54 protein-coding genes are annotated in these 52018 nt (G+C 68.4%); 20 read left to right on the top strand and 34 right to left on the bottom strand.

What is annotated here, in order from left to right; genetic code table 11:
- The first annotated feature begins 896 nt into the window (after positions 1–896).
- Entirely contained in the window at positions 897–1184 is a 288-nt protein-coding gene (locus P2L57_RS35830) for a hypothetical protein (protein WP_275821958.1), read from the top strand.
- A gap of 277 nt (positions 1185–1461) precedes the next feature.
- Here P2L57_RS35830 and P2L57_RS35835 read toward each other — a convergent pair whose 3' ends face one another.
- On the bottom strand, positions 1462–1818 hold the full coding sequence (locus P2L57_RS35835) for a hypothetical protein (RefSeq protein ID WP_275821960.1): 357 nt from the start codon (positions 1816–1818) through the stop codon (positions 1462–1464).
- An 83-nt stretch (positions 1819–1901) separates the two neighbouring features.
- Positions 1902–2063: a hypothetical protein gene (locus tag P2L57_RS35840; protein WP_275821962.1), complete on the bottom strand. Its 162-nt coding sequence runs from the start codon at positions 2061–2063 to the stop codon at positions 1902–1904.
- A 159-nt stretch (positions 2064–2222) separates the two neighbouring features.
- On the opposite strand from P2L57_RS35840, the gene P2L57_RS35845 reads away from it, so the two are divergent.
- From P2L57_RS35845 to P2L57_RS35860, 4 genes are all read left to right on the top strand, one after another.
- Positions 2223–2426 (top strand): hypothetical protein, encoded by a 204-nt coding sequence (locus P2L57_RS35845; protein WP_275821964.1) that lies wholly within the window; start codon positions 2223–2225, stop codon positions 2424–2426.
- 130 nt (positions 2427–2556) lie between these two features.
- Positions 2557–2961 carry a hypothetical protein gene (locus tag P2L57_RS35850; RefSeq protein ID WP_275821966.1) on the top strand — a complete coding sequence of 135 codons (405 nt, stop codon included), beginning with the start codon at positions 2557–2559 and terminating at the stop codon, positions 2959–2961.
- A gap of 319 nt (positions 2962–3280) precedes the next feature.
- Positions 3281–3505: a hypothetical protein gene (locus tag P2L57_RS35855; RefSeq protein ID WP_275821968.1), complete on the top strand. Its 225-nt coding sequence runs from the start codon at positions 3281–3283 to the stop codon at positions 3503–3505.
- A 133-nt stretch (positions 3506–3638) separates the two neighbouring features.
- Positions 3639–3899, top strand: coding sequence for a hypothetical protein (locus P2L57_RS35860; protein ID WP_275821970.1), 261 nt, complete (start codon positions 3639–3641; stop codon positions 3897–3899).
- Positions 3900–3967: 68 nt separating this feature from the next.
- Here the strand turns inward: P2L57_RS35860 and P2L57_RS35865 are convergent, their stop codons facing one another.
- Positions 3968–5011 (bottom strand): dihydrouridine synthase, encoded by a 1044-nt coding sequence (locus P2L57_RS35865; RefSeq protein ID WP_275821972.1) that lies wholly within the window; start codon positions 5009–5011, stop codon positions 3968–3970.
- A gap of 219 nt (positions 5012–5230) precedes the next feature.
- Here P2L57_RS35865 and P2L57_RS35870 point away from each other — a divergent pair, with 219 nt between their 5' ends.
- Positions 5231–5815, top strand: a complete 585-nt coding sequence (locus tag P2L57_RS35870; protein WP_275821974.1) for a GNAT family N-acetyltransferase — start codon at positions 5231–5233, stop codon at positions 5813–5815.
- A 247-nt stretch (positions 5816–6062) separates the two neighbouring features.
- Here the strand turns inward: P2L57_RS35870 and P2L57_RS35875 are convergent, their stop codons facing one another.
- Complete coding sequence (locus tag P2L57_RS35875) at positions 6063–6971, bottom strand: hypothetical protein (RefSeq protein WP_275821976.1); 909 nt, start codon at positions 6969–6971, stop codon at positions 6063–6065.
- Positions 6972–7014: 43 nt separating this feature from the next.
- Positions 7015–7776 carry a GntR family transcriptional regulator gene (locus P2L57_RS35880; RefSeq protein ID WP_275821978.1) on the bottom strand — a complete coding sequence of 254 codons (762 nt, stop codon included), beginning with the start codon at positions 7774–7776 and terminating at the stop codon, positions 7015–7017.
- 107 nt (positions 7777–7883) lie between these two features.
- Between P2L57_RS35880 and P2L57_RS35885 the strand changes: the two genes are divergently transcribed.
- Positions 7884–8135, top strand: coding sequence for a hypothetical protein (locus P2L57_RS35885; protein ID WP_275821981.1), 252 nt, complete (start codon positions 7884–7886; stop codon positions 8133–8135).
- Positions 8132–9019, top strand: a complete 888-nt coding sequence (gene dapF, locus P2L57_RS35890; protein WP_275821984.1) for a diaminopimelate epimerase — start codon at positions 8132–8134, stop codon at positions 9017–9019. Before P2L57_RS35885 ends, dapF begins: the two co-directional genes overlap by 4 nt.
- Before the next feature lie 69 nt (positions 9020–9088).
- Here dapF and P2L57_RS35895 read toward each other — a convergent pair whose 3' ends face one another.
- The 6 genes from P2L57_RS35895 to P2L57_RS35920 form a co-directional block, all read right to left on the bottom strand.
- Positions 9089–9982 carry a hypothetical protein gene (locus P2L57_RS35895; RefSeq protein WP_275821986.1) on the bottom strand — a complete coding sequence of 298 codons (894 nt, stop codon included), beginning with the start codon at positions 9980–9982 and terminating at the stop codon, positions 9089–9091.
- Between the two features lie 182 nt (positions 9983–10164).
- Positions 10165–10935 (bottom strand): hypothetical protein, encoded by a 771-nt coding sequence (locus P2L57_RS35900; protein ID WP_275821988.1) that lies wholly within the window; start codon positions 10933–10935, stop codon positions 10165–10167.
- Positions 10932–13109, bottom strand: coding sequence for a hypothetical protein (locus P2L57_RS35905; protein ID WP_275821989.1), 2178 nt, complete (start codon positions 13107–13109; stop codon positions 10932–10934). The genes P2L57_RS35900 and P2L57_RS35905 overlap by 4 nt, the downstream gene beginning before the upstream one ends.
- A gap of 17 nt (positions 13110–13126) precedes the next feature.
- Positions 13127–14509, bottom strand: coding sequence for a replicative DNA helicase (gene dnaB, locus P2L57_RS35910; RefSeq protein ID WP_275821991.1), 1383 nt, complete (start codon positions 14507–14509; stop codon positions 13127–13129).
- An 85-nt stretch (positions 14510–14594) separates the two neighbouring features.
- On the bottom strand, positions 14595–15947 hold the full coding sequence (locus P2L57_RS35915) for a hypothetical protein (RefSeq protein WP_275821993.1): 1353 nt from the start codon (positions 15945–15947) through the stop codon (positions 14595–14597).
- 495 nt (positions 15948–16442) lie between these two features.
- On the bottom strand, positions 16443–16751 hold the full coding sequence (locus tag P2L57_RS35920; protein WP_275821995.1) for a hypothetical protein: 309 nt from the start codon (positions 16749–16751) through the stop codon (positions 16443–16445).
- A 272-nt stretch (positions 16752–17023) separates the two neighbouring features.
- Here P2L57_RS35920 and P2L57_RS35925 point away from each other — a divergent pair, with 272 nt between their 5' ends.
- Positions 17024–17734, top strand: coding sequence for a hypothetical protein (locus P2L57_RS35925; RefSeq protein ID WP_275821997.1), 711 nt, complete (start codon positions 17024–17026; stop codon positions 17732–17734).
- 232 nt (positions 17735–17966) lie between these two features.
- On the opposite strand, the gene P2L57_RS35930 is transcribed toward P2L57_RS35925, so the two are convergent.
- Positions 17967–18512 (bottom strand): hypothetical protein, encoded by a 546-nt coding sequence (locus tag P2L57_RS35930; protein WP_275821999.1) that lies wholly within the window; start codon positions 18510–18512, stop codon positions 17967–17969.
- A 199-nt stretch (positions 18513–18711) separates the two neighbouring features.
- Here P2L57_RS35930 and P2L57_RS35935 point away from each other — a divergent pair, with 199 nt between their 5' ends.
- Together P2L57_RS35935 and P2L57_RS35940 are read left to right on the top strand one after the other, a co-directional pair.
- The gene (locus tag P2L57_RS35935; RefSeq protein WP_275822000.1) at positions 18712–19488 is read left to right on the top strand and encodes an aminotransferase class IV family protein; all 777 of its coding nucleotides are present in this window, start codon (positions 18712–18714) and stop codon (positions 19486–19488) included.
- Positions 19489–19564: 76 nt separating this feature from the next.
- Positions 19565–20518 carry an SUMF1/EgtB/PvdO family nonheme iron enzyme gene (locus tag P2L57_RS35940; RefSeq protein WP_275822002.1) on the top strand — a complete coding sequence of 318 codons (954 nt, stop codon included), beginning with the start codon at positions 19565–19567 and terminating at the stop codon, positions 20516–20518.
- Between the two features lie 70 nt (positions 20519–20588).
- Here P2L57_RS35940 and P2L57_RS35945 read toward each other — a convergent pair whose 3' ends face one another.
- Positions 20589–21758 carry a hypothetical protein gene (locus tag P2L57_RS35945; protein ID WP_275822003.1) on the bottom strand — a complete coding sequence of 390 codons (1170 nt, stop codon included), beginning with the start codon at positions 21756–21758 and terminating at the stop codon, positions 20589–20591.
- A 311-nt stretch (positions 21759–22069) separates the two neighbouring features.
- On the opposite strand from P2L57_RS35945, the gene P2L57_RS35950 reads away from it, so the two are divergent.
- Genes P2L57_RS35950 through P2L57_RS35975 form a run of 6 tightly spaced genes read left to right on the top strand, consistent with a single transcriptional unit; the run spans position 22070 to position 27694 of the window.
- Positions 22070–22927 (top strand): sugar phosphate isomerase/epimerase family protein, encoded by an 858-nt coding sequence (locus P2L57_RS35950; protein ID WP_275822005.1) that lies wholly within the window; start codon positions 22070–22072, stop codon positions 22925–22927.
- Positions 22924–23859, top strand: coding sequence for a Gfo/Idh/MocA family protein (locus tag P2L57_RS35955; RefSeq protein WP_275822007.1), 936 nt, complete (start codon positions 22924–22926; stop codon positions 23857–23859). Before P2L57_RS35950 ends, P2L57_RS35955 begins: the two co-directional genes overlap by 4 nt.
- Positions 23807–25033, top strand: a complete 1227-nt coding sequence (locus tag P2L57_RS35960; RefSeq protein WP_275822009.1) for a methionine adenosyltransferase — start codon at positions 23807–23809, stop codon at positions 25031–25033. The genes P2L57_RS35955 and P2L57_RS35960 overlap by 53 nt, the downstream gene beginning before the upstream one ends.
- The gene (locus P2L57_RS35965; protein WP_275822012.1) at positions 25030–25914 is read left to right on the top strand and encodes a phosphoenolpyruvate carboxykinase (ATP); all 885 of its coding nucleotides are present in this window, start codon (positions 25030–25032) and stop codon (positions 25912–25914) included. Before P2L57_RS35960 ends, P2L57_RS35965 begins: the two co-directional genes overlap by 4 nt.
- The gene (locus P2L57_RS35970) at positions 25911–26966 is read left to right on the top strand and encodes a glycosyltransferase family protein (RefSeq protein WP_275822014.1); all 1056 of its coding nucleotides are present in this window, start codon (positions 25911–25913) and stop codon (positions 26964–26966) included. The genes P2L57_RS35965 and P2L57_RS35970 overlap by 4 nt, the downstream gene beginning before the upstream one ends.
- Positions 26966–27694, top strand: a complete 729-nt coding sequence (locus tag P2L57_RS35975; RefSeq protein WP_275822016.1) for a coenzyme F420-0:L-glutamate ligase — start codon at positions 26966–26968, stop codon at positions 27692–27694. The genes P2L57_RS35970 and P2L57_RS35975 overlap by 1 nt, the downstream gene beginning before the upstream one ends.
- A gap of 267 nt (positions 27695–27961) precedes the next feature.
- Here the strand turns inward: P2L57_RS35975 and P2L57_RS35980 are convergent, their stop codons facing one another.
- The 17 genes from P2L57_RS35980 to P2L57_RS36060 all read right to left on the bottom strand — a co-directional run bounded on the left by P2L57_RS35980 (position 27962) and on the right by P2L57_RS36060 (position 42851).
- Positions 27962–28147, bottom strand: coding sequence for a hypothetical protein (locus P2L57_RS35980; protein ID WP_275822018.1), 186 nt, complete (start codon positions 28145–28147; stop codon positions 27962–27964).
- Entirely contained in the window at positions 28144–28755 is a 612-nt protein-coding gene (locus P2L57_RS35985; RefSeq protein WP_275822020.1) for a hypothetical protein, read from the bottom strand. The genes P2L57_RS35980 and P2L57_RS35985 overlap by 4 nt, the downstream gene beginning before the upstream one ends.
- Positions 28756–28835: 80 nt before the next feature.
- Entirely contained in the window at positions 28836–30071 is a 1236-nt protein-coding gene (locus tag P2L57_RS35990) for a helix-turn-helix domain-containing protein (RefSeq protein WP_275822023.1), read from the bottom strand.
- A gap of 280 nt (positions 30072–30351) precedes the next feature.
- Complete coding sequence (locus tag P2L57_RS35995; protein ID WP_275822025.1) at positions 30352–31368, bottom strand: hypothetical protein; 1017 nt, start codon at positions 31366–31368, stop codon at positions 30352–30354.
- The gene (locus tag P2L57_RS36000; RefSeq protein ID WP_275822027.1) at positions 31365–31994 is read right to left on the bottom strand and encodes a ParA family partition ATPase; all 630 of its coding nucleotides are present in this window, start codon (positions 31992–31994) and stop codon (positions 31365–31367) included. The genes P2L57_RS35995 and P2L57_RS36000 overlap by 4 nt, the downstream gene beginning before the upstream one ends.
- A gap of 210 nt (positions 31995–32204) precedes the next feature.
- Positions 32205–32843: a hypothetical protein gene (locus tag P2L57_RS36005; RefSeq protein WP_275822029.1), complete on the bottom strand. Its 639-nt coding sequence runs from the start codon at positions 32841–32843 to the stop codon at positions 32205–32207.
- Between the two features lie 241 nt (positions 32844–33084).
- Positions 33085–33441, bottom strand: a complete 357-nt coding sequence (locus P2L57_RS36010; protein WP_275822031.1) for a hypothetical protein — start codon at positions 33439–33441, stop codon at positions 33085–33087.
- A gap of 117 nt (positions 33442–33558) precedes the next feature.
- Positions 33559–33882, bottom strand: a complete 324-nt coding sequence (locus P2L57_RS36015; protein ID WP_275822033.1) for a hypothetical protein — start codon at positions 33880–33882, stop codon at positions 33559–33561.
- Complete coding sequence (locus tag P2L57_RS36020) at positions 33879–34472, bottom strand: hypothetical protein (RefSeq protein ID WP_275822035.1); 594 nt, start codon at positions 34470–34472, stop codon at positions 33879–33881. The genes P2L57_RS36015 and P2L57_RS36020 overlap by 4 nt, the downstream gene beginning before the upstream one ends.
- Before the next feature lie 106 nt (positions 34473–34578).
- The gene (locus P2L57_RS36025; RefSeq protein ID WP_275822037.1) at positions 34579–34983 is read right to left on the bottom strand and encodes a hypothetical protein; all 405 of its coding nucleotides are present in this window, start codon (positions 34981–34983) and stop codon (positions 34579–34581) included.
- A 4-nt stretch (positions 34984–34987) separates the two neighbouring features.
- Complete coding sequence (locus P2L57_RS36030) at positions 34988–35224, bottom strand: hypothetical protein (protein ID WP_275822039.1); 237 nt, start codon at positions 35222–35224, stop codon at positions 34988–34990.
- A 225-nt stretch (positions 35225–35449) separates the two neighbouring features.
- Complete coding sequence (locus tag P2L57_RS36035; RefSeq protein ID WP_275822041.1) at positions 35450–36493, bottom strand: C40 family peptidase; 1044 nt, start codon at positions 36491–36493, stop codon at positions 35450–35452.
- Complete coding sequence (locus P2L57_RS36040) at positions 36493–37032, bottom strand: hypothetical protein (protein ID WP_275822043.1); 540 nt, start codon at positions 37030–37032, stop codon at positions 36493–36495. The genes P2L57_RS36035 and P2L57_RS36040 overlap by 1 nt, the downstream gene beginning before the upstream one ends.
- Positions 37032–39497 (bottom strand): hypothetical protein, encoded by a 2466-nt coding sequence (locus tag P2L57_RS36045; RefSeq protein WP_275822045.1) that lies wholly within the window; start codon positions 39495–39497, stop codon positions 37032–37034. The genes P2L57_RS36040 and P2L57_RS36045 overlap by 1 nt, the downstream gene beginning before the upstream one ends.
- Positions 39497–42193, bottom strand: a complete 2697-nt coding sequence (locus P2L57_RS36050) for an ATP-binding protein (protein WP_275822047.1) — start codon at positions 42191–42193, stop codon at positions 39497–39499. Before P2L57_RS36050 ends, P2L57_RS36045 begins: the two co-directional genes overlap by 1 nt.
- Before the next feature lie 58 nt (positions 42194–42251).
- Positions 42252–42611 carry a hypothetical protein gene (locus P2L57_RS36055; protein ID WP_275822049.1) on the bottom strand — a complete coding sequence of 120 codons (360 nt, stop codon included), beginning with the start codon at positions 42609–42611 and terminating at the stop codon, positions 42252–42254.
- Between the two features lie 3 nt (positions 42612–42614).
- Complete coding sequence (locus P2L57_RS36060) at positions 42615–42851, bottom strand: hypothetical protein (protein WP_275822051.1); 237 nt, start codon at positions 42849–42851, stop codon at positions 42615–42617.
- A gap of 261 nt (positions 42852–43112) precedes the next feature.
- Here P2L57_RS36060 and P2L57_RS36065 point away from each other — a divergent pair, with 261 nt between their 5' ends.
- The 3 genes from P2L57_RS36065 to P2L57_RS36075 all read left to right on the top strand — a co-directional run bounded on the left by P2L57_RS36065 (position 43113) and on the right by P2L57_RS36075 (position 46901).
- Complete coding sequence (locus P2L57_RS36065) at positions 43113–43904, top strand: ParA family protein (protein WP_275822053.1); 792 nt, start codon at positions 43113–43115, stop codon at positions 43902–43904.
- A gap of 458 nt (positions 43905–44362) precedes the next feature.
- Positions 44363–44662 (top strand): ParB family protein, encoded by a 300-nt coding sequence (locus P2L57_RS36070; RefSeq protein WP_275822055.1) that lies wholly within the window; start codon positions 44363–44365, stop codon positions 44660–44662.
- Between the two features lie 154 nt (positions 44663–44816).
- Entirely contained in the window at positions 44817–46901 is a 2085-nt protein-coding gene (locus P2L57_RS36075) for an FtsK/SpoIIIE domain-containing protein (protein WP_275822057.1), read from the top strand.
- A 176-nt stretch (positions 46902–47077) separates the two neighbouring features.
- Here P2L57_RS36075 and P2L57_RS36080 read toward each other — a convergent pair whose 3' ends face one another.
- The 4 genes from P2L57_RS36080 to P2L57_RS36095 form a co-directional block, all read right to left on the bottom strand.
- Positions 47078–48253 (bottom strand): DUF2637 domain-containing protein, encoded by a 1176-nt coding sequence (locus P2L57_RS36080; protein ID WP_275822059.1) that lies wholly within the window; start codon positions 48251–48253, stop codon positions 47078–47080.
- A gap of 539 nt (positions 48254–48792) precedes the next feature.
- Complete coding sequence (locus tag P2L57_RS36085) at positions 48793–49230, bottom strand: hypothetical protein (RefSeq protein WP_275822061.1); 438 nt, start codon at positions 49228–49230, stop codon at positions 48793–48795.
- A gap of 5 nt (positions 49231–49235) precedes the next feature.
- Positions 49236–50444, bottom strand: a complete 1209-nt coding sequence (locus P2L57_RS36090; RefSeq protein WP_275822063.1) for a hypothetical protein — start codon at positions 50442–50444, stop codon at positions 49236–49238.
- A 116-nt stretch (positions 50445–50560) separates the two neighbouring features.
- Positions 50561–51199, bottom strand: coding sequence for a hypothetical protein (locus P2L57_RS36095; protein WP_275822065.1), 639 nt, complete (start codon positions 51197–51199; stop codon positions 50561–50563).
- Positions 51200–52018: the final 819 nt, after the last annotated feature.

The following is a 52018-nucleotide window of genomic DNA, read 5'->3' on the forward strand; positions in this document are numbered from 1 at the left end:
GCCCTAAAGGGCCTAAAAACGAATTCCTTTCGGAATTCTCGCCCCACCAGAATTCCCCTTCGGGGAATTCGTTGTGGTTTTTGTCGAGCCCCTTCGGGGCTCTTTGTTGGCGGCTTTGAATTCCCGTTCCGGGAATTCTTGGTTGTTGTTTGTGATGGTTTTTCATCCCTTCGGGATGAGCTTCTAGTTTCTCTTTTTGGATTGATTGGTGGGGGCGGTCGCCTTCGGCGTCCGCTGGGGTTGGGCCCCTTCGGGGCTTCCTGCGTGACGGTGTATCACGGGGGTGGAGGCTTGGCGTCTGCTGTAGATCCTAGCAGGTCAACGCCCCTGACGGGGCGTTTATACGGGGTGCCGGGTGGCGGGTGGAGGGGCTGGCAGCTGGAGGGGGCGGGGGTGGTTCTCGGGCTAAGGCATTTCGTGAAGATGGTTTTCCTTAGGTGCCGAGGTGCCTATTTGTCGCCTTTTTCGTGCTGGCCGTATGTGTGATACAAGAGCCTCTGTTGCACGGGGCTAGTATCGGGCTTCCCTCTCCTGTCATTCCTGGTTTTACGACGTCCTCTAGGTTGCATTCCTCTCCCTCTTTCGCTCGCCGTAGACACGATGCCTGTTGAGGCCACTTTCATTCAAAAGCTGACTGTATTTTAGCTTGCTCAACTACGCACTTTAGTTGCCAGGAAATAGAGAGGGACCAAGCAGACTGAGCGTCAAGAACAATGCGTCAGACGGGAATACGTAGACGTCCCATCAAATCCCGAAGACTCCAACGCAGTTAGCAAAGGATAAGTTTGCAAACTAGAAACTCGTCAGTCTCGCCGCTGAGGTTGTCGGCGTGTACGCGCTCGTCGAAGTCGAAGGGGGCACCACGATGGAGCGCCACCAACCGAAGGGAGAAGACCATGGCGAGCATCAGCGCGCCGACGCCGGAGTACGGCGCTCCCTACCTGCCGATCACCACCGCCAGGAGCAAGCCCGTGTCAGCACACCTTGAACGCGTGGACATCGCGGAGCTGGACGCCGAACAGCGGCGCTGGCTGCCGGACCCGATCCCGCCGGACCTGCGGATGGAACGCTGCACCGGATGCGGCCTGATCGCCGCCAACATCCCCGGACCAGGACTGGACCCCTGGAAGAAGCACTGGGACTACTGCCCCGGCGAACCAGAACCAGACGAAGACGAGGACTGACACCGTGCCGACACCCCGGCTGCGTCGCTTCGCCGCCTTGACGAAGGTTTGCAAACTAGAAATGCCATGATGGGCGCATCACAGCACACCCCCGTCGCGTTCCTCGTCTATCCGCACTGCGTCGTGCCGGTCACGGCGCTGCCGCCCGGCGAGGACAAACGATGGGGCTGGACTCGCGGGAACTGGGAACTGCTGCCCCCCGGCCCCGAAGGGCCGAGAGGGGCTCCTGCATGCGACTCCGGTTTCTGTGCGAAGCCTGGCGGTGGTTCTAAGGAGGTCAGCCCAGGACGCGCCAGGGCTCGCGGCCGTTCTTGTCAGGTCCGGGCCGGGCATCCATCCCGGGGGCAAACCGTTCGTAGGCTTCTTTCAGGTACTCCGGCGACAGGTGCGATTCGGCGGCCAAGTCCTCAAAGGTCGTTGTCCCTTCCGCGAGGGCGAGGCCGATGGCCTCATACAGACACCCCTGAACCGAGCGGCTGGCCTGGACAAGATCGGCAACGGAGTCTGTCAGGCGGCCGTCGTGCAGGCTCTGGCGGGCGTTGTCATCGATCATGCTGGCTGCCACGGTCAACCCGGCGTCCAGCGACTTCCGCTCCTCGGGTAGCTGCCTGGCCGCTTTTCGGAGAATGCTCATGGTGGCACGGTAAGGCCGGAACTCGGCGTCGGGTGGGCAACTTCCGAAAGCAAGCCCCGTACGGTGCGGAGCGGCCGTTCCCCTCACGACCGCTTGGCCAGGACCACCCCGGTCTCCTCACCGTCCGCCGCGGCATCCATGTCGTACGGCGGCAGGCCAGCCTGCAGCAGGGCCTCCACCACCATCGTCGCCAGCTCAACCAGCCGCTCAGGCAGATCGTCGCCATCGATGACGGCCCGGCCCACGACATAAAGGCCGACCGGATCGCTCAGGCTGCTGGGCGAAGCCCATATCGGCGATTCCTAGCATGCGCCCTTCAGACACAGCTGATACACCAGTACCCAACGCCCGTAGGGGGCCCGCGCCTTCGCCGCCTCGCATCGCAGTGCGCCAGACTGCCACTCGTGACCGCACCACGACGCCCGCTGGGAACCGGCCCCCGCACCGACGATGCCCCGAACCAGGCGACCGCACTACGCGGGCGCACAGCCGCCGAACAGGCGGCGGAAGCGGTACGCATCAGTGCGGCGCACCACGCACCCGAGAACACGCCGAGGATGCCGTCGGCACTGCGCCGCACCCTGGGTACAGGCCCGCACGGCACCTGACCGCTAACGTCCCGCACCCTGCCGGTAGCGAAGGGACGGACGCGGACCACATCCCCGGCCGCGGCTCTTCCGGCGGCACCGTGCGCGAAGATGGGGCGGCGGCAACGAGACGCACCACGGAGGGGGATTCATGGCTTCGGTCTGGGTAGCGACGAACACCACGCAGGAAGGGACGTTCGCGCTGGTGCGGGACTGCGAGATCCGCAGCTTGCGCATGGACGGCAGCAAGCTACGCACCCTGACGGCGATGACCGCCGACCCCGAAGGGCCGCGTACCGCCCTGGTCTACGCCCCGGAAACGGATGTGCCGTACCGGGGCATAGAGACGGCCCCGCCGTTGCCCCCGTGCTTCCACCTGGAATTGATCCACCACCTCGACAGCGCCCGCAACCTCGTCGCCAACGACCCCGAAGGACCGGTCCTCATCATCCGGGCCGGCCTAGAGGACGGCGAGTGGAAGTGGCGGACGTACACCTACGACACGTTCCACGCCCACATGACCATGGAGGCGATCACTACCGCCGAGCAAGGCTGATTCTCCTGCTCGGCCTTCGCATGAAGTGCGTGCCGAGCTGAAGAGGACCTGCGGGCGGTGCGGTCACAGCCTGCGGCTTCATGACAGACCCGCCCCTGAACGGGGCGTCGGGCACTCCCCGCCGGAGGCGTGTCACTCCAAGAGGGGCTGCGCGTGCATCGTCTTCATCCCTGCTGACGAGTGGTGTTCGTCGGAGATCGGCAACAGGTTGGGCGACACACCAGCCGCGCGGCGGGGCCGGACACGGACGTGAGACCGAGGCCGAATCGAACGGGATACGTTTATGGGATTCGCCGAGGGGCCGAAGGAGAAGAGCAGGTTGAAAAGTGCAGTTGTCGCTGTCGTCTTCGCGTCGCTTCTCACTGCTGCGGTCAGCGGTGGCCTGGTGATCGATGCGGGGGTGACCGGTGCCAGGGGCCTGATGTGGTCGGCACTGTTCGTCTTCCTGTGCTCGTTCGCCGCGTTCGCAGGATTGCTGGCCATCGAGTACCAGGTGATGCGGTCCGCCCAGCAGGCGCGCAACTACTGGACCCGGCGGTCGTGAAGGAGCTCGACCGGCAGCCCGCAGATCGCACAGCACGCATGCTGGGAACTGCAGGGGTTCGGCGTCCGGGGGCGGGATATCGTGGAGGGGCCTGATGTCCGTTTCGTTTCATGATCAAGCAGGAGTGTCCCGCGTGCCCGAGGACCCCATCGCCCACAACGAACTCGCTGCTCTGACCCGACGCTTCCAAGAGGTCGCGGAGAAGAACGATCGTGAGTTCGGGATCGTCAAGAGCGACTTGACGGCGGTGCGTCTTCAGGTGGGGAACCTTGATCAAAAGGTCGATCGGCTGGATGCCCGCCTCGACGCGCTGGGCGAGCAGATGAACCGTAACCAGGCGCAGATCATCGAGCTGCTCTCGCGTCTGGTCGGTCGGGACCCTAGCGCCGGCTGAACCTGAATCTCCTCCAACGTCGACGGCCCGGCCTCCAGCGAGGTTCGGGCCGTCGACGTTGCGTGCTTTCATGCCCTGGCGTTGGAGGCCTGTTGCCACTGGTTCGGCTGGCCAGCGGGGGTGAGGGCGTTGAGGTGTCGGTGGGCGACTGAGTTGGTGCCGAGGAGCAGGGCGGTGGGGGTGAAGTGCGGTTCGTTCAGGTGGCGTTCCAGTGCGCGTAGGCAGTTCCAGCGCAGGGAGGGGTGGGCGGAGTGGGCGTAGTGGTGGAGGTCGCCGTAGGGGAGCCAGGTGATGGCGGCGAGGTGGGCCAGGGCGTGGTTGTGCGGGTACAGCCGTAGGCAGCGTCCGGCTTCGACCCAGGCCCGGGTGCCGGTGCGGGGTTGGGGGTCGAACCAGGTGTGTTCCACCAGGAGGCTGAGGTGGGCGAGCTGCGGGTACAGCAGGAGCCGAGGGACGAGGACGCTGCAGATCACGGCTGGCCAGCCGCCGACCAGGTAGGCCGCGGCCAGGACGGCGGCAAGAGCGGCGACGCGGCCGGGGGCATGGCCGACGTTGGCGGCGATCCCGGCGGCGGTGGTGCGGATCCCGCGCCAGGTGAGCGGGTGGATGAAGGCGATGGCGGCCTGGCGGCGGGCGGCGCCAGGACGCAGCCCGGCCTGGTGGAGTTCTTCAAGGTTGGGGTCGACGCCGGTGACGGTGGCGTTGGGGTGGTGGTCGCGCACGTGCCGGGTGCGTCGGACGGTGGCGGGGGCCAGGCCGAGGGGGCGGTGGGCGAAGACCTCGGCGAGCAGCAGGTTGGCGCGCGGTGTGCGGGCGAGGACGCCGTGGATGGCGAAGTGGCTGATCTCCTGCAGGTGGCGGAAGTGGACGGCCACACCCGCGGCGGCCGCCGCGGCGGCGAGGGGGCCGTGGGCGGCGAGCAGCCACCAGCCGGTGATCTGTATCCACTGCCCGACCAGCAGCAGCGCGGGTGTCCAGTTGTTGGCACGGGCGCGCTGGAGGGCTATGAGCTGGGCGGCGTCGGCGGCGTGCGGTCGGCCGCGGGCGAACCATGCCCGGTCGATCTGGCGCAAGGCGATGCCGGTGGCGATGGCGGTTAAGCAGAGCAGCATGAGCGACCCCGAAGTGGCAGGAGGAAGCGGGAGATCCCCGCGCGAGATCACTTAGAGTACATCTAGTGACTAGCTTCTTTGCTGCTCGGCGCGGGGCTGCAGCTGCCCGGGGGCGAGTGGCCCCGTCAGATCGCCTGCGTGTACGTTCCCGGAGGCGCAGAGCCTCTTGTTGAAGCGGTAACTCGGTTGTCAGCCAAGCGGCATGGGGGGATTGAGTACATGATCGGCAACGCAGGTGAGACCCAGGTACTACTCGAGACGCCCCGGCTCGTCCTGCGCCGCTTCACGCTGGCCGACGTGCCCGTGTTCGCTGCCTACCGCTCGGACCCGGTGATCGCCCGCTACCAGGCCTGGACCGCACCGGTGCCGCTCGACGTCGCCGCCGCAAAGCTCCGCGAGTTCGCCGCTGCCGACCTCGGGCAGCCCGGATGGTTCCAGTACGCGGTCGAACTCAAGGCCGACGAGTGCCTGATAGGCGATGTCGGCGTGGACCTGCACGAGAACCTGGTGCAGGCCATGTTGGGTTTCACGGTCAAGGCTGACCGGCAACGGCACGGGTATGCCACCGAGGCGGTGCGCGCGGTGCTGCGGGACCTGTTCGAACGCCGCGGCCTGCACCGCGTCTCCGCGGAGTGCGACACCCGCAACCTGCGCTCCGCGCGGCTCCTGGAACGGGTGGGTTTCCAGCTTGAGGGGCCGAGCGACCAGTGGTTCAAGGACGAGTGGACCGAGGGCTTCCTCTACGGCCTGAACGGCGACCGATGGGGTCAACCGACCGCGGATCACCCGGCCGGAGCAAGCTGACCGGCCTGCAAGCCGGGCTCTCGGCTCACTCCAGCAGCGCTCCCCGCATGACGAGGCCGCCCCTGAACCTGCACGGTTCAGGGGCGGCCTCGTCACTTCCAGTGGTCGGCCGCTCCCCTGTTTCCGTGCTGTCGGCACGTTTGGACCATGCCCAGCGCGGTGGCAGCTGACCGTTTGATCGAGGTGTTACGGCCTCAGATGGAGACAGAAGCCGAAAGCGTGGGCGCCGGTGGGATCGGACGCCGGTCTACAGCGCGTCAACACCTTCCTTGACGCGGTCGCTGTCCCAGGTGTCGGCATCCAGCATGGGCCGGGCGAGGGTCTCGTATTTCTGCAGGACCAGCGGGGCGGAGTCGGCGCCTTGTCCCCATACCGATTCGAACCGCTGGCTCCAGCGGTCGACGCCCTTGAAGTACACGCTGGAGCGGCCCTTGGTGAAGTCCGCGTCGCCCTGTTCCTCTTCGACCAGAACGGCCGCGCCCGCGAAGACGATGTAGTCCACGGCCTGTTCCGCGCGCAGCCGGTCGCGGACGGCCAGGCCGCAGGTGACACCCAACTCCCGGTGGTGCGAAATGAGCTGGAGCAGGTCGCGGGTGTAGTCCTCGCGGGCCAGGTCGGCGGCGTGGGCGATGAACAGCCGGCTGATGGTGCCGCCGGACTCGATGAACTGCCGGTTGGCCGCGAGGTATTCGCGGCGCCGGGTGAGCAGGGACGGGTCGGTGGTCAGGTCGGCCGCCAGGATCCGCTGCGGCTCGGACTGGGAGCTGATGAGCGTCTTGACGAGCATGACCGACAGACGGGGAACCTCGCTTGAGTACACCCGCAGGTGTCCATCCGCGATCTCCCCGTACTCGGCGACCAGGTCGCTCTCCAACTGCGCGCGGATCAGGTCGTAGTAGTGCGCGTCATCCATGGCATTGAGGTTATTGGCGCGACGCAGCGTGATAAAGCGCCGACGCAGCCATATATGGGTGGCGACCAGAACCAGGACGATCACGGTCTCCGCGACCAGCAGGATGTTCTTCACGCCCCGGCCCGAGTTGGCCCAGGCGACGATCGGGGTGACGATCCCGATCAGGCCGATGGCGTTGGTCAGCGCCGGTGACGCCAGTGCGCTGGCGGTCCGGGCCGCCGGAGTGCGGCGCGGTGCAGACACGAGTCGTTTCCCCCTCCTCGGCCCGCAAGGGGCCATAAACCGTTCACGATGGCTGCCCGGCCGCGGGCACGGGGACGTCGTAGAGGACGTCCCAGCGCTCAGGGGGCACCACGATGTCCGCGGTCTCCACCGCGCGCCCGCTGGTGTCGTAGTAGGTGCGGGCGATCAACAGCGCCTGCGATCCCGTGGGCAGCCCCAGCACCTGCGCCTGGTCCTCATCGAGATGGATCGGCCGCGGCACTTCGACCACCCGGGCGACCGTGATGCCGATGTGCGCCATACGGGCCACCACCCCGCGTCCGGCCAGCGGTCCGCCCTCGGGCAGGACGATGACGGTGCGGTCGGTGACGGCCATCGGCTCCCAGCTGGTGATCAGCATGACGGGCTGCCGGTTGGCCAGGACCTCGTAGGCGGTGCGGACGCACAGGTCGTCGGTGGCGATGCCCAGACGGGAGGCGATGTCCGATGGTGCCGGGACCTTGGCGATGCTGTTGGCCTCCCAGGTGCCGTCGAAACCGGCGGGGAGCAGGCCCGGGGTGCGGTGAGTCTCGGTGCGCAGCATGGTGCGGCGCTCGTAGGTGGCGCGCACGTAGGTGCCCGAGCCGGCCCGGCCTTCCAGCAGGCCCTCAGCGGTCAGGATCTCCTGAGCACGCCGGATGATGTTCTCCCCGACACCCAGCTCAGCACCCAGGGTTCCGCGCGAGGGGAGCCGGTACCCGGCGGGCCAGGTGCCGTCGGCGATCCGCTCACGGAACGTGCTGGCGACTCGCAGGTAGGCCGAGGATCGTGACGTGCCGTCAGCCATGCCTCTCCTCGCCCACGGGTGCTGACCTGTACCGATTGACAATCTAGTCACTAGGCTAAGATCTAGTGACTAGAACCACTGTCAGTAGCTAGGTCGATCGGGGTGCAGTGGCCTACGACCGCCAGATCGCCATCGCCCACTCGGCGACCGCGCAGCTCACCGCTCTGGGCGCTGAGCCCCGCGTCATCACCGAGGACGGCTCCATCCGGATCGAGGCCACCGTGACCGCGGACCTCATCCGCCACTGGTCGAGCCTGCTCACGATCCTCTACATGGGCAGCGACTTCGGCCTGGCCGACACCGAGGACGGGCAAATCGCCTGGCTACGCGTTGAATTGGGAGACGGCACCCACCCATGACCCACCGCATCGAGCGCCGGATAGCCCAGCCCTTCGCCAAGGGCCACGGCGCCAAAAACGACTTCATCATCCTGCCCGACCCCGACAGCCGCCTCGCGCTCTCCGCGGCCGACGTAGTACGCCTGTGCGACCGACGCGCGGGCATCGGCGCCGACGGCATCCTGCGCGCCGTGCGCTGCGCCGCCGACTCCGAAGCCGCAGCGGCGGGGACCAGCGCCGAGTGGTTCATGGACTACCGCAACGCCGACGGCAGCAAAGGCGCGATGTGCGGCAACGGCCTGCGCGTTCTCGCCCGCTACCTGGTCGACAGCGGCCTGTGCCCACCCGGCCCCCTCACCATCGCAACCCGCGCCGGAACCCGCCAGACCTATGTCCCCACCCGTAGCGATGAGTTCGAAGGCGATGTCACCGTCCTGATGGGCCGACCCAGCATGCCCGGCCCCGACACCATCGAGGTCGCCATCGCACAACGCCGCTGGCCCGCCGTGCACGTGGACATGGGCAACCCCCACGCCGTCGTCTTCGTCGACGACCTGGCCCACGCAGGCGACCTGCACACCTCTCCCACGGTGACACCCGCTGACGCCTACCCCGCAGGCGTCACCGTCGAGTTCGTCACCACCCACACGCCCCGCCACCTCGCACTGCGCGTCCACGAACGGGGCGTCGGAGAAACACGTGCATGCGGAACCGGCGCCTGCGCCGCCGTCGCCGCCGCTTTGCACGGAACACAACAAACTGGCACCACCTACTACACCGTGGACCTCCCCGGCGGCCGACTGCGCATAGCGGTGCGTGCTGACGGGACCATGGAACTGAATGGCCCTGCAGAGATCGTCGCTCAAGGCACCGTCCACCTCAGTGCCTGTGCGATGTCTGGGTGATCGTGTGCGGTGCTGTGGTGCTGTGTCGGGCGTTCCGCTTGGCTCCGGTGCGGGCGCGGGGGAAGGACTTCAAGATTCGTCGTCTTCCGCGGCCAGCTCGTCTCCGGAGCGCCGAGCGATCTTCTTCACCGTCCCTTGCAAGGCCTGCAACAGCTCCCGCTCGGCCTCCTCGGTCCTGAACGAGATGTTCCACTGCCGGACGTCGTCGACCAGGCCCTCGATCGCCTCGTCGAGCCGCTGGCGTAGCAGGCCGGGACTGAGGGCTTCGACCTCAACCGCGATGTGCGGGTCGATGCCCTCGCGCAGGCACTCCTCCCGGTAGCGCCGGAAGTTGACGTCGGCCGTATTCACGTCGTGGGTGGTGAACTGGCCGGAGCGGACATCGTCTGCGGTAACCGCGATCTGCTGGAAGTCCAGGTCGACCCCGCCGTTGCCGTAGCGTCCGATGCGCTCAACCACCGATCGGGGTACGGCTCTCCCAGTCGGATCCCAATCACCAGCGAAGATGACAGTGACACCTCTGCCCTGCCGGGCGTACTCCTCCACGGCCTCGTAGACGAAGGTCTTCGAGGACTGTCCGCGGCACGAGTACAGGCCCACGCCCCAAGCGGAGGTGATCGGCTGGAGGACGCCGGCGACAGAGTCGCTCTCGCACCAGACCTCGACCCGCTGGCTCTGCGAGGCCCACAGATTCCGCCGGTAGCTCTCCGTCATGCGCGCCATGGCGTCCTCAAGCGAGTCGTACTGAACCTCCTGCCGCACCATGCGGGTGCCGTCGGTGATCCACTCCCACGGCATCATCCCGTGCTCCCGCATGTAGCCGAGCTCACGGACGGGCACCGAGTAGTTCCGGCGCGAACCGGCGGTGTCCTTGGGCCACAGAACCCCGATCCCCAGGTAGTACACGTGGCGCACGCTGCACGGTTGGGCCGCTTCCGTGATCGAGTACAGCGCGGCACGCAAGGCTTCTACCTGTGCTTTCGTGCGCCGCGGCCGTTTTGTAGAGCTAGCGCCGTAACTCACATTCCCAGTGAACGCCTCGGCGAGCGTCTCCGTCACCATCGCCTTCGCGCTGCACCGGTATGCCGTCTGCGTACAGGGGGCTGGTGCCCGGCGGATGTGCTCCGGGCACCAGCGGCGAACGTTCAGCGGCGTCGGCCGCCTCGGGGCTCTTCCGGCGGTGGCTTCCAGCCGCGCACTTCTAGGTGGGTGATCTCGGCGCCGGGGCGTAGTCGTCCGGTCTGCACCATCCACCCTTGTACGGCGGCGGCGACGTCTCCGCCAGCGGCGTCCACTTTGCCCTGCCATTCGACGGCGTCGAATCCGCCGGGCCCCTGGCCTGCTCCGGGCGATTGGCCGTAGGAGCGTTCTTCGGTGTTGTCCTTGTCCCGTTGGACGACGTTGCGGCGTACACCGGGTGAGTCGACGCGGGCGCCGGCGGGGTGGATGAACGCTTCCTTCTTCGCGCGGACGGTGAACGCGACCTTGCCGTCGACCGCGGCGGTCTTGGCGATGACGGGCCGCAGCCGTGAGGCGCCGGACTTGATGTGTTGCTTGGCGGCACGGGCCATGGATGAGTGGCCGGGCGTCTCGGTGACGTCCTTGGTGCGGACCCGGGCCTTTTTTCCCTCCTTGGTAGTTCGGCGAGTCACATACGCCGCAGCAATTCCCTGCAATTCCTCGACATCTGCCGGGCCGCCTTCACGGACGCGTCGCGTCACATTCCGCAGTGCTTCTACATATGCCCCACCGGTGCCCCGACCGCGGGTGAAAAAGCGGGAGACGATGCTGGAGTTACGGCCGAGGATGTCGGCGACCTGCTTGCGGGAGTACCCGGCGGCGATGAGTTCGTTGGTCAACTGCGCTGCCTCGTTGAGCTGCTGCTCGCCGCCGCCTCGGCGCCTACGCGGGGTCACTGGGTGGCCTCCTGTTCCTCAGCGAGGTGGGCGCGGCCGAGGGCCTGTAGCGCCAGCAGCTCCTCCTCGGTGCGCGGGCCGGTGATCGGGCCCGGCAGGCGTCCTTTGAGTAGGTAGTCGCCGGGCTCGCCGTGGTACGGCCACGCGGCGGCGTGGGTGGTGTAGATGGCGTCCGTGCGTAGCGCCACCACCGTTCCCGGCGGGAGGTGGAGCGCGCCGACCGAGACATCGTCGTCGCGCATGCGCTGGGACAGCAGCGCCGCGCGAGCGCGGCCCCACAGGTCAACTGCCCATTCCGGGTGGGCGTTGGGGTCGCGGCTGAAGCCGGTGTTGCGCTGCCAGGTGATGGTCTCGCCGTCCACACCGATGATCTGGGCGCCGTCGGGAACGTCCTGCTCACGGCCGACCGGGGTGGAGCCGGTGGTGATGCGCGGGCGCTGGGCGAAGCCGCCGATCCCGTACAGGAGGATGGAGCGCACGGCGCGGGATGCCAGGTGCGCGGCGGTGCGCTGCCGGGGGTCGGCGTGCATCTGCGCGAGGCTCTGCAGGGAGTTCCAGGCCTCCCTCAGCCTGCTCGACCAGTCCCGCAGCGGCTGGCCGCTCTCCCACAGCAGCCCGTCGAGGATCTCGATCCGCCAGGGGCGGATGTGGTTACGCAGTGCCAGATTGATCTCCGCGCCGCTCGCCCAGGTCACGAAGGTATGCCGGGGCTCATTCGGGTAGCGCCACGCGCGGTCTCCGGCCACGGGCGCCGGGAGGATGCCGACGTGCTCCCAGCCGTCGGGGACGGTCACCCGCACCTGCCAGTGGCTGGGCGCGAACAGGGCGTTGGTCTGCTCCTTGGCCGACATCGCCGCGAAGGCCTGCGCGGTGACCCGGCGCGGCACGCCCACGCCGCTGGACCAGGTGTGTTTGGCGTAGGCGAAGGTCCGGTCGTACTCCAGCAGTTGCGGCAGCTTCTCCGGTACGCGCGGCGGGGTGAGCAGTTCAACGCGGCCCTGGCCGCCGGTCGCGTGCAGCAGCCCCCTGATCTCCTCCGACATCACCGGGTACCCCTCGGCCCACCGTGAGCCGGGCTTCGCCGGGATCGTGCGCGTCCACAGGTCCCGGCCGGTCTGGCTCGGGGAGCCCATCAGCACCACGTCGCTCCAGTGGTGGTGTAGCGCCTTCCACAGCAGCACGAATGCGTCGCGGACCATGGCCGGGTCGGCTCCGGCCGGGTCGAACCACTCCCCGACTGAGCGGATTTCGACGTGCTGGCTGCCGCGTTGCCACCGGCCGACCGGGCGGCGCTCATGGACGAAGTGCCCGGCGAGCCGGTCCTTGCCCCGGCTCGATTCGGCCTGCCAGCCCGGCACCGGGGCGTTGAGCCATGCGCTGACAGCGTCTCGCAGGAACGCGTGCCGGGCGGCATCGCGGTGCCAGGGGTCGCCCGCGGTGATGTAGAGCCGCTCCACGCTGTCAGGTACCTCGGCGAACACGGCGGTCAAGATCTCCGCCACACTCGCGCTGCCGAGGTCCAACCGCACCGTCTGGTCCCGGTACACCAGAACACCGGTAGCCGTGTCCAGGAACGCCATCTGCCGAGGCTGCTGGGTGAAGTTCGGCCGGGTCGAGACCAGGCCCGGTGTCGCCGCGAACCACGCATCCCCCGGGTCCCCAGCCGGGATCGACGGCAGCTCGCGTGCCTGTCCCTCGTCGACGGCCGTGTCTGCAGCCGGGGTTCCGTCCTGCGCCGCTGTCTGCGGGGCGGGCTCCTGGTCGGGCTCGTCGTCAGGTGAAGCAGTGTCGGCGGATTCCAGGTTCGAATCGGCGGCCGGGGTTTCGGTGCGGCGCAGGTCCGGTGCGAGCGCACCATCCTGCCGCGGAATCGCCTGAACGGCTTCTTCCGGCCTGTCGTGATCTTCTGCGGGCAATGAGATCAGCGGAGGCCTGTCAGGCCCTGTGGCGGTCGCTGAGGGCCCCAGGTGAGGCACGAGAGCCACCACGTCCCCCACGCTCACCCCGGCGGCCGGAGCGATCCGGTCAGCCTTGGCCTTGTCGTAGGCGCCGAGCGCGCGGATCCGCTTGTCCCGGTCTGCCTCCAGTTGCGCCAGTTGCTTGCGGACCGCCTTGATGTCATCGCGTACGCCGCGCACTTCGGCGAGGGCTGCGGTGAATTCCTTGCTGTTCATCACGTCCTCCTCTGCGCTCACGCAGTCATGGCCATGTCGGCGAACATCGAATAGTGCAACAACGCCGCAGCTGTGATCGTGGTCGTCGGACCGTTGCGGTGCTTGGCGACGATCAGGTCGGCTTCGCCGGAGCGGGCGGACTCCTTGTCGTAGGCGTCTTCACGATGCAAAAGGATCACCAGGTCGGCGTCCTGCTCGATGCTGCCGCTCTCGCGCAGGTCAGAGAGCATCGGCCGTTTGTCCGCGCGCTGTTCGGGGCCGCGGTTGAGCTGCGAGAGCACCACGACAGGGACGTTGAGTTCCTTGGCCAGCAGCTTCAACGAGCGGGACATCTCTGAGACTTCGACCTGCCGGTTTTCCGTCTTGCGTCCGGTGGTCATCAGCTGGAGGTAGTCGATGACGACCAGGTCCAGGCCGCTGCGCTGCTGCAACCTCCGGCACTTGGCCTTGATCTCCATGACCGTGGTGTTCGCCGTGGTGTCCAGATACAGCGGCGCGTCGGCGATGCGGTGGGTGACCTTGGCAATGCGCTGCCAGTCGTCCGGGCTGGGGTTGCCGGACGTCAGGTGATGCAGTCCGACCCGAGCCTCGGCCGAGGTGAGCCGGTTCATCAGCTCGGCCTCGCCCATCTCCAGCGAGAAGACCGCCGCAGGGCGGTCGTGCTTGATGGCGCAGGCGCGGGCGAAGTCGAGGGCGAGTGTGGACTTGCCCATGGCGGGGCGGGCCGCGACGACGATCATCTGGCCGGGGTGGAGCCCGTTGGTAAGCGTGTCCAGGTCGCTCAGGCCAGTCGGGACCCCCTTGGCCGCGCCGTGCTTTTGCAGGTACTCCAGCCGGTCGATGTAGTCGGCGTACCGGTCGCCGACGCGCACGGTGGCCGAGTCCTCGCGCAGCTGGATGGCGTTGTGCAGCTCGGCGCCAGCGGCGTCGAGGATCTCGCTCACCTCGCCGTCGGCGGCGTATCCCATCTGGGTGATCCGGGTGCCAGCCTCCACCAGGCGGCGCAGCTTGGCCCGGTCGGCGACGATCTCGGCGTAGTACTCGGCGTTCGCGGCGGTGGGCACCGCGTTCACGAGGGTGTGCAGGTAGGCAGCGCCACCGACGCGGTTGATCTGACCGCGCTTGGTCAGCTCGGCCGCGGCCGTGATCGGGTCAGCTGGCTCGCCCTGGGCGTACAGGTCGAGGATCGTGTCGAAGATGGTCTCGTGGGCGGGCCGGTAGAAGTCACTGCTCTGCAGGACCTCGACGACGTCGCCGATGACGTCCTTGCTCAGCAACATCCCGCCCAGGACCGACTGTTCGGCGTCCAGGTCCTGCGGTGGGATCCGCTGGAAAGTGGCGGGACCCTTCGGCTCTTCACCGTCGAACGGCGGGGTCGGGGTCGGTACGGTGGTGCTCATCGGTCTCCATTTCCGGATGCATCGGATCGGGGATCGGCGGGTCGCCCCTCGCTACAGGGGCGACCCGCAGTCGTGAGCGGGGCCATCAGGCCCCGTCGCCAGGCAAGTTGTTCTCCAGCGCTTCGAGGCCTGTCAGCGCCTGGGCGCGCCTGCGCTCGAACTCTTCCGCGTCGAGCTGCTGGGCAGCGGCGCGCCCGGACTTCGTCCGCGAGCGGCGCCGTGCGGACTTCCCGCCGGGAGTCGAGTTGACGATGCTCTGCCGGATCTGGGCCATCGCGGCCTCGCCTGCGCGGACATGTTCGGGGTCAGGTTCACCGGTCACGGCGGTCGGCGGCTCATCGTCCGGGAGCGGTGGCACTGACGCACAGACCGGGCACGTCGCGGCGTCTCGTGTCGGGTGGTACCGGCAGGCCTCGCCCGCCACATGCTCCCCGGGACCGGCAGCGGCTCGCCGGTAGCGAGGCAGGTCCTCGATCCGGCTCTTGAGCGTGCCCATGTAGCTGTACTTGATCCCACCGGGGTTCTGGGTCAGGTGCTGTGCCAACTCCGGTCCCAGCGGCCAGCCCTGCTCAGCAGCAGCCTGGGCCAGCAGCGGAGCCATCTCGCGCACGCTCTTGCGGCCACAGGTCCACGGTGCCGACAGATCAGCGAGGAGTTCTGCGGCGGTCGCAACGCGAGCCGGGTCGATTTGCTGCTGCGCAGCGTCCTGCCCTTCCTCCTTCTGTGACGGCTGTGCCGCGTTGCGGTCAGTGAGGGGGTAGGGGGAGGAGGTTTCCACCTCCTCCTGGGGGGGTGTGGGGGGGGAAACGGGACCGCTTCCCGGAACGCCGTAAGCGGTCCGACCTGCGGGAATGCGCGGGCGACCGCTTCCCGGAACGCCGTATCCGGCGTTCCCGTATCCGGCGTTCCGGGAAGCGGTCCGACCTGCGGTTTTACCTTCGCTTGACGAATCGGCGGTGCCCGCTTCCGGTGTTCCGGGAAGCGGTCCGACCTGCGGTTTTGCATGCGGGAAATCCGGGTCGTCCTGCGGCTCCCACGGCTCCCGCGGAGAGACGAACTCCGGGTGGTAGGCCGGCTGGCGGTACACCAGGTACCGCACCGACCCGAACTTCCCCGGAGCAGCGCCCTCCTCCACGCGGTACACGAACTTCGCCGCGATGAGACGCTTCACCGACTGGTACACCGCGTCCCGGCCCACCAACTCGTTCGCGTTCTTCGCTGACCGGATCCCCTCAGCCTGTAGGCGCTCCCATAGGTCTTTCACGGTGACCGGCCGGTCCTCCTCCAGCATGAACAGCAGGTGCAGCAGCACCACGTAGTCCAGCGCGTGGACCAGGCCAGAGCCGTAGACCATGTGACGCAACACGGTCGTTGCGGGAGCGGGCTCCGTACCCCGGCCGAAGGTCGCCGTCCCGTCGATGTCCTGCTTTGAGGTCACTGCTGCACCTCCACGGGGTGAAGGTGCAGCAGCGTGACGGTGGGCATCGGGGCCGCGAGCGGCTGCTGATGGAGCAGGGGGATGCCGCCCCGGCGGGATCGGTTACTTGGCCAAGGCGCCGCCGAGGGAGCCAATCCCGTGAGCCGTCCATGCCGCTGTCGTTCGTACATGCGGCCGATGATTTCCGGCCTGAGTTGTGGACAGAGTTCGTCGCCCGCGCTCCATGGCTGTGTAAGGCCGACGGGGGATCGATAGGTTGGAAGGTTGCAAAACATCCGGCCAACGAGCAGCGCGGACTCTACATGCGGGGACGCCATTGGTACTCTCAAGCGTGTTGGGCGGACAGCCACCACGCCGCCGTTGGGCGGTGAAGCAGTATCCGCGGGATCACAGGTGAACGTTGTTGGGCGAACAACCTGGGCAGCCGTGGGGTGTGCGGTCAGCTTTTGCGGGACTCTCCGGGTGGTGCCGGGGGGTCCCGCAGCGTTTAGGGGCTCATGCAGCAGCCCCTTCCTTCTCGTCGGTGTGCTCCTGGAGCCGTTCGGCCATGTCGCGGGACTTCTCTGCCAACCGCTCGATCTTCATCTTCAGGATTTCTGCGGTGACCCTGCGAGACAGCTCGGGATCGTCGGCGTGCAGACGGATCAGCGCTCGCGCTATGTCGGTGGTCGACGCGTCGTGGAGCTTGCGCGCGGCCTTCAAGAGCGCGAACTCCCTTTTGGGCAGGTCCGCAGTGACCCGCACGGGTTTGAGTAGATCCCTGTCCGCGTTCGCAGCGACTGGCACGGGCTTCTTCTGCGCCATCTCACCTCACCATCCCTCTTGTTACTGAACCGAGGTACTGACCCTATCGCCGTAGAGGCGATCTTAGGAAGGACCGGAATCCGTGTCTCCTACGTTTCTTGAGCGTTCGTCAGCCTCCCACCTGCAGCGGACACCGCCGTGCCGAGTACGGTCCGTCGCGTCGCGGTGTCCGAGGCACGTGGTCAGATAGGTGCCAGCAGGACGGAACGGACGTCCGTCAACGTCCCGTGTGGCAGGCCGCACGCGGCTTTACTTCGCTGAGGGGGTGTGCAGTGACTGCACGACCGATCACGACGGTCACCTTGACCGCTGACGGCCGCGGTTGGGTTGACGACGCCGAGGTACCGGTGCCGCCCGGCAGCACCCTGGAGCAGGCCCGCGTAGCCGTGCTGCAGGTCGTCACCGGCATCGCGGAGTACGAACAACGGTCGGTGTGGGTGAGGGCCACAGGCCCCGACGGACGGTATGAGGTGGTCGTCCATCCCGACGGCCGAATCGACGACGCTCGAACCAGCCGTGAGATGACCGAGAACCCGGACGCCCAGCGAGCCCCCGAGGCCTACCGCGAGCAGATGGCGGCGATCGCAACCGCAGCCGCGACCGGCCAACACCCCATTGCGGCCCACCTCGCGCAGCAACTGCTCGACCAGGCCATGCAGGACTACAAGGAGGACGGGCACCCCTACGTCCTGCGCGTTCAGGAGCTGCGCGCACACACCCTGCTCGAAGGCGGGAACGCCGCCGAGGCCGTTGAGGCTTACCTCGCGGTCGCCCGCGGCTGGGCGCAGCGAGGCAGCGCCTCGTATTGGGGGGCGGCGCAGCGCGCATACGCCTGCTGGCACCGGATCAGTGAACCCGCACAAGCGATCTGGCTGGGTGACCAACTCGTCGGCGTCCTCCGGATCGGCGGCGAAGACGCCAGCGCCACACTCCGGCAGGTCCTGCGCCGCCTGGACGAACTGCGCACCGGCCTCGTCGGCTGACGTCGCACCCGGCACGTTCGCGCTTCGCATGGGTAACCCCCGGCTCCAGGTCAGTTGTTGGGCGGACACGGAGCCGGGGGCGTTCCCCGGAGACGGCCCCCGTGCGGTGGAAGGGGCCGACGGGTGGAGCGGGGAATCTGCGCAGTGATGACCGGATGGCGCAAGCTCCCCGCTTCCCGCAACTCCCGCCCGCAGTCGGCGCGCTGGATGCCGACAGGCGGGAGTGGTCACATCAGCCGAGCAACTCGGCCAGGGGCGTGTCGTCCTCCTCGTGGTGGAGGAAGCGTTCTCGCGCGGCGCTGTCGACCTTTCGCATGGTGGATCGGGCCGCGCCTAAGGCGCTGTACAAGCCGTCCAACACCGCGTCTCCTTCGTCGAGTTGGGCTGTGACGCCGCGCGAACTCGTTCGCCAGGAGCCGTCGAGGGCGTGCTTGACGGCCATGTCGTGCAGCACGGCGGCGAGGTCATCGAGCGCGGTGCGCACTGCCTTGACCTCGGCAGAGGTGTAGTGGGCGTCCGCGAGATACGGCCTGGTCATGACGTTCCTCGGTGGTGTGATGTCGTTGGGAGATGTTTTGCTCAGGTCCTCCAGCAAGGGGTTCCATTCGCGGCCACCGGTGGGCGGTCGTAGCCAGGCACGTTGCCGTTGACGGGGGTCGTCGCCGGGGAACCGGAGCGCCATCACCTCGCCCCATTGACCGAGCCGGCAGTCGTAGACGACGGCATAGAGCCGAAGCCATCCAGCAGCGTCGAACGCGCGGCACGTCGCGGTGCTCACCGGTCCCACCTGGTCGTGTTCGGCCGTCATCTTCAATCCAGCAGCTCAGGGGCAATTCAGGGCACTATCAGCCTGGTCGACGGGGCACTTTGGCGGAATGTCCTACCCCCGCCCCAGTACTGAACTTTCACTGAACTACGCGGCCTCACCTGGGCCTCTGCCCGGTTCGGGGCTCCCAGCAGATGCCAGACTGGCCCGCATGGCGACTTTGAATGGCGCGCCGGTCGAACTCGAAGACCTCAAGGCGCTGGCACTGGTCAATTACGGGCATTTCACTTCCATGCGCATCGATGACGGCCACGTACGCGGGCTGTCGCTCCACATGGACCGACTTGTTCGGGACTGCCGAGCGGTCTTCGATGTCGGTCTGGACCCGGATCGTGTCCTCCGATTCGCCCGGCAGGCCGTCGGCGGGAAGACCGGATCGTTCGTGGTGCGCGTCACGATCTTCGACCCGGCACTAGAGATGGGACACCCGGGATCCGACGCCGAGCCGCAGATCCTGGTGACCACCCGCCCGGCCGGGGCGATGCCGCCTCCCCCGATGCGGGTGCGCTCCTTCCCGTTCGCCCGCGACTCGGCAGCCATCAAGCACACCGGTCTGTTCTCCCAGTTGCGATTGCGGCGGCAGGCGCAGCGTGAAGGCTTCGACGATGCGCTGTTTGCCGATACTCACGGCGTGATCTCAGAGGGGGGCACCTGGAACGTCGCCTTCTATGACGGCACCGATGTCATCTGGCCCACGGCGGATGTCCTTCCCGGGGTGACGATGCATCTCCTCCAGCAGGCTCACGAGTCGGTAACCGCCCCGGTGACCCTGGACATGCTGCCCCGGATGCAGGCGGCGTTCGCCACCAACACCTCTATCGGAGTCCGACCTATCAGCGCCATCGACGGCCAGGCGCTCAACGCTGGCCACTACATCCTCACCGAACTCCAGCAGCAGTATCTGCAGATCCCCGGCGAGGAGCTCTAGCCCCGGCGGGCGGCGAAGACCGGCTCCGCAGACGACTAGGCTGACCTGTGGAATCCAGCGCTGGAGGAGACCACAAGTGGCCCTGGTAGTCCGGTGGACCGGTCGCGAGATCAAAGCGCTTCGCGAGGCGAAACGCATGACTCTCGTTGATTTTGCAGAACAAATGTGTGTCAGCCCACGAATGGTGTCGAAGTGGGAAGCAGGCGGCCAGAAGATCGAACCCCGCGCCGTCAATCAGCAGGCGCTTGACACCCTGCTCGCCTGCTCCCCCGCTGACGTGCAAGGCCGGTTCGCTGCGCTGACTACCCCGCCCCCAGTTGACATCCCCGGCCAGCGCCCCGATACCGATGCCGTGCCAGCAGAAGCGCAGCACGTGCGGCACCCCGCCGACGGGAAGATGACGGCCAAGATCCCTGCCGGGATCTACCTCAGCGGCACCGAGAACGAACCGCTGTGGGTCGAGGCCTACTACATCGATGTGTTCCCAACCACCAACGCCGACTACGCCCGATTCACGGCGGCAACAGGACACCCGGCACCCCGCCACTGGGAGAACGGTCGCTGCCCATCCAACCTCTACGACCATCCCGTGGTCTGGGTCATGCACGACGACGCAGCCGCCTACGCGGCCTGGGCCGGCAAGCAACTGCCGACCACGCAGCAATGGGAGAAGGCAGCCAGGGGCACCAACGGCGCCGTCTACCCGTGGGGAGACGGCGCAACGGTTGCCAAGGGAAACTTCCGCGAGTCCGGAATCCGTGCCACGACACCAGTCGGCCGCTACCACAGCGGCGTCAGCCCCTACGGCGTCTACGACCTGTGTGGCAACGCCTGGGAATGGTGCTCCACCGAAACCACGCCTGGCCGCTACGAACTCAAGGGGTCGGCATTTACCAGTCCCTTCTTCCGCTCCGCGCCATCCACGTTTAACGACGCCGACCGGCGCATGTACGACGACGACACCGGCTTCCGCTGCGTCGCCACCGTCGAGGACGTTGAGAAGCTGGTAGGGGAAGCCGCAGGGCGCTGACTGGGGCAGCCGAGATCGGCCCAACAGCCCGCAACATCAGGGGCACTGGGGGCCCCGGGGTGTTCCGGCGTCACCTGCTCCCGTACCGGGCGGTGTTGTCCAGGCGGGTGGTGAAGCCGCCCGCGCTGTCGCGGGTGAGCAGCAGCAGCGGCTCGGCGGAGGTGAGGTCAGGGGTGTCGGTGATGCCGCCGATCTTGCGGGTAGCGGTGACGGCGATGAGGTCGCCGACGGGGGCGAGGTCGCCCAGGTAGGCGGTGTTGCGCTGGCCGCGTTCGCCGTTGAGGAGGCATTTGGCGGCGCCGAGGACGCCGAGGGTCAGGCAGCCGCCGAGCAGGACGACGGTGGTGCCCTGGTCGAGGGTGAGGCGAGTGATGACGGTCAGATCCGCCAGCAACTCGCCCTCCGGTGCCCAGCTCGGGGCCAGACGGACGTCGCCGTGGCCGGGGAAGGTGATGGCGGCGTCCGGGGGCGGGGTGAAGCGACAGGGCAGGTGCGGGCCGAACTCGGCATAGACGGCGTTGCGGTGCGGGGCGCCGAGCACGATCAGGCAGTCGGGGTCGGCGTTGTAGTACTCGCCGGGGTAGAAGTCGCGGATGATCGCGGCGGGGAACGCCTGGGCGAGCCGGACGCGAACGTAGAACAGGGCGTCGAGGTCGGCGAAGCCGGCGTACCTGGCGTACAGCGGTTCCGCTGGCCGCTGCCGGTCGGCGCCCTTGGGGAGGGTGGAGCAGACCACGTGCACGTTGGCGGTGCCGGTGATGCCGAAGAACCGAACCGCCCCGTCGGTCGGGGCCAAGGTGGCAGGGGCGGGTGCGTCGTCGGCCGACAGGGGCCGTTCGGTCAGGTAGCTGCCGTCGGAGATGAGCAGGGCGAGGGTGTCCAGAGCTTGTCCAGCGTGGCGGCGCACGGTCTTGGCCGAGCAGACCAGCACCCGGGCGAGGGATTCCTGCCGTTCGGTGAGGGTGGGCCAGGAGTGCTCCGGCAGCAGGTTGAAGTCGGCGGCGGCGTAGTGGCGTTCGTGCGGGCTTAACGCGTCGATCGCTCGGCGCAGAGCCGCTACCAGGCGCGTTGTCTCGCTTGCCGCGTGGGACAGCGGCGGCTGGCGGGCCAGCAGCAGCGCGCGGAGCTGGTCGCTCAGAGCCGTCACGGCTCCGGGGTGGCCGAGGGCGGGGCCCTGGCGCAGCCGCAGCAGCTCGGTGCGTACGTCCTCGGGCGCGAGCCGGGGTGGGGGGATGGCCATATGTCCAAGCGTTGTCCACCGGGCGGGATCTGTCCGGGTTTTGGGGCGGCTGACGGGATGTCGTCCCGGTGGCGACGGCGGCGATGGTGGCAGTCCCTTCTCGCCTTGGAGGTACAGATGCCCGCCGCAGTCGTACCGGCTCCCAGTTGGGGGCCGCAGCCCCCGCCCCCTCCTCCGCCGCCTCCTCCGGCCCCGCCGGTCCCCCAGCCGCCTCCCCCTGGCGGCGGCTCCTGACCGCCGCCCCCGGTGCCGGACCCCTCGGTCCGGCGCCGGGACCCGTCGCACACGCTTCGCCAAAGGAGAGATGGACTGTGAACGTACGCCCGGCCGCCGCGCTGGTGCTCAACCCCGATGAGCTCGGCCCCGATCCGGTGCCGGGGATGGACCTGGCGGTGAAGCTGGGGATCGGGCAGCTGGAGATCCGCTCGGCCGAGGGCGCCAACGCGCTGATGCTGCCTGATGACCGGCTGAAGCACATCCGGGCCCTGGCCGACGAGCGTGGCCTTCAAGTGACGGCGCTGGCCTCGCCGTTGTGGAAGTGGTGCCGCCCCGAGGCTCGACCCGGGAGGGTGGACAGCTTCGCCTTCTCCACCCAGGTCCTGCCGGAGAAGCGGCTGGGGTGGGTGGAGCGGGCGATCAACGTCGCCGGGATCCTCGGCGCACCGATCGTGCGGGTCTTCTCCCACCTGCGGGTCGAGGAGGACCTGACGGAGCGGTTCGCCGGTGACCCGCTGCTGGCGAAGGCTCTGGAGGTGGCGAATCGGGCCGGGGTGCGGCTGCTGCTGGAGAACGAGCCAGTGTGCACCGTCGCGCACGCCGAACCGCTGCTGGAAGTCCTGGAGCGGTACCACGGGCAGGGACTTGGGCTGTGGCTGGATGTGGCGAACCTTCACGAGGTTGGCCAGGCCACACCCGAGGTGGTGCGGGCCCTGGCCCCGTACGTGGGATACGTGCATGTCAAGGACTACCGCCCCGTTGGGGGCGGGGGCCGGGCGTTCTGCCCGGCTGGGACGGGTGTTGTTCCGTACGGCGAGGTGCTGCCGCTGCTGCGCGCCGCGTGCCCTGTCCTGCCGTACGCGCTGGAGACCCACGTGCGCGTCACCCCAGCCGATGCGCTCGCCGCGGGGGCAGCCTTCCTGCGCTCGGCCGTGCCCGGGGGGCTGGCGTGAGGCGGGCGCTGCTGGTCGGAGCCGGGGAGGTCGGCGCCAAGCACGTGGCCGCCCTCGCGGGTGCCGACGCGCTGACCGTGGCCGGTATCGCCGATCCCTGCCCGCTCGCCGAACTGCCGCCGGGCATCCCGCTGTTCGCCTCATGGCGCTCGGCGCTGACCGCCCTGTGCCCGGACCTGGTGGTGGTGGCCGCCCCGCCCGGCACCGCGCTCACCGCTGCCCGGGACGCCGCCGCGGCCGGGGCCGCGGTACTGGTGGAGAAGCCCGCCACCACCGAACCCGCCGCCCTGGCACCGCAGCCGGGCGATGAGCGGATCTTCGTGGCCTTCCAGCCGCACTTCGCCCCCGGCCTGGACGAGTTGCTCACATGGCCCCCGGTCATCGAGCGGGCGGAGGTGGTACTGGCAGTGCGGCGTGATGCGGGCTACTTCCGCGACTGGCGTCGCACCTACGCCACCGCTGGCGGGGTGCTGCACCAGCAGGCCATTCACGGCCTGTCCTTGGCTCTGCGGTTGATGCCCGGCGACGCCCGGACCGTGGACGCCACGGTCGTCCACCGGCGGGGCTTGGCCGAGACCGAGGACCACGTCACTGCCGAGCTGCTGCTGACCGGCGGGCGGACGGTGCGCATCGACGCCCGCGTCGACCACCCCGGGCCGCCCCGCCACCACCTCGTGCTCCACCTCGCCGACGGGCGGCGGCTGCCGGTGCGCGGCCGGAACCTCGAAGCCGGACTCGGCGACCCCGGCGACGCCCCAACGCACGAGCGGCTGCGGCGCCGGATGTACGCGGCGGTGCTCGACGCCGTCGCCGAAGGCCCCATTCATCCTTGCCTGTTCCCGCTGTCGGCGCTGCGGCGCCCGCTGGAGGTGATCGACCGTGTCTACCGCGACGCACGCCGCATCCGGGCAGCGCACCCCGCTGCCGCATGAACTGGCCGTCGAGGTCGTCGAGCGCAAGGGCGTCGGCCATCCCGACACCCTCGCCGATGGCATCGCCGAGCTCGCCTCCATCCGCTACAGCCGGCACTGCCTGGACGTGGCGGGGGCGGTGCTGCACCACAACCTGGACAAGGTCGCCGTCCTGGGCGGCCGGGCCGCCTTCACCGACACCGACGGCGTCTACGACCGGCCGCTGCGCGTCATCTTCGGCGGCCGGATCTCCACATCGTTCGCCGGACGGCCGCTGCTGGTGCGGGAGATCCTTGAGCAGGCCGCCGTCGACCACCTGCGCGCCGCCCTGCCCGGGTTCGACCGGGTCCGGCTGGAGATCCGGCACCAGACCACCGACTCCAGCAAGTTTCCCCACTGGTTCGCCCCACGCTCGCTCGACGATCTTCCCGAGCGATCCCGGGCCTTCTCCAACGACACCGCCTACCTCGTCGGCTCCGCCCCGCGCACGGCCGCGGAGACCATGGTGCTGCTGGCTGAAGCCTGGTTCCGCCGCCAGGCGTGGGCGGGCAGCGACATCAAGGCCCTCGCCGTCCGAGACGGCAAGGACTGGACAGTGACAGTGTGCGTGCCCGCGCTCGCCGGGCACCTGGCCACCTCGGCCGCGTTCGACGACGTGGTCACCGCCTCCGCCCGCGAGCTGACCAGCGTGCTTGCCCACCGGCTGCCGGGCCGGGTTCAGATGGTGTGCAACACCCGGGGCAGCCGCACCGGCCCCATCTCCGCGCAGTACTTCACGCTGTCCGGATCCGCCGTCGACTACGGCGAGGACGGCCTGGTCGGGCGGGGCAACGCCCGCATCGGGGTGATCAACGGCGCCCATCTGGCGGGCAACGAGGCGACGTTCGGGAAGAACCCGGCCTACCACGTCGGCAAGGTCGGCGGCTGGCTCGCCGACATGGCAGCCCGCGCGGTCGCCGAAGAGTTTGGACCCTGCCGGGTCGGGTTGCTGTGGCGCAACGGCGCGGCGTACGACCAGCCCGCCTCCATCGAGATCACCACCGCGAACGAGGCGCCGACCGGTCAGGCCGAGGAGCTGGTGCGTGCCACCCTGGCCCGCACCGACTGGCTCGATGATCTGCTCAGCGGCCGGTACCTGCCCAAGGTCGAGGCGGTCGAGGATCTGCTGGCCGACCTCGACCAGGTGCCCAGATGACGGCGCACAGGATCGTCACCGGCCATATCTCGGCTGTCCTCGCCCTGCTGCCTGAAGAGCTGGACACCACGGCCGCCCGGACGGCTGGCCGGGCCCTGCCCGGCGGCTGGCACCTGGAGCCGTCCGGCACCGGCCTGGAGAGGGCGGCTGTCGAGATCACCGTCGGGGCGGCGGGCGTTAGCGCCGACGCGCACACGGTGCGCGTCCGGCTGCCCCGCACCGCCGCAAGTTCGGACACCCTGGCGTACGTCACCTACACCGCGCTGGAACGCGCCCGCCAGCAGCAGCGCAAGGCCACCGTCCACGCCACCGCCTTGCACGCGCCCGGCGGGCGGGCGGTGCTGCTGCTCGGCACTAAGGGCGCGGGCAAGACCAGTACCGCGCTCGCGCTCGCCGAGCGCGGCTGGGTCCACGCCGGGGACGACCTGGTGGTCCTCGAAGGCGACGAAGTCCAGGCGGTGACGGTGTGGCCGGGCAAGCCCACCGCCGCCATCCGGGACCCGCTCCGGCCGCTGGCCCCCAAGCCCCAGCGTGACCTTGAGCCCTTCGCCGCAGGCCCGGCCCGGCTGGTGTGGGTCGTGCGCATCGCCATCCATCCCAGCCTGGCCACGGCGTCGTTGACGCCCGCGAAGCCGCTGTCGGTGAACGAACGGCTGCGGCTGCACGAGAACCTGGGCCGCTACATCTCCGGCCTGCCCACCCCGCTGAGCGGTGAGGGCTCGGTGCCGTACGGGCCGGTGTGGCCACTGGACACGCCCGCCTTGGCTCGCTGGCGCAGCCACCTCATCACCGCGCTCGGCGGCTGCCGGTTCGACTACCTGTACGCCTCCAGCCCCGAGACGGCCGCTGACCTGCTGGCCAAGGAGGCTGATGCTCGATGAACCTCGCCGTGATCCTCCCCAGCCGCAACGAGCCGGCCACCATCTCCGCCGTCGCCGCCGCGGTGGGCTCCGCCCTGGACAGTGCACGGGCGGTCATCGTCCACGCCGACTCCTCCGACACCCCGGACACCGCCAAGCACTTCGCCGCCACAGTCACCCGCGCGGCGAAGCTCTCGCTGACTCATCTGGTGCGGGGCAAGGGCGCCCAGATCCTGGCGGCCGCCCGCCGCCCCGAGGTCGCCCGTGCCGAGGCAGTGCTGATCGCCGACACCGACACCCGCAACCCCGACCCGGCTGTCTACCGCGCGCTGCTGGACTCCGTACGGGCCGGGGCGGCCCTGGCGATCGCCGACTACCCGCGCCACTGGGACGAAGCCAACCTCACCAACCACCTCGCCCGGCCGCTGATCGCCGCGATCACCGGCCACGACGTGCCCCAGCCCCTGGCCGGAGACCTCGCCGTATCCCACGAGACCATGACCGCCGCCCTCCGGGCCGTCGAGACGCTGCCCACCGAGCTGCCGGGGTGCGTGGACGGCTACGGCATCGACGTCTTCCTGCTACTGACCGCCGCCCGCCTCGGCCCCGTGGCCTCCGTACGGCTGGAGAAGCCCAAGCTGCACGCCGGGTCCTTCCCCCACCTGCCGGCCATCTACCACCAAGCCGTCCCCGTGCTGCTGCACCTGACCGCCGCCTGGAGCCCGCCGCCCGCACCGCGCGGCCTCGGTCCGGCGCTCTACCGGGTCGCCGACCGCGAGCTTGACCCTGCCCGTCATCAGGCCATGCTGACTACGCTGTACGACCTCACCGGGCCCCCTGGCGGATACGATGAACGTTCCTGGCCGCTACCCGCCGCGGACGCCTGGCACGCCGTCAACTCCGGTACCCCGGCACCCGATGCGGCCCGCCAGCTGTGGCCGCACTACACCCGCCGCGTCCTCGACTGGCTCACCAGCGGACAGCACGCCACCACACGGCAGCGGGCCCAGGTGCTCGCCGCCGCACACGCCCACCTGCACACCGCCGTTCTCACCCCCGCAGGAGCCCCGTGATGACCGCCGCCTCCACCTCCGGATTCTCCGCCTTCGCCCTGGAACCCTTCCCTGAGCTCCATATGGGCGACGACCTGGGCGGCACCATCACCGACATCCTCACGAACACGGGCACCGAACTACAGGACGGCGACATCATCGTTGTCGCGAGCAAGCTGGTGTCCATCGCGGAGAAGCGCTACGTCGACCTGGCCAGCGTCACCCCCACCCCCGAGGCCGTGGAGATCTCGGCCCGCACCGGCAAGCCTGCCGAGGTGGTGCAGCTGATCCTCGACCACTCGATCTCACACTTCCTAGCCACCGAGCGGGGCCCCATCATCGCCCGGCACACCCTCGGCTACCAGCTGACTTCCGCAGGGATCGACCGCGCTGGGACCGAGGGCGCGTGGCTGCTGCCCGTGGACCCGGATGCCTCCGCCCGGGCGCTGCGCGACGCCCTGATCACCTACACCGGCGCGAACGTGGCCGTGGTCATCGCGGACTCCGACGGCCGTGCCGACCGGCGCGGGGCGACCGTCATCTCCATCGGCGCGGCAGGGGTAGCCCCGCTGCGGATCACAGAGCACGGTGGCAAGCGGCAGGAGGAGACCTTCACCGACCTGATCGCCGCCGCCGCCGGGATCATCCTGGGCCAGCGTGGACGCGGCGCCCCCGTCGCTGTGCTGCGCGGCATCAACTACACAGCCAGCGACGGGGGCGTGGGCGCGATGCTTCACCACCGGCCGTGACCTGGCTGATCACCGGGGGCGCGGACGGTGCGGGCCCGACCCCGTGCCCGGGAGGGGGTTCAACCGAGCACGGGGAGACAGAGAGTTAGCCGTTGTCGGGCGGTGCGGTGTCGGGCACCGTGACGGGCGCGGGCTGGTGGGCCTGTGGAGGCGGCTGCGGGCTGGTGACCAGCGCGGCGAGCATCCCCATCGTGACCGCGCTGCCCGCCGCCCACGCGGCTGATAACAGGACGCCGATCGGGTCACGGTCGGCCGCGTGCCGGGCACTCACTGCCGGGCCGCCACGTAGCCGCTTTCGCGGATCTCCACACGGCCGGACGGCTCCCACTCCTGGCGCGACCCGGCAACCGGCCGAAGGATCAACCGACCACCACGGATGTCCGTCACGACCCCCTGACAGCCGCGTTCCTCGTCGTGCACGAGGTCGCCGATCTGGGCCCGCGAGTTGCTCATCGTCCTGCCTCCCCGGACCCTGCGAGCTTGAGCACCTGCGCGAGATGCGGGCGTACGCGCTCGCCTGTGGGCAGCACATCGCAGGTGGGCGGCGTGTCCCAGCGGATGCCGTAGGAGGGCGGCAGGGCGATCCAGTCGGCACCGCCGCGCCGTACGGTGCACGGGCCGCCGCACAGACCGTAGGCGGTCTGTGGGGCGACGAGGACGGTTGCGGTGGTGTGATCGACCGTCAGGCACGGCGCCGGTACGTGGTAGTGGTCGAGGAGCACCATGAGCGCCATGCCGAGGGCACGGGGCATGACCACCGCGTCGAACGCGGTGCATGAGGTGATCAGCGCAGCGCCCGGCGCGGCTTCGAGCGCGGCCGGGATCTGGTCGGCCGTCAGCGGGACGGACGGCTGGGCGATGGGGTGAGCGCCGGGCGTGGGGCAGGCGGGTCCTTGACCGCAGGTACAGCCTGGGCCGCGTCGCCAGCGATGGCCGATCATCACTGGCCAGCCGAGGGCGTTGTATGCCTGGGCTGATGCGATGGGGTCACGTCCGTGCAATGCGCGGGTCATGTGCACACCCCCGCTAGTGATCACGTCATGGCTGTGAGTAGCGGTCATGGGGTGAGCGTCCCGCCGCATGAAGAAGGCGACCCACAGCCCGACTGTGGGTCGCCCAACTGGCATATGCCACACGGTGGTTAGCCGACGAGTTCCATGTTCCGCACCAGGCCGGACAGCGCGGCGGCCTGCGACGGTACACCCGTACGGGTCAGGTCCATCACCAAGGCTCGGGCCATGGGGTCGCCATAGACCTGATACGGGGCGCCTGCGCCGGCCTGCCGCAGCGCTGCGACCGCCGCCGCGCTACGCCCCATGCGGTGCCAGGAGCGGGCCTGGTCAATCCGGTAGTGCGTGATCCGCTCCCGAGAGGGGATGACCGCAACCGACTGCGGCGGGGCGTACTCCAGCCCCCTATCCGGCTGGTCTATCTCCACTCCGACCTCTGCCGCGTGCACGGCGACGTTCGCCACGCCGAATACAGTTTGTTGCGCAAGGTCGTGCCAGTCTTCGCCGAGCCGGTTCGCGTCGACACGGGCGGCGTCGATGTGGGCCCACGCATCATCCGGGCGTCCGGCGCGGGCCGAGGCGACCGCGCACCGCAGGATTAGCGCGCCGCGCAGCGAGATCGCCTCTCGGGCCCCGGTGGCCACGGCAGGGGCGAGATCCGACAGAGCGGCGTCAGCGACGGCCAGGACCTCGCGCAGCGACGCTTGGTGCAACAGCGCCCCGCACCGGTCCCATGCCACGCGGGCCTTGCTGATCGGATCGTCAAGCCGGGTTGCCGCACCGGCCGCTACCTCTGCCGCGACCCATGCGAGATCCGGATAGCCGAGCTGGTTCAACGTGACGCGGGCGGTACGGGCGGCGTCCACAAGCAGGTGAAGGGCGGGAATGGTCTCGGCCCCGCGGAGAAGGATCGCGGTATTGAGGTCCTCGATCATGCCCGGAAGCATCGACGCCACCTGTGGGAGAGCCGCGCCCTGCCGGGCACGGTTGGCGGCTTGCGACTGCTGCCGCATCCGGTCGACGGCCGCCACAGGAGCGGCCGGAACAAGCCCCGGGTGCCCGGACAGGATCAGCCCGGAACGGCGCAGGACGGCCCGCAGCGCGGGCACGTAAGAGTGCGCTGTCGGCCCGCTGTCGGCGGCCAGCCGGTAGGGAAGGCCAAGGAGATACGTCACGTCCACCGCGCATGTCTCGGCAATGGCCGCGATCAGGCTGTACCGGTCGAGAGTGAGGCGCCCGGCCTCTACGTCCTCCAGCCAGCGGGTAGATCGTCCTACGAGCCCGGCGAGTTCGGTTTGCGTCAGTCCAGCAGCGATACGGGCAACGCGGACGCGCGCACCGATGCCGCTGTCAGTGTGGTCGGGCATGATGTCCTTCGTCCTGGCGCTCGTTGAAGTCGAGTTGTACGGGACGGTACCCCTCACCCGCCGGGCCCGATACATGAACGCCCAGCCAGTGCCTGACGGAGACATTCGTGTACCCCGGCCTGACAGGCGAGGCTGCTGTCACGCTCGCCGAGCTGCACGGGCCGACGAGCGGATATCGCGGCCGTCGGCCGGAAGGGCACCTGCGTTCCCCCCTCCTGAACCAGCAATCCAAGACCGCATGCTGGGTTGGAGCCGTACGTACGAGACCGCCTCGCCGCGCTTAAGAACGTGGCCTGCCCCTCTTGCGAGCTGGCTGGAGCTGCTGACGCGCTCGGTTGGCGGCCTTGACCGCTGTGTCCTCGGCATCGGCCAGGAGCTCGGCGGCCTCCTCTGGTGCCTCTTCGAGTGCCTGCTTGACCTTTGCCGGGGCAAGGGCGAGGTGCGCCGCTTTGAGCTGTGAGAGGGCTGTGTGGAGGCTGGCCATGGCGGTGCCGGGCGCACCGTCGGCCTGGCGTTCTTGCTCACCGTTCCTCAGGGAGGCTTGGGCCTGGGCGGTCGCGAGTTCGTGGGCCCGAGCCGTCAGTTCCTCCTGCGTCAGCTCCTGCTCCTTCTTGCGGGGGAGCTTCTGCACGACGCCGGTGATGACCTTGACTGGCACCTTCTTGCCAGCGGCGTCCCGGATCGTCTCGACGACGGCCACCGAGACATCGGCCCCATAGTCCTGTGTGATCGTGTTCACCGCGGCAGCGGCCTTCTTGCTGATAGCGGGGTCTGCACGCGCAGACACTCCGTTCGAATTCCCTTCGAACGATCTGTCTGCACGCGCAGACACTCCGTTCGAATTCCCTTCGAACGATCTGTCTGCACGCGCAGAGACCAGCTCCCCAACCGCGTACGCGGTCATCTCCTCATACGCGGTGGCACGGGACTTCCTGAAGTTGTCCCAACAGAAGGCCTCGAAGCTGTCGTGTGTCTTGCGGTAGAGACGCCGGGCCTTGATGTTCGCCAGAGACTTGCCCATGACCCACCAGGCGTTCTCGAACTGCTCGATGCCGCGCATGCAGAGCTGGAGAAGGCTCTCCTCCTCTGCGGTGAGCGGGCCGATGGCCTCGGTCTCTTCCGGTTCCGGCAGATCAGCCAGCGTCAGGGCCGGCCGGGGTCGTCCCTGAGCCACCTTCACGGGTTCCAGCACGGCGGGAACGTTCTCTGGGCTGCTGCCCTGGCTGGGGACGTCGCTGGCCCCGGCGCCCTCTTCGAGGTCGTCATCATCGAGGTCGGCGATACCGGGACGGCTCACGGGATCAGCCCCCTGTCCTTCATCTCGGTGACCAACTCGTCCAGGTGCGAGCCCGCTCCCTTCACAGCGAACGGAATCGCCTGGGAGTACTGCTGGAGGAAGGGAACCGTGGTGGTGAAGACATTCCACCCACGCTTGGCGAACCATTTACGGGCGTCGGGCACCGCCTTGGAGTTGGACTGGGGCGGGCAGCGATTGAGCAGCACCCACGTTTCCGGTGGCTTTGAGTCCAGGCGCAGCGGGGCGACATCGTCGAGAACCTTCCGCATGGGGAGATCACGGATGCGGTAGAGGTCGGCTGTCGACGGAGACGAGTTGAGGATCGCGAGGTCTGCGCAGCGCAGCACCGACGAGGTGACGCCCACGTGGTCTTCGGCGTGGCCGCAGTCGATCATGCCAATGGTGTCGGGCGGGAGGGTCTTCGGGACGTTCATGTGGAAGGTCTCGGACGCTGCGCCCAGCACGGGGAAGGGGAACTTGGCCTTCGCGTCCCACCTCGTGAGCTGTTGGGAGTGGTCGGCGTCGTAGCCGATCATCGGGTAGCCGCGCTCGTGCATGGCGTGTGCCAGGAATGCGGCGTTGGTCGTCTTGCCCATGGTCCTGGGACTTACGTGCGCGATGAGCATGCCGCGAGCGTACCGAGACCCGGCTCTTTCGCTGTCTCCCCGGTCGGGCTTTCCTCGTCTCGGCTTGAACAGCGCTGGCGGCACCGCCGCTTGGACCTGGGCGTATCTCATCACGACGTTTCGGCAATGGGGGATCGGGCGCTTCCTTCGGCCGCGGGCGCTGGTGGCGCGGCGTCACAGTGTCTGGTCTGAGACAGCGGCCTCGCAGAACTACTCCGTCCAGAGCAAGTACAGCGCGATGGGAGTCGGGTCGGGCGCCTTCCCGGTGATGACCCAGCGGTAGTAGTCGTGTGCGCTGACCACGTTGACCGTGATCTCGCCGTCCAGGTCGTACGGCTCAGAGACCGCACGCAAGTTCCAGGCGAACCCGAGGGGGTTGACCTGGATGATGCGCCGGCCGTGGAGGTGGGGAACAGTGCGGGCTGGTAGCGGGGTTCGACCGCCGGGGGTGCCGGGGCCCGGCGCGAGTCGACGTAGGAGGGCGTTCGGGTCGCTGGCGGGGACGGCCGCCGTAAAGGGACGCTCTGCAGATGCTTCGTAGGGCAGGCGGTGTTCGACCCATACCTGGTCGAGGGGGACTCGGCGTGCGGGGGCGGAAGTGCCGGGGGTGATGTGGGTGCGCCAGTAGTCGAGTTCTGGCACGACGTTGACCCAGCGGCCGGTTTGGTCCTGGTGGGCGTCGCCGAGGATGCGCAGGTCGTGGAGGGCTCCTAGGCCGTCGATGACGGCGAGAGCAGGCTTGCCGTGGAGTTCCGGAGGCATGTGGCGTGCGGGCACGGGGACGGCGGGGGGCGGTACGGCGCGGTACCACTCGCCTCCCTCGATCTCCAGGTCCGGCAGTTCCTCCATGTCCGCAGTATCCCGTGGGGCGTGCTTGGGCGGCAGCGGGCGCGGGGCGTATCTGCGCCGACGATGGTGGGACGGCATGCAAACAGGCCCGCGTCGGTACGGGGGAGAACCGGCGCGGGCCTGTGGTCACTGTGTCACGTTGCGGGGCGAGCCTGGCTGTCTTGGGCGTTATGCGTGTCGGTAGTGCTCGTAGGTGTCGATGCCGTCGCGATAGGCGGCAGGACCTCTCCCACAGCGGGGATCACTGTTCGTTGGGCAGCGGGCAGGTGCTCATCGCGGCGTCGATCAGTGGTGCGAGGGTTTCCTGGCAGGCGGCGGACGCGTCGAACAGCGCGGACAGGGTGTGGTCGGGGACGGCCGAGGCCTTGGCGGCGTCGGCCAGTTCGGCGATCTGCCGGGTGGTGGCGAGGGCCTGGTCGAAGAGGGTGAGCACGCGGGCCTGGATCTGGCGCGGGGTGACCGGCTCGGGGTCGGTGCGAAAACTGCGCGGATCGAGGGTGGTGTCGATCTGTCCGGCCAACCTTGTGCCGAGGGCGTGCACGTCGCCGGTGGTTTCGGGCTCCGGCGGGCGAGGCCTGCGCAAGGGGATACGGATCACGGTGGATTCCTCCGGTGGTGCGAAGGGGGTGGGGAGGGGGTGGGGAGGGGCCGGAGCACGGGGTGTTGGGCAGACATGCGGTCGTCTCCCGTGCTCCGGCGGTCGGTGGGGTTCAGGTCAGCGTGTGGAGGCAAGCCAGAGCTCGAACCGGTGTTGTTTCCAGGTGAAACGCGCGCTGAGGTAGCGACGGCCGCCGGGGCGCTGTCGGACGGCGAGGGTGCCGCCGCACAGCCGGTGCGTCTGGCGCAGGATGCTGACGGCGGAGTCGCCGCGGTCACCGAACTGTCCGCGGACGAGGCCGTCTTCGATCTCCCAGCGGGCCATGGGCGGCAGTTGAGCGCCGTAGGTGTCGAGGAGGTCTGTGAGGGCGCGGACGGCGGCGATGGTGCGGGCGATGTCCTGATCAGCGTGCGGGCTGCAGGTGGTGTCCATGGCGGTCACCGCGTCGTGGTGGGCTGGCTGAGGTCGCACAGCCGTAGCCACAGCTTCCGGGCTGCGGCGTCGGCGAAGTGGTGCCATGCCTCGGCGCGACCTGCCCAATCGTCGAAGGAGCGGCCGCCGCCGATGCCGCCGTCGGCGGGTGTCCGTTCGGCTGCGGCTGCTTTCTCGTAGGCCTCGGCCAGTGCGGGGACGACAGTGGCTGGGGAGGGCACGAAGTCGGTGACGGAGACGGCCGCTTGGCGGGGTGTTTGCCCGGCGTGGAGGGCGAGGAGGGAGGAGGCGGTTCCGTAGGCGTAGGCGTAGGCCGCACGGTTCCACACGCGGCTCAGGCTCATCGCGAGACCGTGATGGGAGAAGGCGACCTCGGCCAGCGTGCCGGCGTAGGGATGGTGCGGCGCGCCGCCCTGCAGCACGATGGCGGAGAACAGCGTGTGGTGGTCGGCGTTGATGTGGATGGCGTCGGTCTCGGAGCGCAGCGCGGTGGCCGTGCGCAGTGCGGTGCGGAAGGCGCTGCGAGAGCGGATGGTCGCCGCTTTGAGGGATTCGATGCTGCCTGCGAGTTCGGCAGGCCAGCGGGGGGTGTCGGACATGAGCATTGCTCCCTGGTGTTGGGCAGGGTGTGCGGGTGGATCGGTCAGCTCGGCGGGCGTCCGGTGGTGAGTCGGGCGTGGTGTTCCCGGTCGAGCCGTTTGAGGGTCAGCCGCTCTTGGCGGTGAGCGTGGAGACGGTCGAGCCGCTGATGCCGAGGAGAGTGCCTGCGTCCCGGACGGACATGTTGCGGTCGACCATGATGCGCGCGAGCGGCCCGGCGGCCGTGCGCGCCTCCTCGGCCAGACGGTCAGCGGCATCGCGCAGTTCGCGGGCCTTGGTGACCCGCGCGTCCAGGTCGGGGTCGCCGAGAGAGCGGGTGACCTCCAGCCGCAGAGCCTCGACTGCGAGCCCCTGCGACTGGGCGATGGCATCGGCCACGTGCCGCTCCAACTGACTGAGCGAGCGGTTGACGGCGTTGACCTGCGGCAACTCGTCAACCTTTGCGCTCCACCTGCCCGTCGGCCCGAAGACCAGACGGACATGGAAGGTGGTGTTGGATGCGGCGGTCATGGGATCAGGCGGTCCTCTCGATGAGTACCCCGGCGACGCGGGCGACTTCGAGCAAGTCGTCGTCCTCGGTGCCGGGGGCGGCGGTGAGGCGGCGGACCCGGTCGGACAAGGCGGGCAGAACGTCGGCAGCGGCGGTCAGCACCGAGATGTCGTCGGGGGCGGTGGCCAACTCCGCGAGGATCATCGCGCAGTCCTTGGCCTGTTGGGGCTCGATTCCGGCCTCAGGGGTGATGGTGGACAATGGGGCACCTCTTTGTTGAGGGCGGGGCGCGGCGATCGTTGGGAAGCGGGAGCCGCGCCCTGCGTGGTGAGGGGGTGTCGGAGAAACCGACACCCCCATACTGTTTAGCGGCTGGACACTTGTCAATCGCCTGGACACTTCCGTGTCGGTGTGTCGGCCACGCCATCCAGTCAGCGGTCTTCACCGGTTCACCGGCAGGCATCCGGCTTCTCGTTGTTCGGGGCTCTATCCCCCCAGGGGGAGGGGCTTGAGGGCGTTCTGCGGCAACCGGCCGAATTTCAGCCCCTCTTGAGTGGCGTTGTAGGGCCGCACCCGCACATCCAGCCCTGTGTGCGGTGCCTCGACCAGAGTGCCCGGGGCCACCACCATCATGACGTGACCAGGTCCGGGCCCTTGTTCGTTCCAACCCGAGAAAACAAGGTCGCCGGGCTGTTCCTGACCGCTGGGTACCGGCAGGGCGATGCTGTACATCTCTTGGCTGGTGCGGACGTTGAGCTGGTATCCGGCCTTACGCCAGGCGTAGATGACCAGTCCTGAGCAGTCGAAGGAGTCAGGGCCGGTCGCGCCCCACTCATACGGCTTGCCCACCTGTTGTAGTGCGGTGTTGAGGACCTGATTGACCGCGGCCGAGCTGGTGGCGCCGACGGGTGCGCACCCGTCGCTGCTGATCTGCTGGGTGCCGGACGGGGCGACCGCGCCGACGATCTGCACGGCCTGCTGCTCGTGCGCGGCGTAGGCGTTGGGGAACCCGGAGGCCTGCACCGCCTGGGCCGCCTGCGTCACGGACATGTCCTGCCAGTTGGGGACTTTGAGCAGATGGGCGTAGAAGTTCCTGCTCGCGTACTGCGGGTCCATGATCTGGTCGCGGGATCCCCAGCCGGCGGACGGCCGCTGCTGGAACAGCCCAAGCGAGTCCAGGTCGCCGTGATCCAAGTTGTGCAGATCGCTTTCCTGCAGGGCGGTAGCTATGGCGACGATCTGACCCTTCAGAGGCACGCCCATACCTACTCCGACACCGACAATGATCTGGGAATTGCGGACCTGATCGGTGTCGAGTCCGAGGCCTCCGGTGTTCTTGTCGCCAGTCAGAGAGACGCCGTTCACCGCGCAGTCGACGTTCGACATGCCCGTGGTGGCGTTGCTGGAGGAAAGCCAGCCTCCGGCGGCCACGACGGCCACCAGGACGGCGGATGCCGCCCCGGTGGCCGCTATCGCCAGCATCCGGCGACCGACCGGTGAGGTGGCCGCCCAGGCGGCGGGAGCTGCCATCACTCCGCCGCCTGGGCACCCGGCCGCAGGTCACTGACCTGCCATCCGCCGGTGCCGTCTGCGGTCAGCGTGACCGAGACGGTGCCGCCGTCGGTGGGCACCGCGACCGAGGTCTGGTCGCTGCTGCCGGTGTCGGTGAGCTTCAGTGTTCCGGTGATCTTTGTGGCGTGGACGTTGGAGGGATCGACGCTGCCCAGGGAGTTGGCGAAGTCGGTGGTGGCGTACCGGGTGACGCCAGCCAGCCACTCGTCCTTCTGGGCGGGGTGGGATGCCCAGGCGGTCACGAACGCCCGCGCGGTGTCGATGGCTTGTGAGTAGTTGGTCGCGGTCGACGAGGGGGAGGCCGAGGTGTCCGGTGATGTGCTGGCCGGTGCGGAGGTGGGGGAGGACCCGGCGGGGGCGGCGTGCCGGTGCCCTGTCCCGGAGTGGTTGATCGCGCTGACCGCGATGAGGACCGCGATGACGGCGATGGTGCTGACGAGCAGCCGCTTGGCGCTGTAGAGGGGCCAACGCCAGGCCTGTCCGAGCAGATCACGCACTATCGGTCTCCCTCGGGTTCACCCAGGCCGAGGCTGGGGTGCTGGCGCTGGCTGGGGTCGGGGGTGCGGTCGTCGCGGACGACGTATCCGCGGTCGTCGGGGTTGTACAGGACGTAGACCTGGTGGCCGTCCGGGTCCGCCTGGGGCTGGACCACGCGCGGGTGCGATACGGGCTGCACCGCGTCATCGGTTTGCTGTGGCTCGGCGGTAGCGGAGCCGGAGGGCAGTTGGGGCGCCCTGGCGGGCGCGGGAATGGCGGGCGCCGGACGGGGGCTGGGCAGCGGGGCGTTGCCGACCGGGCCGGTGGGCGCGCCGCTGCTTCGGTGGCCGTTTGCGGTCGGTGCTGAGGTGTTGGCGGGTGGCAGGGAGTTGCCGCTGCGTACGGGGTCGGCCTCCCAGACCTCCCAGCCGTCGACGTCCCAGATGCCGTCGCCGAGGGGCTGGTGGCGTCCGGTGCCGTGGGGGGCGCTGGGGATGGTGTCGGTCTCGTAATCCCCGTACAAGTCCGGGCTGCCGCCGCCGTTGTTCCTGGGGCCGCCGGGCGGCGGGGTGGGGTTGTTGCCGGAGGTGCTGGCGCCGGTGCTGGAGTCCCACCAGTCGCCCCAGTTGGGCTGACGGCCGCCGCCGTAGCCGGTCTCCTCTGGGCGAGTTTGGGATTCGACGGTGTCGTTGAGATCGTCGATCGCGCCGGTGTTGCGGCGCATGAGTTTGCGCATGTAACGGGTGGTCAGGTAGTGCTGGGCGGCCGACTTGGCGAACCGGCCCGGCGCGCCGAGCGGGCTGACGCTTTCAGTGGCCCAGTCGCGGTTCGGGTTGACCATCACCATGAAGCGCCGGAAGGGCTTGGACAGCGCCCACAGGACCACGTCGATGATCAGGAGTAGGACGATCTGCATCCAGCCGGGGATACCGCTGTTGGACGCCATGATCTTCTCGGTGGCCAGGACGGACAGCCCCCCGCACAAGCTGAACAGGGGCACGTTGATGACGGCGGCCATGATGGAGGTGAAGGCGTTGCGGACGACGCCGGAGGTGCGCTCGTGCGCGCCGACGACGCAGGCCGCGGGCAGCAGGATGATCACAAATCGGATCAGCAGCAGACCACCGAAGATGATCAGATCGGCGAGCAAAGAGTAGGTGTTGGCCGCGATCGATCCGAAGCAGCTCATCACGGCGGCACCGAGCCGTCCGGGGGTGTGGCCGGTCAGGTGCCCGTAGGCGGCCGGATCCTCCTTTTGGATGGTGGCGGCGATCGCCTGGAACTGCTTGTTCTTGGTGGCGACGACCTTCTGCCGGTCCGCTTGCGGGAGCCGGTCCTCAGCCCAGGTCAGCGCCTGGGAGTCGAACAGAGCCATGCCGTACTTCTGGGCGGTGGGGCTGGTGGAGCTGCCCAACTCGCCGCGTAGCCACTGCTCATACAGCACGCTGCGCACCAACATGTTGCCGTGTGCGGTGGCCGGGGCCTGGTCGCCGCTGCCGTCGCCGTTGCCGCTTTGGGCCAGGTGCTGGTCGATCTGCCCGACCGTGCTCTTGATCGTGGAGTCGGCGAAGTGCGAGGCCTGGATGGGGTACGAGAAAACGCCGGCCGCGACCGTCATGACGATCAACGCCCATCCGGCGCCCGACAGGGCGCGCGGCAGGTCGCGCTTGCGGGCCTGGAAGACCAGGATTCCGCCGAGCAGGACGAGCGAGGGACCGATCCAGGGGTCGAAGATGGCCTCGTGAACGGCCTTGGTGGCCTGCTCGATCATCGGGTCGAGGCTGCCGAGGAAGGAAGGGTCGGTGACCTTCTGGCGCATCTGGACGGTCAACGCGGTCCACGTCTTCGCCCACGTGAACACGTCATTGGCCATCCAGTTCTCGAACGCCCCGTTGGGATCGCGGACGGAGCCGCCGCACCCCAGGTCATAGGTGTTCCAATGCAATCCCGCATAGCCGTACTGCTCGTACAGGTGAGAGGTGGCGTCCTTGGCGCCGGGATCTCGTGGGGTGGGGGTGCGGGCCGGGCCGGAGTCGATCCCGCCGAGGATGCCGTCGCCGGGTGCCTCAAGCGGTGGCGGGGACTTGCAGTCGCCCGTGATGTTGTCCAGCAGGCCACCGCCGCCGTTGTCACCACCGCCGATCCCCTTGCAGTACGCGCTGATCGGGCCGGCATCCGCGCACGGCTTGCCGTTGCTGTCGGTGCCCTGCGGTGGTTTGCAGAACTGCTTGGCGACCCCGGACAGCTGGTCGCAAGGGTTGTTGCTCCCGCCGCCCTTGTTGGCGTCCTTTTGGGCCTGCTTCTCGCAGGCCTGCTTGAGTGCCGGGCTGATCACGTCGACACACGGGTCAGGCTTGGGGTCGGCATGGGTCGTGGGTGCCATCGGCCCCATGACCATCAACAAAGGCGCGGCGAGCATCATCACGATGCTCATCACGACGCCGATGCGCCCGACGCGCAGCCGCCTTGTCACGGAACGGAGCATCACCGTGCCCCCTTGACCAGAGACTGCACCGTGCTGTTTGTCCACGGGTTGGCCTCACCCGATGCGGAGTGGCTCTTGTGGGGGTCGGCGGTGGAGTCCAGGGCGTTCAGCAACGCGGGACGGTTGATGGTGACGGTGATCCGTTCAATGCCGCCCGCGCCGTCGGCGTAGATGAACTCCCGGTTACGGCGGCGGTCTTTTGCGTCATGGGCCTGGGCGGACAGCTCGGCCAGCATCGCCTCGTATCCGTTGTCCGGCTCAACACCGAGCAGTTTGAGCGCGGAACGCTGGGCGGCCTGTCCGGTGGTGCGGCCGACGAAGACGGAGTCGACCCAGTTGGTGATGCCGGAGGCGTAGACGTCCTCACCGTCCTGCGTGCTGAGCAGAACGCGGGCGTTGTGCTTGCGCGAGTCCCGGCCGCTCTTGCGCATCAGTTCACGGCCCGAGGAGACGCGTTGCATCTCGTGGCACTCGTCCAGCCACAGGCCCTTGCGTTCGTGCAGGTCCCGGGCGTAGATCGAGCGCTGGGCGTACCAGCCGGCCAGGTAGAGCAGCGGGACGGAGTACCGCTCCTCCATCGACCAGTCCTCGCGCGCGGTCTCCGCGTTGGGCAGGCTCAGGCCCTTCAGGCTCATCACCACCAAGCGCCAGTGCCGGGTCTGGTACTGGTCGTCCCCGGCGTCGACCGCCGGGAAGATGAGCTGTCCTTGCGGCAGGGCCGCGGCCGAGTCGAGCAGGTCAGCGATGTTGCGCGCATGCTCTTCGTAACTGCCCTCGATCCGGCGCAGTTCGGCGATGATGTCGCGCGGAGAAGCGTGCGCGGTGGCCGCTGCCCGCTCAGCGGCCTTGAGCACCACCATGTACGTCTCGGGGGTCGCGGCGATCTGCGCGGGCAGCAGCCCGAGCAACACATCGACGGCGAGGGTGCGCCGGTGACCGGCCGCACGCTGGAGCTCACGCCGGTAGGCAGCCTCAGCGGCGGCCTCGCGGTCGGCCTCCTGCCAAAACTGGTCGGTGGTGTAGTGGCTGCGCTCCGGGTCCGGCACGATCCGGAACGGGTTGAGGGTGCCCGGCTCCGCGTTCATCAAGTCGATCGCCTTGGAGTAGGGCCGCAGCTCCGGCAGTTCACAGATCCGGCCCACCGGCCCGGACGGGTCGAGAACGACCCACGGCACGCCCATCAGGCTGGTGTTGTAGACGGTGTCCCCGCCCAGTGCGGTCTTGCCGCTGCCGAGGGTGCCCACGATGGGGGTGAGGCCGGAGGACTCTCGCACCTCCTGAGCGTGCCAGGGATGCCACATGACCGGCCGCCGAGAAGTACCGGAGGTGAAGCCCAGATTGAAGCCCCTCCGATCGCCGACGGCCGCCGAGACCGCCGGGAGGGAACCAGCGAGGGTGGTGATCGGCATCCGGCGCTTGTAGGCCTCGGTGCTCAACGGCTCGCCGGGGATGAACTCGCGGGCGAGTGCGTACTGCCCGGCCGGGCGCACCACCGTGATGTGCTCCCCGTACAGGTCGCTCACCTTCTTGATCCGGTCGCGCAGCCGCTCTTCGTCAGTGGCGGCGATGGCGACCCGGAACCAGCCGCGGATACGGGTGTTAAGCCCGGACGGCCCGGAACGGGTCTCGTCCTCGATCACCTGGCCCTGGGCGGACTGGCGGGCCAGCGAGATCGGCACCTCGACGCCGTGCTCCTGGTGGTGCCTGACCTGGTGACGGATCTGGGCGAGCTGGCCGCGGATCTCATCGCCCGCCTCAGCACTGACGCGCACATCGATGGTCGCGGCCAGCTCGTAGGGAAAGGGGAGTTGGTCCAGGCGCTGCAGCCAGGGTCCGGAGACCTCCGGGATGGGGGGCAGTTCCATCCGTCCGAGGGTGAGCACCGAGACGTACCGGCTGACCGGCTGGCCCTCTCGCTCGCCTGAGACCACGATGTGCGGCGCGTACGGCGAGGGGGCTGCCCACTCGATGCCTGAGGTCCATTCCGCCAGGTCGGTCGGCTCCCACATGTCGGTGGGCTGTTGCCGGAGGTCCAGTGGTGCGGGCAGGCACAGGCCGAGCGAGCGGGTCATGAGCCAGTCCATGTCACTGGCGGTGGCCGGGGTGGCGTCCATGCCGTGCCCAGCCATGATCCGGTCGACGTCCCCGATGTCGCGCTGCAGTCCTGCGATCTCGCGCTCGATGGCGGTGCCGATCAACTTCCGGGCGGTGCGCCCGAGTTGGGTCAATTTCCCCACGCGCACCCCGTAGTAGACGATTTTGTCGTCCAGCGGCAGGCGGGCGACTTTGACCTGCTCCTCGGCGAGGTACTGCCGCCAGCTCGGCAGGGGATTGATGACGGAGTTATCGAGTTCCTGCGCCCAGCGGGCGACGGGGTAGGGGCGGTGGGTGACCCGGATGTGCAGGCGACGCCCGGTCAGCTCGGACAGTCGGCTGGCGTGGGCGGTGATCAGGGCGTTGCGGTCGGCGATGGTACGGAAGGACCACCGCTGTGGGCTGGCGACGTACCAGGCGGTGACGTGTCCGGACCGTGTGATGGTCAGGTTGCCGATGATGTCGGACAGCAGAAGGCCGGTCGGTTCGCTGCGGACCTCGGCGGTGGCGTCCTGGCGTGTGGTCAGGCGCTGGATCAGGGTGCGGCGCTTGCGGTCTTCAGTGGTGGGCGCGGTGGGTGCGGTGGGTGCGGTGCGCTTCAACGAGGGGCTCCCTCGGTCGACCTGTGTTGGGCAGGTAGCGGTAGGGCAGGTGGTGCGGTCAGTGGCCGGGCGTGCGGCGGACGGATGTCAGGGACATCTGGGTCGTGGTGGCCGGGCGTGCGGCGGGGCGGTGGGCGCGGACCTCGTGCCAGAAGGTCTGGATCAGCGCTTTGACGGTGTGCTCATGGGTGACGTGGCGCATGACGTATCGGGTGGTGCCGATGACGGCGATGAGCCCGTAGACCGCCGGCCAGAAGCCGATGATGCCCAGCTTCTTCTCGGTGATCAGCATGAGTAGCAGCAGGACGCCGCCGACGGCGTAAGCCTGGTAGCGGGCGCGCCAGGGCAGAGTTCCGCGCGGTGGGCCGAGGAAGACGTCGTCGACCTCGTACACGGCGTCGTCTGTGGGCATGCGCATGGGTCAGCTCCAGATCAGGCCGAGTAGCCAGCCGCCGATGTTCTGCGCGTTGTTACCGGCGCCCATCGCCATCACGCCGAGGCCGAGCAGGACGACGGAGAGCGTCACCAAGCTGCCCGCCCAGTCCTTGGCTTTCGCCCGGAAAACGATGATCAGGCCTGCGATGACGCAGGCGATTTGGACGACGTTCGCCTTGATCCAGTTGTTGAGGCCGGTGGTGGATGCGGCGGCCAGGTCCACGAGATGGGGGTGGAGGGGGTGCACAGCTGTCTCCTCGATGCGCTGCGGGAATCCAGGTCACGCGCGTCAAATCGCGTGTGACTTACGGGATATGGGTAACCAGGATAGGCTGTCAAGCGCCTTCTGCGAACCCCAAATACCCACCATTACGAGGGATGTTCGCAGCTCAGAGACTCAGCCCTACCATGTCGCGTGTAACCAAAACCGGGTGGTCGGTCAGATATGGCGGCCGGAACAGGTGGAACAGGCATGTGGATTGGCGTGGGCAAGCACAAGGGCGGGGTCGGCTGCACCGTCAGCGCACTGGAGCTGGCGTATGCGGCGACCAGACGCACGATCCATGGCCGACCGCGCCGCGTCGCCATCCTCGACCTCGACCCGCAGGGCAACGCCACCGACGTGCTGGAGCCCAAACAGCGCCGCATCGGCATCAAGGACGTCCTCGCCCCGCCCGACCCGGCGACCGCCCGACCGCTGGCCCTGCGAGACGTCCTGATCCCAACGGCCTGGGACAACGTCCTCCTGGCACCCGCCGACCGCCACCTGGCCAACAGAGAAACAGACTTGACGCCGCATGGAATTGCGACGCTGCGCCGTGCCCGGCTCTCTGGGGAAATCGCCGACATGGTGGACGACGTGGTCATCGACCTGCCTCGTGATATCGGACGGCTTGCCGCGACCGGACTCCTCGGCATGGAACATCTCTTCATCTGCGCGCAGGCATCCATCTGGGGCGCACAAGGGGCGGAAGAGATGCGCTACACCGTCAGGCGGATCAGTGAGAAAGGAAACCCGGAACTGGCCATAGCGGGCATTGTCGTTGCGGCTTATGACGACGCTCGCGACTCCCGGCGAGTTCTGGAGTCCATGAAAAGCAGATTCGGGAATCTACTACTGGACCCACCCGTACCCCGGAAAGTTCGGGTGCGGGAAGCGGTCGAAAGCTACCACACGCCATGCCGTGAATTCGGCGGACGGGATCTGGAGGAAGTCGCCGATGTCTACCAGAAGTTCTATGACAGCCTTCTCGCGCAGGACGGGAGCGCGCGGTGACGGATGAGGCGAAGGAGCAGAGCCGAGCGGGAAAACGCACCGGAAAGCGAGTACGGAACGAGCCCGCCGAAATCTACGAGCGGATCGAGCCGGACCCGGTTGACGTCATCCTCGCTCCCGACACGACAGCGCCCCCGTCACCGCGACCCGACACGGGCGGCGTCCCCGGACCCCGCGACGTCACCGGTTCGCGACACGACAGCCAGGCGACGACACGCCAAGGCGACGAGCCAGCCGCCGCTGACGCGTCAGCCGAGGGCGACATGTCGCCACCGAAGGCGGCGCCCTCTCATGACGCGTCAGGCCCCGAAGAAGGGGAGAGCGTGACGCCGACACCCGTACCGAAGGCGCGGCTCCGCACAGCGAAGAAGACCCCCGCTGTACCGGGCCGCAGCCGCCGCGAGAAGACTGCGCCGGACCCAGCCCCAGAGCCAGCCGACTCGCCAGAGCAGGATCCCGTGAAGCCCCAGACCTACTCGATGACCGAACCCCTCATCGAGCGGCTGAAGTCCGCGGTATGGCACACGATCCAGAAGCCGGACGGCTACCACAACGTCTCCCAGCTCGTCCGAGCCGCCGTCGATCAAGAGGTCACGCGGCTGGAAGCCAAGTACAACCATGGCCGCCCTTTCCCGAAGGTGACCACCCGCCTGCCGACCGGCCCAAGCCCGGAAGGCGCGATGCGGGGAGCCCAGATCCGGGCCCGCAACCGCCGACGGGCCTCCGAACAAGACCCGGATCACGATGACAGCCCGTGACGAAAAAATCCCGCCTCAAGGGGCGGGTAGCGCCTGCAAGCTGAGCCCTCATTAGCTTGCTTTGCGGCGCTAAATCAGCCTCAGCTTAGCAGCGCTGTCAAGCCCTGCAGAGAAGGGGCGCGCATCACCTCAGGTCACCACAGGAGGGGACACCATGGCACCACCCAGCCCCACCCCCAGCACGGCGGAACGCTCACCCGTGATCTCCGCCCTCATGTACGGCCTCGGCATTGCCCTCATCGGCGGCGCCGCGACCAACATGCTCCACCAGCCGCAGCTCTTGATCCCCGTCCTTGCTGCTGCCATCGCCGTCGCTGTGATCGGCTCCCTCATCGGCACCTGGCACCGCCAACGCCGCCGGCCCGTCCGCGATCTGACCACAGCACTCGCCCCGGTACTGCGCGTGGACTCGACCGACGGAATGCTCAAGGCACGCCGTCGGCGGCACGGTGTTCCCACCCGGCTGACGATCAAGTACCCGGCCGTCTTCGACGAGCGAGACGAGAAGGCACGAGCCGAGATCCGCGACATCATCGCCACCCGCCTCGGCGGCGACGTCGAGGCGACATGGCAGCCCCCGAAACGACGCGTCATCGTCACTATCGACCCCACCCCTGGCGCGACGGACATCCACGACAGCAGCAAGGCCACCGCCCCCGTCGCGTCAAGCGACACCGAAGCCCAAGCTCTCGTCCGCGCCCGAGCGACAGAGGTCGTCCAAGCCATCATGGGCGCGACATCCCGCATCACGCAGATCGACTTCGACGGCGGCACTGACGCCCCTGTCGCCCTCCACGTCAGCTACGCCACCACCTCACGCGACCTCAATGCGGTTTACCGGCAGAAAGTCCTGCTGCAGGTAGACAGCAAAACCCCCGGAACCTGGCGCGATATCTGGGACTTCGAGAACAGCAGGGTCCGGTTCGAACTCCGGCCTCCCTTCCCCCGGAACGTCCCCTACCCAGTGCAACACCCCCGCGAATACGGAGTCCTGCCGTATGCGGCAGGTGCAAACGGTGAGATCATCTCCTGGAAGCTGGGGGCCAAGCGCCCGCACTTCCTCGTTGTCGGCCCGACCGGTAGCGGTAAGACGGTGCTGATCCGCGACATCGTACTGAGCGCCGTGCTTCAGGGAATTCCCGTCATCCTGTGCGATCCGAAGCGCACCGAGTACCTGGACTTCGCACACTTCCCGGGTGTGATCCTGGTGACCGACATCGCCGATATCGCCGATGCCATTCAGCGCTTCCACGACCTGATGGAAGAGCGCTACGCGGAGATCGAAGCGGGACTCATCGCATCCGGGGCCCACAGCAAGTTCCTGTTCATTCTTGACGAATACGCTGTGTTCAAGAAGCTCGTGAACAAGCTGTGGGAAGACAAGAAGAAGGAGCAGGAGAAGCCGCCCAAGAGGACCACGCACCCCTGCCTGGACGACTGGAGCAACCTGGTGCTGATGGTCCGCGGCGCCGGAGGGCACCTCGTCCAGGGCCTGCAACGGCCCGACGCGGACGTGACGGGCGGCGCCGAACGCGACTCCTTCCGGCAGCGCCTCGCCCTCGACCAGCACACCCCCGAGACCGCCAAGATGATGTGGAACAACTCCCGCATCGGCACTGACCTGCCCAGCGTCCAGGGACGCGCGATGGCGGACACCGGCCGGACCAACCACCCCGAAGAGGTCCAGGTGCTGCGGATGATCCCGCCGTCCGTCGACGGGCACACCGAAGAGGACGCATGGATCTGGGAACACGCCCGTGAGCAGGCATCCAACCCGGAACTGTGGAAGGAGGTCTACATCCCTGACGCCCTGCTGGAACTCAAGGCCCGCCGCGAGCAGCGAATGGCGGTGCAGCGCGCCCGCCTCGGCATCCGGCCCGGAGCAGAAGCACCTGCCGAACCGGTCTCGCTGGCCAAGGCCTCGACGTCAGCCGACGCCTCCGAGCCGGCCGACGCCCCTGACGACGCAACGCCGCCCAGCCCGGGGCGGAGCGAAGAGGACCAGGACGTACAGCGCCTGGAGGACGTTGGACTGTACGAGCTCGAAGTTGGCGACGTGGTGATGCTGGAGGACGAGACCGGGATCCCCTGCATCTGCACCATCGATGACATCGACTACAGCGAGGGCGACGACGGCGAAGAACTGGTCGACCTCACCTACACCACGGAAGAAGGCGAGCAGGAGGTTCGCACCTTCAGCACCGATCAGAGTCTCACCCGCAGGACCAAGACGGGCTGACAACGGACGGCTGGCACGGCAGCGAGGCCGGAAGCCGTGTGATGGCCGTGTCGGTTCAGAACGGTAGCGGCTGGCATCGGCAGCCCGCCGAGCCACAGCGATCCGCAGACCGCTCTCCGGGGATGGCGAAGGCCCGGAACCCCCGATCGGCTGGTTCCGGGCCTTCGCCACATGTCCTACCGCTTGTCGGCCGCTTCGGGGATGATCCCCTCCTTCTTCATCCGGCTCACGTGGCGCTGCATCGTGCGCGCCCCGAACGGAGCTCTCTCCGCCAACTTCTGTGCTGCCGGAACGGGGCGACCTTCCCGGAGGTATTCCATGACGATCTCGATCGCCTTCTCGTAGTTGTCGTCCCGACGCTGGGCAGCCTCAGCCTCCTCACGCTGCTCCCGCTCGTCCGCCGTCTCCAAGGAAGGCGGTTCGGGGAGCACTGTGCTGGACACGACGAGCGCGGTCATCGGCTGGGGCGCGTCGCCCTCAGGCGGCATCTCCGCCCGCCGGATACCGACCGGAAGCGCGGTCTGCTCCTCCGGCAACTCCAGCTCCCTCTGCGCCGGGATAGAGGCCGGGATCGCGTCGAGCTGCTCGACGGAGACACCGCCAGTCGTAGGGACCGGGTGGGGAGTGGGGCGCGTTCCGTCACGCACCATGTCGGCGGTGAGCTTGCCCAGCAGCAGGTACATGCGCAGGTCGAGCGGAGCCTTCCGGCGCCATCCGCGGCCGTACTCCTTGCGCAGGGCGGTCATTGCCAGAATCCGCTGCTCTTCCAGGCCCAAGGCCACCGTGTACGACCTGATGTCCCACAGACGCATACGCCGGTACATCGCTGCCGTGGACGGGAGGGCGAGCAGCCAGCGGGAGAGCGGGATGGAGTCGACGAGCTCCCCAGAGGCGGCGCCGATGCGCACTCGGTAGGCGTGGGCAGCGATCTCGGTTGCTGCGACCCACAGCGACGGCAGCACCCCATGGGCGACCTTCGCTTCCACGGACGCCGACGTCTGCGCGTTGAGGTAGATAGTGATGCCGGTCAGACCGTACGGCACCCACCGCACCCACCACAGCGGCATCTTGAGCCGGACCAGCAGCAGATACGCCAGACCAAACACCGGGATGGCGATGTCGATGGCCACAGGCACGATCCACGGATGCGAGAAGCCCCGCGACTGCATGTACCTACTCACCGCGTCGAACGAGGAGTACAGCCCCAACGCGCCCACACCCAGGGCTCCAAGAACGATCGCCCCCAGGACAACCCACTCGAAGCGGCTGAGCTGCGGAAGCTCCCAGGCCCCCGCACCGGAGGCAGTCTCCTCGCTTCCGCTAGGGGCTTGTACAGCCTCGATCTCTTCCATCCTCCCCAACCTCCTCTGTGGCGGCCTGGCATGACCGTATGCGACAAGCGGAACCATCATAACGGCCATGTCGCACAAGTTACATGTAACTTGACGCCGGATCAGCGGTGGGGACGTCGCTGCGAGGCCTCAAGTGGTGAACCCCTGCGCAGAGGACACCGGTCGAGGCCTCGCGATGCCGCTTCGATGGGGCAGGCAGCCATGCCCCATCGGGCAACTACCAGGTCGGCCCCTCCGTTCGCCGTTCAGAGTGCGGAATAGGCGGCAAGGCATAAGCGCAGCGAAGCATGATGAATTCAAGCTGACGGAAATTGACCAGCCTGCCGTTCGGGACAACGCCGAGGATTTCCACTCTGCCGGTTGACGCTGGTCAAGGCGAAGGCAGTTAGTCGGGTTCTACTCGCCGTACGGTTGAGCGTTGACGCGATTGCGGACGGGTTGGAGGCCGGAGTGGATGACGAGCGCGAGGCAGAAGAGGTCTGGGTCCTCGCTCGCGGTGCCCCGGCCGGTCGGGGCACCGCCGTAGGCGGCCGACCGGATCAGGGAGAGAACACGTCGTGGCCGAACGGGTGCTTCGCCAGCGCGGCCTGCGCCGCCTCGGCGCCGTGCCAGCGGCGATCGGACGCGGGGGAGGGGATCGTTTCCGGTCCGTGCGCCAGCAGGTGCCGGGCCAGGAGGGCGACGTCGCCGGGATCGGCCCACGGGGCGAGGGGCAGCGCCCGGTGCCGCTCTGGGACGCCGGAGTACGGCACGTCGGTGTACACCCAGCCGTCGGGGAACCGGGCGAGCGTCAGACCGATGGGCCAAGGGTGGGTGTTGGCCGGGTTGTTGTCGGACCATTCGATGATGCCGATGTGCTGGCGCGTCCCGCCGTGGTGGCGGGCGGCGCAGTGCCAGACGTCGGTCCGCACGCCATCGGCCTCCAGGGACCGCTCGATGGCGTGCAGGTAGCCACACAGCGGCGATTCCATTGGCATCGAGTTCAGCCCTCCCGCACCGTGCCGCCAGCACTCGCGGGGACCAGGACGTCACCGCGGCCAGCCATGTACGTCACCACCGCGCCCGGCACCTCCCGCGACGGCACCGGCCCCACCAACGAGGCGGGCAGCACCGCTTCCTGCGCGGCCAGCAGCTCCGCCAGACGCTCCCCGGCACCCGCCGGGCCCGTCACAGCCACCCGCACGCCGTACGCACCCACAAGGCCGTACGGTGGCTGTTCTTCCGCCTGTCGGCGCCTGCCCCGGCTCTCGCCGGGGCGACCCACGTCCACGGTCTCCGCCATGCGCTTCAGGCACAGCCACAGCCGGTCCGCGGTTCCCGGCGGCCACGGGGTCCGCAGCTCGCTGGTGGCGGGGTCCAGCTCGCCGCGCCACTGCGCGTACCGGTCCGCCACCCCGTCCGGCCAGTTGCGCCCGTACCGGTGCCATACGCCCGGCTCCCGCGGCGGGTTCGGCTCCAGCTCCACCGGGTGCCCCAGCTCGCTCAGGCGCTCCAGGACCGTCTGCAGCGGCCCCCAGACGACCCGGCGTCGCCCGGCGAACACTTTGCCCAGCTTCGTGCCACCGACCTCCGGCGGCACGGCGTCGGCGGGCGCGCCCTTGGTGCGGGGACCGGCCAGCCGCACCAGCAGGTCCAACAGCCGCTTCCCGTTCTCATCGACGACGTGCACCCGGGCCGCGAGCGGTGGGCGCTTCCGGCCCGATGGCGTCGGCTCGGCGTCCACCAGCTCCACCCACACAACCGCCAGCGACCCGGACGCGAACAACGAGCGTGCCCACGCGGCGTTCGCCACGCGCCGCTCGCGCAGCTCGATCTGGGTGTCCACCACCATCGCGATCCGCCAGCACATCGCACACAGGTACCGGCCCTGCCGCTCCGACAGCGGCAGCTGGCACTGCGCCCCGCAGTCCGTGCACACCCGAACCGTCGCCGACCGTCGCACCTCGGCAGACGCCAGCTGCACGCCGGAGGCCTTCGTCGGCTTCGACTCCCGCACGTCGTACAGCTCGACGTCCATCTCCTTGTCGCGGAAGTCCCGGCCCGCCACGTAGCCCCGGACCGCTCCGGCTGGCTCTCGGGGAAGATCGGCCCGAGCCATCTGGCTCTTCGACGCCAGGGTCCACGGGACCTCGCTCCACCGGCTGTACCAGGGCGGTGCGGGCTGCTCGTGCGCCATCTGCTGCTCCGTCACGTTGCGTCGCCTCCAAGGGTGTTGGACGGCGTCCTCGGCAACGCCGGCTCCTAGGGGGAAGATAGACGCTTCTGACGGCGCCACGCAACTCATACAACGCTCTGACCAGTAGTTTTCTAGTTTGCAAACTGTGCTCGCAGTGTGGCTCCGGCTTCGATCCCGCGCTTCAGGCCGCCCCTCCACACGTCACCGACTGTGGTTACCCCGCTTGCCAGCCGGGCGTACTCCTCCAGTGGCCCCTTGACGTCATCCGGGTCGGTGAGCCAACGCGGCGGCACGATCCCGGGGTGCCGGTCCCGCCAGGCCCGCAGCGCCTCGATGTTCTTGACCGACGTGTGCCAGCAGGCCGCGTACACCTTTCGCGCCAATGGCTGGGGCAGTCGCAGTGGCACAGCCTTGGGGTACCCGCCATCCCGCGATCCGGGCCACCGCCCCGGGTCCATGGCCTCCTCCGGCACCGCAGGCCAGCGCCGGTTCCACCAGCCGCGGGTCCTCAACTCCAGTTCGATACCGTGTGTGGCGAGGACGTCGATGGTGTCGAGCAGTTCGCCGGCCTGCCTCAGTCGCGTGAGTTCCCGCCGCCTCGCCGCACGCGCCTTCGCTGCCTCCTGACGGCTCAGGCCCGACACGCTCCACCGCTCATCGCCCGCAAGCTCCGTCCGCAGCTCCCTCTGTGCCTTGATCTCCTCGCTGAGCCGCTCACGTGTACGCAGCGAGACCTTCGCGGTCACCGCCTTCTTCCCCAACTTATCCATGTGCCCATGATGGCATTTCTAGTTTGCAAACTTAGCTGCTTCGCCAACAGTGTTGGAGCCGTCGGGATTTGGTAGAGCGTCGACGTATTCCCATCTGACGCATTGTTCTTGAGGCTCAGTCCGCTTGACCCCTCCCTATTTCCTGACAACTAAAGTAGATAGTTGAGGAAGCTAAAATATAGTCAGATTCTGAATGAAAGTGGCTGATCCAGGCATCATGTCTACGGCGAGTGAAAGAGGGGGAGGAATGCAACCTAGAGGACGCCGTAAAACCAGGAATAACAGGAAAGGGAAGCCCGATACTCGCCACATACAACAGAGCTCCTTGTATCACAGGTACAGCCAGCACGAAAAAGGTGCCCAACGGGCACATCGGCACCACCCACGGAAAACCACCTTCACGAAACGCCTTAACCCGAGAACCACCCCCGCCCCCTCAAGCCGCCAGCCTCTCCACCCGCCACCCTGTACCCCTTACAAACGCCCCGTCAGGGGCGTTGACCTGCTAGGATCTACAGCAGACGCCAAGCCTCCACCCCCGTGATACACCGTCACACAGGAGGCCCCGAAGGGGCCCAACCCCAGCGGACGCCGAAGGCGACCGCCCCCACAACCAACCAAAAAAGAGAAATAGAAGCTCATCCCGAAGGGATGAAAAACCATCACAAACAACAACCAAGAATTCCCGGAACGGGAATTCAAAGCCGCCAACCAAGAGCCCCGAAAGGGGCTCGACAAAAACCACAACGAATTCACCGAAGGTGAATTCTGGTGGGCGAGAATTCCGAAAGGAATTCGTTTTTAGGCCCTTTAGGGCCC

This window comes from Streptantibioticus ferralitis (assembly GCF_029223525.1).
Classification (GTDB): domain Bacteria; phylum Actinomycetota; class Actinomycetes; order Streptomycetales; family Streptomycetaceae; genus Streptantibioticus_A; species Streptantibioticus_A ferralitis.

Excerpts from the sequence above, each read along its gene's own strand:
- P2L57_RS35830 (WP_275821958.1), top strand. The coding sequence starts at position 897 with ATGGCGAGCATCAGCGCGCCGACGCCGGAGTACGGCGCTCCCTACCTG.
- P2L57_RS35835 (WP_275821960.1), bottom strand. The coding sequence starts at position 1,818 with ATGAGCATTCTCCGAAAAGCGGCCAGGCAGCTACCCGAGGAGCGGAAG.
- P2L57_RS35850 (WP_275821966.1), top strand. The coding sequence starts at position 2,557 with ATGGCTTCGGTCTGGGTAGCGACGAACACCACGCAGGAAGGGACGTTC.
- P2L57_RS35865 (WP_275821972.1), bottom strand. The coding sequence starts at position 5,011 with ATGCTGCTCTGCTTAACCGCCATCGCCACCGGCATCGCCTTGCGCCAG.
- P2L57_RS35870 (WP_275821974.1), top strand. The coding sequence starts at position 5,231 with ATGATCGGCAACGCAGGTGAGACCCAGGTACTACTCGAGACGCCCCGG.
- P2L57_RS35880 (WP_275821978.1), bottom strand. The coding sequence starts at position 7,776 with ATGGCTGACGGCACGTCACGATCCTCGGCCTACCTGCGAGTCGCCAGC.
- dapF (WP_275821984.1), top strand. The coding sequence starts at position 8,132 with ATGACCCACCGCATCGAGCGCCGGATAGCCCAGCCCTTCGCCAAGGGC.
- P2L57_RS35905 (WP_275821989.1), bottom strand. The coding sequence starts at position 13,109 with ATGAACAGCAAGGAATTCACCGCAGCCCTCGCCGAAGTGCGCGGCGTA.
- dnaB (WP_275821991.1), bottom strand. The coding sequence starts at position 14,509 with ATGAGCACCACCGTACCGACCCCGACCCCGCCGTTCGACGGTGAAGAG.
- P2L57_RS35920 (WP_275821995.1), bottom strand. The coding sequence starts at position 16,751 with ATGGCGCAGAAGAAGCCCGTGCCAGTCGCTGCGAACGCGGACAGGGAT.
- P2L57_RS35935 (WP_275822000.1), top strand. The coding sequence starts at position 18,712 with ATGGCGACTTTGAATGGCGCGCCGGTCGAACTCGAAGACCTCAAGGCG.
- P2L57_RS35945 (WP_275822003.1), bottom strand. The coding sequence starts at position 21,758 with ATGGCCATCCCCCCACCCCGGCTCGCGCCCGAGGACGTACGCACCGAG.
- P2L57_RS35965 (WP_275822012.1), top strand. The coding sequence starts at position 25,030 with ATGACGGCGCACAGGATCGTCACCGGCCATATCTCGGCTGTCCTCGCC.
- P2L57_RS35970 (WP_275822014.1), top strand. The coding sequence starts at position 25,911 with ATGAACCTCGCCGTGATCCTCCCCAGCCGCAACGAGCCGGCCACCATC.
- P2L57_RS35975 (WP_275822016.1), top strand. The coding sequence starts at position 26,966 with ATGACCGCCGCCTCCACCTCCGGATTCTCCGCCTTCGCCCTGGAACCC.
- P2L57_RS35980 (WP_275822018.1), bottom strand. The coding sequence starts at position 28,147 with ATGAGCAACTCGCGGGCCCAGATCGGCGACCTCGTGCACGACGAGGAA.
- P2L57_RS35985 (WP_275822020.1), bottom strand. The coding sequence starts at position 28,755 with ATGACCGCTACTCACAGCCATGACGTGATCACTAGCGGGGGTGTGCAC.
- P2L57_RS35990 (WP_275822023.1), bottom strand. The coding sequence starts at position 30,071 with ATGCCCGACCACACTGACAGCGGCATCGGTGCGCGCGTCCGCGTTGCC.
- P2L57_RS36000 (WP_275822027.1), bottom strand. The coding sequence starts at position 31,994 with ATGCTCATCGCGCACGTAAGTCCCAGGACCATGGGCAAGACGACCAAC.
- P2L57_RS36005 (WP_275822029.1), bottom strand. The coding sequence starts at position 32,843 with ATGGAGGAACTGCCGGACCTGGAGATCGAGGGAGGCGAGTGGTACCGC.
- P2L57_RS36020 (WP_275822035.1), bottom strand. The coding sequence starts at position 34,472 with ATGTCCGACACCCCCCGCTGGCCTGCCGAACTCGCAGGCAGCATCGAA.
- P2L57_RS36025 (WP_275822037.1), bottom strand. The coding sequence starts at position 34,983 with ATGACCGCCGCATCCAACACCACCTTCCATGTCCGTCTGGTCTTCGGG.
- P2L57_RS36035 (WP_275822041.1), bottom strand. The coding sequence starts at position 36,493 with ATGGCAGCTCCCGCCGCCTGGGCGGCCACCTCACCGGTCGGTCGCCGG.
- P2L57_RS36045 (WP_275822045.1), bottom strand. The coding sequence starts at position 39,497 with ATGCTCCGTTCCGTGACAAGGCGGCTGCGCGTCGGGCGCATCGGCGTC.
- P2L57_RS36055 (WP_275822049.1), bottom strand. The coding sequence starts at position 42,611 with ATGCGCATGCCCACAGACGACGCCGTGTACGAGGTCGACGACGTCTTC.
- P2L57_RS36075 (WP_275822057.1), top strand. The coding sequence starts at position 44,817 with ATGGCACCACCCAGCCCCACCCCCAGCACGGCGGAACGCTCACCCGTG.
- P2L57_RS36080 (WP_275822059.1), bottom strand. The coding sequence starts at position 48,253 with ATGGAAGAGATCGAGGCTGTACAAGCCCCTAGCGGAAGCGAGGAGACT.
- P2L57_RS36085 (WP_275822061.1), bottom strand. The coding sequence starts at position 49,230 with ATGCCAATGGAATCGCCGCTGTGTGGCTACCTGCACGCCATCGAGCGG.
- P2L57_RS36095 (WP_275822065.1), bottom strand. The coding sequence starts at position 51,199 with ATGGATAAGTTGGGGAAGAAGGCGGTGACCGCGAAGGTCTCGCTGCGT.